The organism is Aquitalea sp. FJL05 (assembly GCF_003852595.1).
Taxonomy (GTDB): Bacteria; Pseudomonadota; Gammaproteobacteria; order Burkholderiales; family Chromobacteriaceae; genus Aquitalea; species Aquitalea aquatilis.
In genome coordinates, this window is record NZ_QAJS01000012.1 from 1 (window position 1) to 54928 (window position 54928).

The following is a 54928-nucleotide window of genomic DNA, read 5'->3' on the forward strand; positions in this document are numbered from 1 at the left end:
GTACTGTTGGCGCCGGCGTTGTTGCCAAAATCATCGCCTAATCGGAGCAGATAATATGCAAAGCCAGAAAATCCGCATCCGCCTGAAGGCCTTCGATTACAACCTGATCGATCGTTCCGCCCAGGAAATCGTTGAAACTGCCAAGCGTACTGGTGCTGTTGTTAAAGGCCCGGTTCCGCTGCCGACCAAAATCGAGCGTTTCAACGTACTGCGTTCCCCGCACGTGAACAAGACTTCCCGCGATCAGCTGGAAATCCGTACTCACCTGCGTCTGATGGACATCGTAGATCCGACCGACAAGACTGTTGATGCTCTGATGAAGCTCGACCTGCCGGCCGGTGTGGATGTGGAAATCAAGCTGCAGTAATTGCTGGAAACCTAGTAATTGTGAGCTAAGTGCTTGCGATTGCTAAATTTCTTGTGATACATTAGCGGACTCGCAATTTTGCGAGTCCGCTTTTGTTTTTGTATGCCGGTCAATCGTAATCGGCGCCTGCAAAAGGAAATAAACATGAGTTTAGGTCTTGTCGGTCGCAAAGTCGGCATGACCCGCATTTTTGCTGAAGACGGTGCATCCGTCCCGGTAACTGTGCTGGACATGTCTGCTAATCGCGTCACACAAATCAAAACCGCTGAAGTTGATGGCTATTCCGCCGTTCAAGTAACCTTCGGCACCCGTAAGGCAAACCGCGTTAATAAGGCGGCTGCCGGTCACTTTGCCAAGGCTGGCGTTGAGGCAGGTCTGGGTCTGAACGAATTCGTTCTGTCCGCAGAAGCCCTCTCCACCCTGAAGCCGGGTGATGCACTGTCCGTTGAAATCTTCGCCGTAGGCCAGCTGGTTGATGTAACCGGTACCTCCAAGGGTAAGGGTTTCTCCGGTGTGATCAAGCGTCACAACTTCTCTTCCAACCGTGCTTCCCATGGTAACTCGCGTTCGCATAACACGCCGGGTTCCATCGGTCAGGCTCAGGATCCGGGTCGTATTTTCCCGGGTAAGCGCATGGCTGGTCAGTACGGCAACGTCAAGAGCACTGTTCAGTGCCTGGAAGTTGTTCGTGTTGATGCCGAGCGTCAGCTGCTTCTGGTTAAGGGTGCCGTTCCTGGCGCCAAGAACGGCGACGTAGTCGTTCGTCCTAGCGTGAAGGCAGGTGCGTGATGGAATTGAAAGTAATCAATAGCCAAGGTCAGGCTGCTGGCAGCCTGCAGGCATCCGAGACTCTGTTCGGTCGCGAATACAACGAAGCGCTGGTTCACCAGGTTGTGACTGCATTCCTGGCGAATGCTCGCAGTGGTAACCGTGCCCAGCTGACTCGTGCCGAAGTACATCATTCCACCAAGAAGCCTTTCAAACAGAAGGGCACTGGTAATGCGCGTGCTGGTATGACCTCCACGCCGAACCGTCGTGGTGGTGGTCGTGCTTTCCCGAATAGCCCGGACGAGAATTTCTCGCAGAAGGTTAACCGCAAGATGTTCCGCGCTGGTATGGCAGCTATTCTGTCCCAGCTGGTTCGCGACGAACGTCTGGTTGTGGTTGATTCGCTGTCGGTTGAATCGCCGAAAACCAAGGAATTCGTAGGTGTGGTTAAGTCCATGGGTCTGGAACAGGCTCTGTTCATTACCCGTGAACTGGACGAAAACCTCTATCTGTCTTCGCGCAATCTGCCGAACGTGCTGGTGATCGAAGCACAACAAGCTGACCCGTACAGCCTGCTGCGTTTCAAGAAGATCGTCATCACTCGTGAGGCGGTGCAGCATCTGGAGGAGCAGTGGGCATGAATCAAGAACGTCTGTTGCAAGTAATTCTGGCCCCGGTTGTTTCCGAAAAGAGCACCATGGTTGCTGAGAAGCATCAGCAAGTTGTATTCCGTGTTGCTACCGATGCTACCAAGCCGGAGATCAAGGCTGCGGTTGAAATGCTGTTCAACGTGAAAGTTGAAGGCGTATCCACCGTTAACGTCAAGGGCAAAGTAAAACGCTTTGGCCGTACCTTTGGCCGTCGTAAAGACTGGAAAAAGGCTTACGTTAGCCTGGTTCAGGGTCAGGAAATCGATCTGACCGCCACCCCGGCCGCTGCGGAGTAAGGAGATAGAGCATGCCTATCGTTAAAGTAAAACCGACTTCCGCGGGTCGTCGTGCAGTTGTCAAGGTGGTTCACCCTGATCTGCATAAAGGCGCTCCGCACGCCGCTCTGGTAGAGAAAAAATCTTCCACTGCTGGCCGTAACAACAATGGCCGTATCACTACCCGTCACATGGGTGGTGGTCACAAGAAACATTACCGTCTGGTCGACTTCCGTCGCAACAAGGATGGCATCCCGGCAAAAGTGGAACGCATCGAATACGATCCGAACCGCACTGCCCACATTGCTCTCCTGTGCTACGCCGATGGCGAACGCCGCTACATCATCGCTCCGCGCGGTGTGAAGCCGGGTGCTGTTCTGCTGTCCGGTGCCGAGGCTCCGATCAAGGCTGGTAATACTCTGCCGATCCGCAACATCCCGGTGGGTACCACTATCCACTGCGTTGAGCTGCAACCTGGCAAGGGCGCCCAGATGGTTCGTTCCGCTGGTGGTTCCGCCATGCTGCTGGCCCGCGAAGGCGTTTACGCTCAGCTGCGTCTGCGTTCCGGCGAAATCCGCTTGGTGCATGTCGATTGCCGTGCGACTGTTGGCGAAGTGAGCAACGAAGAGCATTCCCTGCGCAAGCTGGGTAAGGCTGGTGCTAGTCGCTGGCGTGGTATTCGTCCGACCGTTCGCGGTACGGCGATGAACCCGGTCGATCACCCGCATGGTGGTGGTGAAGGCCGTACTGGTGAAGGCCGTGTGCCGGTTAGCCCATGGGGCACTCCGACTAAGGGCTTCCGTACCCGTCGCAACAAGCGTACCGACAATATGATCGTACGCCGTCGCTATTCTACTAAAGGGTAATTGACAATGGCACGTTCGCAGAAAAAAGGCCCGTTCGTTGATCTGCACCTTCTGAAGAAGGTCGACGCGGCGCGTGCAACCAGTGACAAACGTCCGATCAAAACCTGGTCGCGTCGTTCGACCGTCCTGCCGGACTTCATTGGTTTGACCATCGCGGTTCACAACGGTCGCACCCATGTGCCTGTTTATGTTTCCGAAAACATGGTCGGTCATAAACTGGGCGAATTCTCGCTGACTCGTACCTTCAAAGGCCACGCGGCCGATAAGAAGGCGAAGAAGAGATAAGGTGAAGCGATGAGAGTATCTGCAAATCTGAAAAGCGTCCGCCTGTCGGCACAAAAGTGCCGCCTGGTGGCCGATCTGATCCGCGGTCAATCCGTTGGTCAGGCTTTGAATATCCTGGCCTTCTCCCCGAAGAAGGGCGCGGTTATTGTGAAGAAAGTGCTGGAATCTGCCATCGCTAACGCCGAGCACAACGAAGGCGCTGATATTGACACCCTGCGTGTCACCAGCATCTTTGTTGACAAAGGCGCTAGTCTGAAGCGTTTCACTGCCCGTGCTAAGGGTCGTGGCAATCGCATCGAAAAGCAGACCTGCCACATCTCGTTGACCGTTGGCAATTAAGGGGTAAGAAATGGGTCAGAAGATTCATCCGACGGGATTCCGTCTTGCCGTTAACAAAAACTGGTCTTCCAAGTGGTTCGCCAATTCGAAGAATTTCCCGGAAATGCTGATGCAAGACCTGGAAGTCCGCGAATACCTGAAGAAGCGCCTGGGTCATGCGGCTGTTGGTCGTGTCACCATCGAGCGTCCGGCTAAGTCGGCACGCATTACCATTCACAGTGCCCGTCCGGGTGTGGTGATCGGTAAAAAAGGTGAGGACATCGAAGTTCTGAAGCGCGAACTGCAAGCTCGTCTGGGCGTGCCGGTTCACGTGAATATCGAAGAAGTTCGCAAGCCGGAACTGGACGCGCAAATCATCGCCGACGGTATCGCTTCGCAGCTGGAAAAGCGTGTGATGTTCCGTCGTGCCATGAAGCGTTCCATGCAGAACGCCATGCGCATGGGCGCTCAGGGCATCAAGATCATGTCCTCCGGCCGTCTGAACGGTATCGATATCGCTCGTAGCGAATGGTATCGCGAAGGCCGCGTGCCGCTGCATACCCTGCGTGCCGATGTTGACTACGCTACCTCTGAAGCCAAGACTACCTACGGTATCATCGGCATCAAGGTATGGGTTTACAAAGGTGAGCTGAAGCCGGGTCAAGTAGCGCCGGCTCCGGTTGCGACCGAGAAGAAAACGAGAAAGGGCCCACGCAATGCTGCAGCCAACTAGACTCAAGTACCGTAAACAGCATAAAGGCCGCAACACTGGTATCGCTACCCGTGGTAACAAGGTCAGCTTTGGTGATTTCGGTTTGAAGGCTGTTGGTCGTGGTCGTCTGACTGCACGTCAGATCGAAGCGGCCCGTCGTGCCATGACTCGTCACATCAAGCGTGGCGGTCGTATCTGGATCCGTATTTTCCCGGACAAACCGATTACTTCCAAGCCTGCTGAAGTACGTATGGGTGGGGGTAAGGGTTCTCCGGAATACTACGTGGCCGAAATCCAGCCTGGCAAGATGCTGTACGAAATGGACGGTGTTAACGAGGAACTCGCTCGTGAAGCTTTCCGTCTGGCCGCAGCCAAGTTGCCGATCGCCACTGTGTTTGTAACTAGACAGGTAGGTCAGTAATGAAAGCGTCCGAACTGAAAGCCAAAACTGTTGACGAGCTGAAAGTGGAACTGCTGAGCCTCCTGAAGGCCCAGTTTGCCCTGCGCATGCAGCACGCTACTCAGCAACTCGCCAAGACCTCTGAACTGAAGAAAGTGCGTCGCGATATCGCTCGTGTACGTACCGTTCTGAAAGAAAAGGCAGTTTAAGATGAGCGAAACCAAAGTTGTACGTACGCTGACCGGTACCGTCGTCAGCGACAAGATGGATAAGACTGTAACCGTTCTGGTCGAGCGCAAGGTTAAGCACCCGATCTACGGCAAAATTATCCGTCGTTCCAAGAAGTTCCACGCACACGACGAGAACAACGAGTTTAAGGCCGGTGACATCGTAGTAATCAGCGAGTCCCGTCCCCTCTCGAAGACCAAATCGTGGGTGGTAACTGCCCTGGTAGAGAAATCTCGCCAGGTATAAGACTTGCAAGGGACGAAAGTCCCTTGTATAATGGCCATCTTCTTATCCGTGTCGGATAGGAATTCCGCCCTTACGGGGTCCAAAACTGGCCGTTTGACACGCCACAGTCTTGCTGTGGCGTTTCGTCTGTTTGGTCTTGCTCTTATGCGAGAAACCGGCAGGTGAAAGTGACGGATAAAGTTGGATTAGAAAGGTAATCATCAAATGATCCAAATGCAGACCATGCTTGAGGTCGCTGACAATACCGGTGCGCGTCACGTTATGTGCATCAAGGTATTGGGCGGTTCCAAGCGTCGCTATGCAAGCGTTGGCGACATCATCAAGGTGAGCATCAAGGATGCTGCTCCGCGCGGTCGCGTCAAAAAAGGCGACGTGTACAACGCAGTAGTAGTACGCACCGCCAAGGGCGTGCGTCGTCCGGACGGCTCGTTGATCAAGTTTGATAGCAACGCTGCCGTTCTGCTCAACAACAAGCTTGAGCCGATTGGCACTCGCATCTTCGGGCCCGTGACGCGTGAACTGCGTACCGAGCGCTTCATGAAGATCGTGTCGCTTGCTCCTGAAGTGCTGTAAGGAGGTCGCATGCGCAAAATTCGTAAAGGTGATGAAGTCGTAGTAATCACCGGTAAAGACAAGGGTAAACGCGGCACCGTTCTGCGTGTTCTGGAAGAGAAACTGGTTGTTGAAGGTGTGAACATCGCCAAGAAACACCAGAAGCCGAATCCGGTACGTGGTGTTGCTGGTGGTATCGTCGAAAAGATCATGCCTGTTGACGCTTCCAACGTCGCTATTTTCAATCCGGCTAGCCAAAAGGCTGACCGCGTGGGCTTCAAGACTCTTGAAGACGGCCGCAAGGTACGCGTGTTCAAGTCCAACGGCGAAGTTATCGGCGCGTAAGGAAAAGCAAACATGGCACGTTTCTACGATTTCTACAAAGACAGCGTAGTGCCGGAACTGATGAAACAGTTCGGCTACAAGTCGATCATGGAAGTACCGCGCATCGAAAAGATCACCGTCAACATGGGTGTGGGCGAAGCTGTTGCCGATAAAAAGGTAATGGAATTTGCCGTGGGCGATATGGAAAAGATCGCCGGCCAGAAGCCGGTTGTCACCACCGCTCGCAAATCCATCGCTGGCTTCAAGATTCGCGATGACTATCCGGTCGGCTGCAAGGTAACCCTGCGCCGTGAACGCATGTACGAATTCCTGGACCGTCTGGTGACCATCGCGTTGCCGCGTGTCCGTGACTTCCGTGGTGTTTCCGCCAAGTCTTTCGACGGCCGCGGCAACTACAACATGGGCGTCAAGGAACAGATCATCTTCCCGGAAATCGAGTACGACAAGATCGATGCTCTGCGTGGTATGAACATTACTGTTACCACTACGGCGAAGACTGACGAAGAGGCCCGCGCACTGCTGGCCGCGTTCAAGTTCCCGTTCAAGGGTTAAGCACATGGCAAAACTTGCACTGATCAAGCGTGAAGAGAAGCGCGTTAAGGTGGCTGAAAAATTTGCCGCTAAGCGCGAAGCCCTCATCGCTACCATCAACAATCAAAGCCTCTCGGAAGAAGAACGCTTTGCCGCTCGCCTGCAACTGCAGCAGCTGCCGCGCAATGCTTCCCCGGTTCGCCAGCGTCGTCGCTGTGCTATCACCGGTCGTCCGCGTGGCGTGTTCCGTAAATTTGGTCTGGGTCGTAACAAACTCCGCGAAATCGCCATGAAGGGCGAAATTCCGGGTGTTGTTAAGGCCAGCTGGTAATAGGAGATACATAAATGAGCATGCACGATCCTATTTCCGATATGTTGACCCGCATCCGTAACGGCCAAATGGCTTCCAAGGTGGCTGTTGCAATGCCGTCTTCCAAGCTGAAAATTGCGCTGGCACAGGTGCTGAAAGAAGAAGGCTACATCGAAGATTTCGCCGTTGCCGGCGAAGCCAAGAAGCCTGTTCTTGATATCCAGCTCAAGTATTACGCTGGCCGTCCGGTGATCGAGCGCATTGACCGCGTTTCGCGTCCCGGCCTGCGCGTATACAAGGGCTCCACCGAAATCCCGAAGGTAATGAATGGTCTGGGTGTAGCGATTCTGTCTACTTCCAAGGGCATCATGACCGATCGTAAAGCACGCGCTGCCGGTATCGGCGGTGAGCTGCTCTGCGTCGTGGCGTAAGGGGGTCAAATGTCTCGCGTAGCTAAGAATCCGGTGGCCATTCCGGCCGGCGTCGAAGTAAAATTCGGTGCTGCAGAAGTGACTGTTAAGGGTGCCCTGGGCAGCCTGAGCACCGCTCTGTGCCAAGAGGTTGAAGTCAAGTTCGACAACAATGAACTGACTTTCGCCGCTAAAAACGACAGCAAGTTCGCACGTGCCATGTCTGGTACTCTGCGTGCTCTGCTGAACAATATGGTGATTGGTGTCTCCAAGGGCTTCGAGAAGAAGCTGCAGCTGGTAGGTGTGGGCTATCGTGCCCAGGCTCAAGGCGACATTCTGAACCTGTCTCTGGGTTTCTCTCACCCGGTAGCTCACCAGATGCCCGCTGGCATCCAAGCTGTGACACCGACTCAGACCGAGATCCTGATCAAGGGTGCTAACAAGCAACTCGTTGGCCAGATCGCTGCCGAAATCCGCGCATACCGCTCCCCGGAACCCTACAAGGGCAAGGGCGTTCGTTACGCTGATGAGGTTGTGGTTCTGAAAGAAACCAAGAAGAAGTAACTGAGGCACTGACATGGACAAGAAACAAGCTCGACTCCGCCGTGCACGTAAAACCCGTGCTCGGATTGCGGAGCTCAAGATGGTGCGTCTCACTGTTTACCGCACCAACAGCCACATTTATGCCCAGATCATTGATGAAACTGGCAGCAAGGTACTGGCAAGCGCTTCCACTCTGGAAGCCGAAGTACGCGCTGACGTTTCCAATGGTGGCAATGTGGCCGCTGCAGCCGTAGTCGGTAAGCGCATCGCTGAAAAAGCCAAGGCAGCCGGTATTTCGACCGTGGCATTTGACCGTTCCGGTTTCAAATACCATGGCCGTATGAAGGCTGTGGCAGACGCAGCCCGTGAACACGGTCTCGTATTCTAATTCGGAGTGAAGAATGGCTAAGCACGAAATGGAAGATCGTGGCGACGGTCTGGTCGAGAAGATGATCAGCGTCAACCGCGTCACCAAAGTGGTTAAGGGCGGCCGTATTATGGCTTTCTCCGCCTTGACCGTCGTTGGTGATGGCGATGGCGGCATCGGTATGGGCAAAGGTCGTTCCAAGGAAGTTCCGGTTGCCGTACAAAAGGCAATGGAACAGGCCCGCCGCAATCTGGTAAAGATCCCGCTGCGTAATGGTACCCTGCACCACACCGTATCGGGTAAGCACGGTGCTACTACCGTCTTTATCCAGCCGGCTAAAGAAGGTACTGGCGTTAAGGCCGGTGGCCCGATGCGTGCAATTTTTGACGCAATGGGTATTCACAATGTTTCGGCCAAGATTCATGGTTCCACCAACCCGTACAACGTGGTTCGTGCAACTCTGGACGGCCTGAGCAAGATTAGCACCGCCTCTCAGGTTGCCGCCAAGCGCGGTCTGACCGTTGACGAGATCCTGGGGGTTAATCATGAGTAACGCCAACACTGTAAAGGTAACTCTGGTAAAGAGCCTGATCGGTCGTCTGGAATCCCACAAGGCTTGCGCCCGTGGCCTGGGTCTGAAAAAGATCCGCCAGACTGTGGAAGTGCTCGATACCCCTGAAAACCGTGGCATGATCAACAAGATCAGCTACCTGCTCAAATTCGAGGGCTAAGAGATGCTGCTGAACACCATTCAACCCGGTGACGGCGCCAAGCATGCGAAGCGTCGTGTAGGTCGCGGTATTGGTAGCGGCCTGGGTAAGACTGCCGGTCGTGGCCATAAGGGTCAAAAGAGCCGTGCAGGTGGTTTCCACAAGGTCGGTTTTGAAGGCGGTCAAATGCCGCTGCAACGTCGCCTGCCGAAACGTGGCTTCAAGTCGCTGACGGCTCGCTTCAATGCAGAGGTTCGCCTGTCCGAACTGAACTTGCTGCCGGTCGATGAAATCGATCTGTTGTCGCTCAAGCAAGCTGGTCTGGTTGCTGCTCAGGCTCTGGTAGCCAAGGTGGTACTGTCCGGCAAGATCGAGCGTGCTGTTAAGCTGCGTGGTATTGCAGCGACTGCTGGCGCTCGCGCTGCTATCGAAGCTGCCGGCGGCAGTATTGAATAAGGCGCACTTACGTGTCGAATACTTCTCTAGTTGGAAATACCAATAAATTTGGTGATTTGAAGCGCCGTATCATGTTTTTGATCGGAGCTTTGATTGTTTACCGCATCGGCGCTCATATTCCGGTGCCTGGTATCAATCCTGCCGAACTAGCGAAGTTGTTCCACACGTCGCAGACGGGCCTGCTCGACATGTTCAACATGTTCTCGGGCGGTGCCCTCTCGAGATTTACGGTATTTGCCCTGGGCATCATGCCGTACATCTCTGCTTCCATCATTCTTCAGCTGGCTTCCGAGGTTCTGCCTAGTTTGAAGCAGCTGAAGAAGGAAGGCGACGCGGGACGTCGTAAGGTAACCCAGTACACACGTTATGCAACCGTATTGCTGGCCTCGTTTCAGAGTTTCAGTATCGCGGTAATGCTGTTTAAGCAGCCTAACCTGGTGGTGACTGCCCAGTGGGAGTTCTACCTGACAACCGTGGTAACCCTGGTTACCGGCACCATGTTCCTCATGTGGCTGGGTGAACAGATTACCGAACGCGGTATCGGCAACGGTATCTCGCTGATCATCTGTGCAGGTATTGCATCAGGTGTTCCGGCTGCCATTGGCAAGACGCTCACGCTGACCAGTCAAGGCTCGCTGCCCATCCTGTTTACCATCGTGCTGTTTGTTGGTGTTGCACTGATGACTTACGTTGTTGTGTTCGCAGAACGCGGTCAACGTAAAGTATTGGTCAACTACGCCAAGCGTCAGGTTGGTAATCGTGTCATGCAGGGCCAGAGCACGCACATGCCGCTCAAGCTCAACATGGCAGGGGTGATTCCGCCGATTTTTGCATCCAGCATCATTCTGTTTCCTGCCACCATTCTTGGCTGGCTGGGCAACAATGAAAGCCTGGGTTGGCTCAAGGGCGTAGCTGACAAGCTGCATCCCGGACAGCCCATCTATGTGCTGCTGTATGCAACGGCCATCATTTTCTTCTGTTATTTCTACACCGCTCTCGTTTTCAATCCGAAAGAGACGGCAGACAACTTGAAGAAAAGTGGTGCTTTCATCCCAGGTATCCGTCCAGGTGAGCAGACTTCGCGTTACATCGAGAAGATCATTCTGCGGCTGACACTTATCGGTGCGATCTACATTACGCTGGTTTGTCTGTTGCCGGAATTCCTCATCTTGAAGTGGAATGTACCGTTCTACTTCGGTGGTACATCACTGCTGATCATCGTGGTGGTCACCATGGATTTCATGGCTCAGGTTCAGTCCTACGTACTGTCGCATCAGTATGAGAGCTTGCTGAAGAAGGCTAACTTCAAAGGCAATGCCCTTACCCGCTGACACACGTGTTCTCGCTGGGTTATATGGCTAGGTAAGACACCATCCAGATGCAGGGTGAGATCAGGCAGGAGCACCTGGGTGCTGCTGCAGGATCAAACTTGAGAATGGACACGTAGTAATTGGGCGTAAGCAGTAATGACACAGATGTTCGCATCTGTGCCCTGGCTGTTTACAAGGTTACGGTGGAACTAATTCCATCCGATTTGACCTCTGCCCGTATCGTGTTCCGTGCGAAATAACGCACTCGCTCTTTTAGAGTAACGAAAGGAACTGACATGCGAGTACAGCCTTCGGTAAAGAAGATTTGCCGTAACTGCAAAATCATCCGTCGCAATCGCGTAGTTCGCGTGATCTGCACGGACCCGCGTCACAAGCAAAAGCAAGGCTAACATTTGTTAGACCTGACTTTGCGTGTTACAATCGCAAACTTTTCAAGGTCTTAAGGCTTAAGGAAAGAGTATGGCCCGTATTGCAGGGGTAAATATCCCCAATCATGCGCATGCCGTTATCGGCCTGCAGGCAATTTTCGGCATCGGTCAGACTCGCGCCCAGCAGATTTGTGTTGCTGCCAGCGTGAATCCCTCCACCAAGGTGAAGGATCTGACAGAAGCTGAGATGGAAACTCTGCGTGAAGCAGTGGCGAAGTTCACCGTTGAAGGTGATCTGCGTCGCGAAATCACCATGAGCATCAAGCGTCTGATGGACATGGGCTGCTATCGCGGTCTGCGTCATCGTCGTGGCCTGCCGTGTCGCGGTCAGCGCACTCGCACTAACGCTCGTACCCGCAAGGGACCGCGTAAGGCGATCGCCGGCAAGAAGTAACTAAAGGAACACAGAAATGGCTAAAGCAAACACAGCTGTCCGTGTACGTAAAAAAGTGCGCAAGTCTGTTAGCGAAGGTATCGTGCACGTGCACGCTTCGTTCAACAACACCATCATCACTATCACCGACCGTCAAGGCAATGCACTGTCTTGGGCTACCTCTGGCGGCGCTGGTTTTAAGGGCTCGCGCAAAAGTACACCCTTTGCTGCTCAGGTAGCAGCAGAGCACGCTGGTAAAGTTGCCCAAGAATACGGTGTGAAGAACCTCGAAGTTCGTATCAAGGGCCCGGGTCCGGGTCGTGAATCCGCTGTTCGCGCACTCAACGCGCTGGGTTTCAAGATCACCAGCATCTCCGACGTGACGCCGGTACCGCACAACGGTTGCCGTCCGCCCAAAAAACGTCGTATTTAATTCGGAGAGTGTGAGAACATGGCACGTTATATCGGCCCGAAATGTAAGCTCGCTCGTCGTGAAGGCACCGACCTTTTCCTGAAGAGCGCGCGTCGTGCACTGGATTCCAAGTGCAAACTGGACACCCCTCCTGGCCAGCATGGCGCTCGTAAGAGCCGCCTGTCTGACTACGGTGTCCAGCTGCGTGAAAAGCAGAAAATCCGCCGTATCTATGGCGTACTCGAGCGTCAGTTCCGCAACTACTTTGCGGAAGCTGTGCGTCGTAAAGGCTCCACTGGTGAAAACCTGCTGAAGCTGCTCGAGGCCCGTCTGGACAACGTTGTATATCGCATGGGCTTTGGCTCCACTCGTGCAGAAGCACGTCAGTTGGTAAGCCACAAGGCTATCGTTGTGAACGGCCAGGTAGTTAACATTCCGTCTTTCCAGGTTAAAGCTGGTGACGTTGTGTCTGTCCGCGAAAAGGCCAAGAAACAGGCCCGTATCGTAGAAGGTCTGGCTCTGGCTGAGCAAGGTGGTTTCCCTACTTGGGTGTCGGTTGACTCCAAGAAGATGGAAGGCGTCTTCAAATCTGCTCCGGAACGTTCCGAACTGTCTAGCGATATCAACGAACAACTCGTTGTGGAATTCTACTCCAAGTAATCGCTAGCTCTTAGGGAATGACTATGCAAAACAGCGCTTCGGAATTTTTGAAACCTCGTCTGATTGACGTGCAGCCGGTCTCCGCGACCCATGCACGCGTATCGATGGAGCCGTTCGAGCGTGGGTACGCCCATACTCTGGGAAACTCGCTGCGCCGCATTCTGCTGTCGTCGATGCCGGGCTTTGCTCCTACCGAAGTGACTATCGCTGGCGTTTTGCATGAGTATTCCGCACTTGATGGCGTGCGTGAGGATGTCGTAGACATCCTCCTCAACCTCAAGGGCGTAGTGCTTAAGCTGCATGGTCGTGACAGTGTTGTGCTGACCCTGAAAAAGGAAGGCGAAGGCGCTGTCTTGGCTGGCGATATCGAGTTGCCGCATGACGTGGAAGTGATCAATCCGGAACACGTGATTGCTCATCTCTCCGTTGGTGGCAAAATCGACATGGAGATCAAGGTCGAAAAAGGCCGTGGCTATCAGCCTGTGTCTGTTCGGTCCATGCATGAAGAAAACCGTTCCATCGGTACCATTCAACTGGATGCTTCCTTCTCGCCGGTTCGCCGTGTGAGCTTTGCAGTGGAAAGCGCCCGTGTTGAGCAACGTACCGACCTCGACCGCCTGGTTCTCGATATTGAGACCAATGGCGTCATCGAACCGGAACAGGCCGTGCGTAATGCTGCACGTATTCTGATGGATCAGCTGTCGATCTTTGCTGACCTCCAAGGCACAGCGGTTGAAGAAGTCGTTGAAAAGGCGCCGCCGATCGATCCGATCTTGCTGCGTCCGGTAGACGATCTTGAACTGACGGTTCGTTCGGCCAACTGCCTGAAGGCAGAGAACATTTACTACATCGGCGATCTGATCCAGCGTACTGAAACCGAGCTTCTGAAGACTCCGAACCTCGGTCGCAAGTCGCTGAACGAGATCAAAGAAGTTCTCGCTTCGAAGGGCCTGACTCTCGGCATGAAGCTCGAGAATTGGCCTCCGGCTGGTCTGGAAAAGCCGTAAGTTTGAGACTAAAGGACATTAACAATGCGTCATCGTTACAGTAATCGTAAACTGAACCGCACGACCAGCCATCGTCTGGCGATGCTGCGCAACATGGCGAATTCGCTGCTGAAGCACGAAGTTATCGTGACCACGCTGCCGAAAGCCAAGGAACTGCGTCGTGTGGCCGAGCCGCTGATTACGCTCGGCAAAAAGCCGTCTCTCGCCAACCGTCGTCTGGCGTTTGACCGCACTCGTGACCGCGATATCGTGGTTAAACTCTTCGACGAACTCGGCCCGCGCTTCTCCGCCCGCAATGGTGGTTATGTGCGTATCCTGAAGTACGGTTTCCGCAAGGGCGACAACGCCCCGATGGCTCTGGTAGAGCTGGTGGATCGTGCTGAAGATGCCGTCGCAGTCGTAGATGACTCCGCTGAGTAATTTTCAGTGAAGTTGTGAAAAAAGCCAGCGTAAGCTGGCTTTTTTCATTTCTGAGTCTGTTTCGCAGGCCAGAATCCCTTGTCGGGCAGCTCAAACCGGGCTGGTGGCCGGCCGATTTTCACACGAGACTAATCAAGTCTGATGTTTCGACCGCCGGGCATGACCGCTATGCTCTGTTATCTATTCAGAAGGTGTAGCGTGATTCTACAACTTCCACCGCAGCACCCAGTTCCAGTATCCCTTCACTGCGGGCGACAAGGTTGACTCCAAAGCAGATGCCTTCGGGCAGCTGGCGGGTGCGAATCAGCGTGTGCATTGGCTCGTTGTCGCTGGAGAATTCACCGGTTTGTGGATCGACTGTGGTCAACTGGCAGCGGGTACATGGCTTTGCCACATCAAACAGGATGTCGCCAATGCGAATGACGCTCCAGTCATCTTCTTCATAAGGCATGGCGCCATCGATAACCAGATTCGGGCGGAAGTGGCGCAGGCTGACCGCCTGAGGCAAGTCCTGATTCAAGGCATCCAGCGAAGCCTGATTGACTAGCAGATAGGGGTAGCCGTCAGCAAACGACATTGGCGTATTGCCAGATTGCAGGGTGCGGCGGGAGTGCATGCCGAGCCACAGCAATTTGCAAGGAATGCCCATGTACTGGCTAAACCAGCCATCCACATGACTGTCACCGTGCAGCGCGCTGAATTCATCCTTCCAAACTGCAGTGACAACCGGCCGGGTATAAACCTGGGTCATGGCCATCACAGCTGGCATGCCGGGTGCTTTAAGCAGCATGCCGCCCGGAATCAGATCCATTTCAATCAGCACCATGCGCGGAAATTCGCGCGCGGTAAGAAAGCGGCCTTCCGGTGTGACCAGCAGCCATTCGCGGTCGTGCAGCAAGCCTTGCTGGCTGGCATAGGCACGGCTATAGCTAATACCACGGGCCGATTTCATCGGATGCACGAACATCTGGCTCAGTTGCATGAAAACTCCGCTAAAAATGGTGGTTTGCCGCTCATGCTAGCATTGCTGGCCAGCTCTGGCACTGGTGTGATCCTGCAGAAAGCGCCATAAGCGCTCATCCTGGCTGTAGGCAACATTGAAGCGTAGCCAGTGGCTGGCTTCACCGTAGGGGCGGAACAGGTGCCCCGGTGCCAGCAGGATATCCTGTTTCAAGGCTTGCTCGGCCAACTGCATGGTATCAATGGGCTGTGGCGGCCTGGCGCACAGGAACAGGCCGTTGCTGGGGCGGGTAAACAATTGCCAGTCCAGTGCCAATAAGCGTTCGGCTGCAAGAAACTGTGCTTCGGCCAAGCGTGACTTCAGTTTTTCCACCTGTCGCCGGTAGCGGCCTTCGTTGAGCATTTCCAGCACCACTCGCTCATTCAGCTCCGGTGTGGTCAGGCCGGACATCATTTTGTAGCGCAGCAGCTTTTCCACACTATCCGCCGGGCAGGCAATAAAACCCACGCGCAAGCCTGGCGACAGCGTCTTGGAAAAACTGTCAATGTAGATGACACGACGCAGGCCATCCAGTGCGGCCAGCGTGGGTTGGCGGCCATGGGTGAAGTCCCCCGAAACATTGTCTTCCACCAGCAACAAATCGTATTGCTCGGCCAGCTTGAGCACCTGATGCGCCGTTTGTACCGAATAACTGGCACCGGTAGGATTTTGCAGCCAGGGATTGGTGAAGAAGGCGCGCGGTCGGTGAGTTTCGAGTAAGGCCTGCAAGGTGGGGATGTCAGGTCCTTGCTCGGTCCAGGGGACGCCCACCAGGTTGAAGCCGCGAAATGCCAGGCAGGACATGAGATTGCAATAGCCGGGATCGTCTACCAGTATGGTATCGCCGGGGCGTAGCAGCGCGCAGGCCACCATATCCAGCGCTTTGCTGGCTCCCTGTGTCAACAGGATGTCGTCCCCCTGTACTGGTACACCTTTTTCTGCCAGTTGCTGTGCCAGCTGCCGGCGTAGCACCGGATAGCCTTTGGGGTCGCCATAGCGCAGATTCATATCACCATGCCGCGCCAGTGCACGCAGGGCTTTCTGTTGCGCTTCGATGTCATACCAGGCGGAGGGCAGCCAGCCACAACCGGCCTGCAATGCCTGTTCTGAATGCTCGTATACATTGCGCAGCAGCCAGTGCTCATCGATGGGCAAGTCTTCCAGACGCGCTGCCTGGCGCAGCGTACCGCTGCGTTGGCGCACTTCCACGTAAAAGCCCGAACCCGGACGCGAACGCAGATAGCCCTGTGACAACAGGCGGTCGTAGGCTTCAACCACGGTAAACGGGCTGACACCATTATCCGTGGCGAAGCGGCGTATCGAGGGAATGCGCGTGCCGGGCCGCCAGTGACCGGCATCGATGGCATGGCTAATGGCGCTGACAATGGCGTCGACCAGGGTCTGGCCGGCTTGTGGACTGATGCTCAGGCTGGTCATGGTTGCTTTCCACGGGAGGCAAGCAGGCAGCTAACCGCTGTGCTTGCTGAACTGTACTGGTGAATTTACCGATACGGTCATGACAAATATCTGCATAACTGTACCTGTAATTGTATTGGTGTGATGACTAAATTGTCAGACATCAGGCAGAGACGACTGCCGTCAGGAGGAAGAACACATGACCGAACTCAATATGGATGCATTCTGGATGCCGTTTACGGCTAACCGCCATTTCAAGAGCGCACCGCGCATGCTGGTGAGCGCTGATGGCATGTACTACAAGGACGACGCTGGCCGCGAGATCATGGACGGCTGTGCCGGCCTGTGGTGTGTGAATGCTGGTCACAATCGCAAGCCCATCGTCGAAGCCATCCAGAAGCAGATTGCCACCCTGGACTATGCGCCGCCCTTCCAGATTGGCCATCCCAAGGCCTTCGAGGCAGCGGAAAAGCTGGCGGCCATGGCGCCCCAGGGTCTGTCCAAGGTGTTCTATGTCAACTCCGGTTCCGAAGCTGCCGACACCGCGTTGAAGATGGCGGTGGCCTATCACCGCGTGCGGGGCGATGCCGCAAGGGTCAAGCTGATCGGTCGCGAACGTGGTTATCACGGTGTCAACTTCGGCGGTATTTCGGTGGGCGGCATTGCCGGCAACCGCAAGCTGTTCCCGGTGGCCTTGCCGACGGTAGATCACCTGCGCAGCACCCATGACCTGGCCCGCAATGCCTTTACCCGTGGTGAGCCGGAATTCGGTGCCGAATTCGCCGATGAGCTGGACGCCCGCATTACCACCCTGCACGACCCGTCCACCATCGCGGCAGTGATTGTCGAGCCGATGGCCGGCTCCACCGGCGTGCTGATTCCGCCGAAGGGCTATCTCAAGCGCCTGCGCCAGATCTGCGACAAATACGGCATTTTGCTGATTTTTGATGAAGTGATTACCGGTTTTGGCCGATTGGGTGCGGATTGGGCTGCCAACAAATTCGATGTGCTGCCCGACATCATCACCTGCGCCAAGGGCCTGTCCAATGGCGTGGTGCCGATGGGCGCGCTGCTGGTCAAGCCGGAAATTCACGATGCCTTCATGGCGGCTGCCGCCGACCGTGCCATCGAGTTCCCGCATGGTTATACCTATTCGGCACACCCGCTGGCCTGCGCTGCCTCGATTGCCACGCTGGACTTGTACCAGGAAGAGGGCTTGTTCCAGCGCGCCGCCGCCTTGTCCGGCCTGTTCGAAACCAAGGCGCACCAGCTTAAGAGCGTGAAAAACGTCAAGGACATCCGTAACCTGGGCCTGGTCGCCGGCATCGAACTGGACAGCCGTCCGGGTGCGCCGGGTGCGCGTGGCTTCGATGTCTTCCTCAAGTGCTGGGAAGCCGGCGTACTGGTGCGCTTTACCGGCGACATCATCGCCGTCTCGCCGCCGCTGATCATCAGCGAAGCCGAAATCGACCGCTTGTTTGCCGTGATTGGCGACGCTATCCAGGCCACGGCCTGAACGTATACCTCCAGAAAGACCGGACAGGATTCAAGATGAAAACCATTGCACATTTTATTGGCGGCGAACTGTATCAGGGCCAAAGCGGCCGTGTGGCCGATGTTTACAATCCGGCACTGGGCGAAGTGGTGGCGCAGGTCGGTCTGGCCAGTGTGGATGAAGTGAATGCGGCGGTCGCCAACGCCCGTCGCGCTTTCCCTGCCTGGGCTGAAACCTCGCCACTGAAGCGTTCGCGAGTGATGTTCAAGTTCAAGGAGTTGCTGGAAGCCAATCAGCGCAAGCTGGCCGAAATCATCTCCGCCGAACACGGCAAGGTGGTGTCGGACGCACTGGGTGAAGTCACCCGTGGTCTGGAAGTGGTGGAGTTTGCTTGTGGTATTCCGCAGCTGCTCAAGGGTGAGTTCACCGAGCAGGTGGGCAGCGGTATCGACAGCCACTCCATGCGCCAGCCGCTGGGGGTGGTGGCCGGTATCACGCCGTTCAACTTCCCGGCCATGGTGCCGCTGTGGATGCTGCCGGTAGCCATTGCCTGCGGTAACTGCTTCATCCTGAAACCGTCGGAGCGCGATCCGTCTGCCGCCCTGTTCCTGGCGGATCTGCTGCAGCAAGCCGGCTTGCCGGATGGTGTGTTCAATGTGGTGCATGGTGACAAGCTGGCCGTGGATACACTGTTGACCCACCCGGATGTGTCCGCCATCAGCTTTGTTGGCTCCACGCCGATTGCCCAGTACATCTATGAAACCGGTGCTCGCCACGGCAAGCGTGTGCAGGCGCTGGGTGGTGCCAAGAATCATATGGTGGTGATGCCGGATGCCGATCTGGATGGCACGGTGGAAGCACTGATGGGCGCTGGCTACGGCTCTGCCGGCGAACGCTGCATGGCCATTTCCGTTGCGGTGGCGGTGGGCGATGTAGCCGATCAACTGGTCGAGCGCCTGAAGGCGCGTGCCGCCACGCTGAAAATTGGCGTGGGGGCCGATGCCGCCGCCGAGATGGGCCCGCTGGTTACCCGTCAACATCGCGACAAGGTCAAAGGCTATGTCGACCAAGGTGTGGCCGAAGGCGCAACATTGTTGCTGGATGGGCGTGATTACCAGCACCCGGGGCATGAGAACGGTTTCTTCCTCGGCCCCTGCCTGTTTGATCACGTCACCCCTGACATGACCATCTACAAGGAAGAAATTTTCGGGCCGGTATTGTCGGTGGTACGGGTGCCGGATTTTGACAGTGCGGTCAATCTGATCAACGCCCACCCCTATGCTAATGGCACGGCCATCTTTACCCGCTCCGGCGGTGCGGCGCGCGAATTTTCCCACCGCATCCAGGTGGGCATGGTCGGCGTGAATGTGCCGATTCCGGTACCGATGGCCTTCCACAGCTTTGGTGGCTGGAAAGCCTCGCTGTTTGGCGACCACCACATGCACGGTCCGGAAGGGGTGCGTTTCTACACCCGCATGAAGACCATCACCAGCCGCTGGCCGGAAAAGCTGACTGCCGAATTCGTGATGCCCACCATGAAATAAGGACGACCCAGAGGCGGAGCCTGCGGGCTACCCATCTCTTTTGACCCGGCCCGAGGCCGGGTTTTTTTATGTCTGGTGTGGTCGCCCTGGTGGTAGAAAAAACCGGATTTGATGAAATTGAGGATGTATTCTGAAAGATGCTCTTCTAATTTGAAATATATCCATGGGTAAACCCCTGTGGCGAGTGGCCTGCATCGCGGTAGAATGACGTCGTACTGATATTTAGAGCAGTTGCTTGCTAGAAACACTGCCAACGGGACCAGAGAGAAAACCATGAAAACAAATACCGGAATGAGCTTGCGCGCTCGCCTGATCGCCTGGCTATTGCTGGTGGCCTTGCTGATCTGTGCCTTGAGCGGGTTGGCGCTATACAACCAGCGCAATGCCATGTTGCAGGACAGACAGGACAAGACGCGCAATCTGACGGAAAGCGCGCTGGGCGTCATCAGCAGTTATGAAGCGCTGGAAGCCAGTGGCAAGCTGAGTGAGGCGCAGGCCAAGCAGATGGCGGCCACCACCTTGATGGCCAGTCATTACGACAAGAAAGAATATTTCTTCGGCTACGACCAGAACTGGAACTACGTCATCCACGGTGCCAAGGCCGCCATGCTGGGCAAGAATGTCCAGGGGCTGAAGACGCCGACCGGTGTCGATCTGGGGCAGTTGTTCATCGATACGGTCAGCAAGGGCAATGGCCAGGGTTTTGCTGAATATGTGTGGGACAAGCCCGGCTTTGATCAACCCCAGCCGAAGATTTCCTACCTGATGACCAGCGCGCGCTGGCATTGGGTGATTGGTACCGGCATTTACCTGGATGATGTCCGTGCCGCCTTCATGCAGCAGCTGTGGCTGACGCTGCTGGAGGTTGGCGTCATTCTGCTGTTGTTGCTGATTGCCGGGGTGTTCCTGATGCGCAGCATCCTGGGACAGCTGGGGGCCGATCCTGGCGATACCATGCGCGTGGTGCGCCGTATTGCCGATGGCCATCTGGATACCGTGGTGCCCTTGCAAGCCGGTGACAAGAGCAGCGTGATGGCCGCCGTGGCCGACATGCAGCAGCACCTGAAGCAACTGGTGCGTGAGATTGCTGACGAGGCTGGTCGCCTGTCGCAGATGAGCTCCGATGTGGCGCGCCGCTCCGATGCCGTGGTCAGTGGCTCTGACCAGCAAAGTGAGGCTGCTGCGGCCATGGCGGCTTCGATCGAACAGCTCACGGTCAGCATCAATCATATTTCCAGCCATGCCCAGGATGCGCGCAATCTGTCGCAAGAGTCAGGCCGCTTGTCGCGGGAGGGTGGCGAAGTGATTTCCAGCGCGGTGAGTGAAATGCACCGCATCAATGAATCGGTGGATCAGGCGGCGGTCACGATTGCCGATCTGGCCAGCAAGACCCAGACCATTTCCAGCATCATGCAGGTGATCAAGGATATTGCCGACCAGACCAATCTGCTGGCGCTCAATGCGGCCATCGAAGCAGCACGCGCCGGAGAGATGGGCCGTGGCTTTGCCGTGGTGGCCGACGAGGTGCGCAAGCTGTCCGAGCGTACTGGCCAGGCGACTCAGGAAATCGCCGGCATGATCCAGGAAATCCAGACCAGCTCGGACCAGTCGCGTGCTTGTATGGAAGAGGCGGTAGGACGAGTGAAAACCGGTTTGCAACTGGCGGTGCAGGGGGGCGAGGCCATCTCGCATATTCGCGACAGCGCCACCGGGGTGGTGGATGTGGTGAACGAAATTTCCCATGCGCTGAAAGAGCAGGGCAGTGCCAGTACCGAAATTGCCCAGCAGGTGGAACTGATTGCCCGCAGCGCCAGCAGCAATGCTGCCGAATCCGCTGGCACTTCGCAGGAAGTGCAGGCCATGCACACCCTGGCGGATGATCTGCGGCAGCTGGTCTCCCGCTTCCATGTCTGAGTCTGGTGATCCAAACAGAAAAGCCCTCGCAGGAGGGCTTTTTCTATGATGCCGCCTGCTCGGGCGGGCGGCTGCTTTGCCGCCGCTGCCAGGCCCCCAGGCCGATGGCCAGCAGTAGCAGGGCGATGCAGCTGCCGATCACCGGCTGGTTGCCGCGCTGCATATAGGGAGTGAGGCCCTGATAATCCTGCACCATGCCTTCCAGTACCTGCTGGGTAAAGGGTGCGGCCACGCTGGCGATCTCGCCATCCGGGCGGATGATAGCGGTCATGCCGGTATTGGTGGCACGCAGCATGAAGCGGCCGGTTTCCAGCGCCCGCGCCTGGGACAGCTGCAGATGCTGGCTCATCGCCACGCTTTTGCCGAACCAGGCCAGATTGCTGACATTGGCCAGTATGCCGGCCTGTGCCGCCGGGCCGATCAGCTCTTCACCAAAGCTGTCTTCATAGCAGATATTGAAGGCGATCTTGTGGCCGGCCAGCAGTAGCGGAGCCTGGTTGGCACCGCCGCGGCTGAAGCCGGACAGTGGCATGTTCATGTACTGGTAAATCCAGCCGATCAGCGCCGGCAGCGGAATGAATTCGCCAAAAGGCACCAGATGGTCCTTGGCGTAATAGGGCTGGGCGGTGTCAGTGAGGGTGACCACCGCGTTCAGGTAGCCCCGGCCGTCGTTGGTGCGGCGTGGGATACCGGTGGCGAGTGCCATGTTCTTGCGGCGGGCATCGCCGGCGATCATGGTGAGATAGCCGGAAGGCAGGTCGTCCAGGAATACCGGCAGTGCGGTTTCGGGCAGGATCATCACCTCGGCCTGCGTGCTGGCCACCTGCTGGTAATAAATCTTCAGGGTTTCCTCGAAGGTAGCCGGGTCCCATTTGATGGCCTGGGCAATATCACCCTGGGCCAGTGCCACCCGGTAGGGCTTGCCCGTCGGGGTGGTCCAGTTGATGGATTGCAGCCAGAAACCACCACTCCACAGCAGGGTGATGCCGACCACGGCGGCCATGCGTTGCAGGCGGTTGCCACTGGCGACCAAGACCAGTGCGCCGGCGGTAAGCGCCACCAGATAGCTGGCCAGGTGGACGCCACCAATGGGAATGAAGCCGGACAGCGGGCTTTCCGTTACCTGCGAATAGCCGATGGCCCCCCAGGGAAAGCCGGTCATCACCCAGCTGCGCAGCCATTCGCCCAGCTCCCACAGCGCGGGGAAGGCGAGCAGCCAGCGCACCCAGGGCCGCTGATCGATGCGCGTGGTCAACCAGCAGGCAAGGCCTGGCCAGATGGCCAGATAGGCGGGCAGCAGCAGCACCAGCGGCGCGGCCAGCAGCGCGGGCAGGCCGGCGACATCGTGCAGGCTGTGGTAGATCCAGTTGAAGTTGCTGGTGTAGGCCGCCACGCCCCAGACATAGCCTGTGCGGAAGGCGAGCTGCGGGTTGCGTTGCACCAGTTGTGCCAGCGCCGCCAGCGACAGCGGCAGCAGACCGTACAGGCGGTACGGCGCAAAGCCGTACAGGGTCAGGGTGCCGGCGAGGGCGGCGGCAATCAGCACAAACAGGGTGCGCATGTCAGTCGTGGCTGCTATCGGTGGTATTGGGGTGCAGACGTTCCACCAGCAGGGTCTGCAGGCGGCGGCTGTCGGCACGCAATACGGTGAAGCGCAGCGAGCCGGATTCCACGGTTTCACCACGCTTGGGCAGGTGGCCGATCAGCGAAATCACCAGGCCGCCTACGGTATCGACGTCGTCGTCGGCATAGTCGGTGGCGAAGTATTCGTTGAAGTCGGCCACTTCGGTGAGGGCGTTCACGCGGTAACGCTGGTCGCGCACCGGTACGATATTGTTGTCGTCTTCTTCGAAGTCGTATTCGTCTTCGATATCGCCGACGATCTGTTCGATCACATCCTCAATGGTCACCAGACCGGACACGCCGCCGTATTCGTCCACCACGATGGCCATGTGGTTGCGGTTGGAGCGGAATTCGCGCAGCAGCACGTCCAGCGGCTTGGATTCCGGCACGAACACGCCGGCGCGCAGCGTGGCGCGCAGATCGAAGGTTTTGGGCGCATGGAAGTAATGCAGCAGATCCTTGGCCAGCAGAATGCCCAGCACGTCGTCCTTGTTGTCGCCGATGACCGGAAAGCGCGAGTGACCGGTGCGCAGCACATCCGGCAGCAGGCGCTCGATGGGGTCGTCGATACGGATGACGTCCATCTGGCTGCGCGGAATCATCACGTCGCGAGCGGTCAGGTCACTGACTTCCAGCACGCCTTCGATCATGGCCAGCGCTTCAGCGTCCAGCAGATTGCGTTCAAAGGCGGAGTGCAACAGGGTAATCAGCTCCTCGCGGTCTTCCGGTTCGCGCAGGAGCATGGCGGACAAGCGTTCCAACAGGCTGGGCTTGTGTTTACTGGGGTCTTCCATGGGGTTAGCGTTTTTCCTCTAGATAGGGATCGGGATATCCTAACTTCGCAAGAATGACAGTTTCAAGCGTCTCCATGATTTCCGCTTCTTCGTCATCCTCGTGATCATAAGCTTGCAAGTGCAGCATGCCGTGTACCAGCAGGTGGGCATAGTGGGCCATCAGGTCCAGTCCTTGCTCGGCGGCTTCTTTTTCCACCACCTCGGTGCACAGCACCAGATCGCCGAACAAGGGCAGGCCGGCGACATTTTCGCCTTCATTCAGCGCAAAAGACAGCACATTGGTGGCGTAGTCCTTGCCACGGTAGGTGTTGTTGAGGCTACGGCCTTCCTCGCTGCCTACCAGCAGGATGCTGACCTGGGCCTGTTTTACATCAGCTTGCAGGGCGGCCTGGCAGCAACGGCGGATCAGTTTGTCGTCCGGCAGCAGCTGTGCCTGGCTGCGGTCTTCCAGTGTCAGCTGCAGGCGGGCGGCTAGGCGCGGCAGCGGATTATTTCGCTTGGCTTGTTTCATCGTTCTTCAATTGATAGTGATCGTAGGCATCGACGATTTTCTGCACCAGCGGATGGCGCACCACGTCTTCGCTCTGGAAATGGTGGAAATGAATGCCACGTACCTGGCCCAGGATCTTTTCCACTTCCACCAGCCCGCTTTTCTGATGACGCTGCAGGTCGATCTGCGTCACGTCGCCGGTAATCACCGCACGCGAGCCGAAGCCGATGCGGGTGAGGAACATCTTCATTTGCTCCGGCGTGGTGTTCTGCGCCTCGTCCAGAATGATGAAGGCGTTGTTGAGCGTGCGGCCGCGCATATAGGCCAGCGGCGCGATTTCGATCAGGTTCTTCTCGAACAGCCGGGTGACGCGGTCGAAGCCCATCAGATCGTACAGGGCGTCGTAGAGCGGGCGCAGATAAGGATCGACCTTCTGGGCCAGATCGCCGGGCAGGAAGCCCAGTTTTTCGCCAGCTTCCACCGCCGGGCGCACCAGCACGATGCGCTTGATAGCATCGCGCTCCATGGCATCCACCGCGCAGGCCACGGCCAGATAGGTCTTGCCGGTACCGGCCGGGCCGATGCCAAAGGTGATGTCATGCTGGCTGATGGCCTTGATATAGCCGCTCTGGCGCGGGGTACGGCCACGCAGATCGCCACGGCGGGTCAGCAGCACGGGTACATCGGCATCCTGCTGCTCGTGCTGGCGTACTTCCACCAGTTCCAGCTGCACGTCGTCGATGGAGATGTCGCGCTTTTCCGCCAGCAGATACAGCCGGGTCAGGCTGTAGACCGCCAGATCGGCGTGTTCGCCGCTGCACTTGAAGTGCTCGCCACGGCGCTGGATCTGCACATCCAGACCGGTTTCGATCTGCTTGAGGTTTTCGTCCAGCGGACCGCACAGACGGGCCAGCCGTTCATTGTCGACCGGATTGAAACTGAGAGGAGTGGTATTCATCGTGTAGGCGAAAGAGGGTTCAGTGGCTGAACAGCAAGGCAAACCAGAAACTGGCTTCCAGAACAAGCAGCACGCAGGCCAGCAGGGTCAGCAGCATGAACAGGCCATTGCGCAGGCCAGCCAGGGTGAGCTTGTCCAGCAAATACAGCAGCACGGCATACAGCCCCAGCGTGCCGCCAATGGCCGCCGGGCCGGTCAGCAGCAATAGCGAGCGGCTACCCCAGCCGCCATTCACGCCGGGCTGGCCCAGCAAGAGGCTGGGCAGCAGCAATAGCGGCAGGGCGATGAGGCAGGCCAGGGCAGCCCGGCGGGCATGCCGGCTGAGCGGACGGGGTGCCAGCAACAGCTGGCTAGCGGGGTTCTGGTTCAAGGAGCAGGCTCCACTGCAGTATCGGCCAGCCCTTCCAGCCCGGGGGCAGTTATGCTGGGGTGGAATTCGGTGATGTCATAACGCGCCAGCCCGGCCAGGGCGAACGGGTCTTGCGCCAGTCTTTGTTGTAGGGCCTGCCGTTCACCACGCGCCAGAATGATGCCGCCGGTGCGTGGTTCCTTGCGGCCGGAGGCGAGAAACAGCCCGTCGGCGTAGCACTGTTTCAACCACAGCACGTGCTGTGCCAGCTGGGCGTCGATCTCTTCCAGCGGGGCGATATAACTGAGTGCAACAATAAACATGACGGGCCTTTGCGCGAGGGCTTTACGCGGTTTCTTGAGTCAGGATTTCACCCATCAGCGAGTGCGGACGGGCATCGGTAATCACCACATCCACCATCTGCTTGAGTAGGCGCGGCTGGCCGACAAAATTCACCACCCGGTTGTTGGCGGTGCGGGCTGCCAGCATGTTCGGGTCTTTCTTGGAGATATTCTCCACCAATACGCGCTGCACGCTGCCGACCATGCTCTGGTTGATGGCATAGCCGCGTGCCTCGATCACTTCGTTCAGTGCTTCCAGCCGCCGCACCTTTTCCGTGTGCGGGGTGTCGTCGACCAGATTGGCCGCCGGCGTGCCGGGACGGGCGCTGTAGATGAAAACATAGCTGAAGTCGAATTCCAGGTCTTTGACCAGCTTCAGTGTCTGTTCGAAATCAGCCTCGGTTTCACCGGGGAAGCCGACAATGAAGTCGGATGACAGGCACAGGTCCGGGCGCAGCGCGCGCAGCTTGCGGATGATGGACTTGTATTCCAGCCCGGTATAGCCGCGCTTCATGGCGCTGAGGATGCGGTCGGCGCCGCTCTGCACCGGTAGATGCAGATGCGAGACCAGCTTGGGCAGCTTGCCATAGCAGTCGATGATGCGCTGGGTGAACTCGCGCGGATGGCTGGTGGTAAAGCGCAAGCGCTCCACGCCCGGCATTTCGTGCACGTATTCCAGCAGCAGGGCGAAATCGGCGATCTCGCCATCCGCCATCAGGCCGCGATAGGCATTGACGTTCTGGCCCAATAGGGTGATTTCCTTCACCCCCTGCTGGGTGAGGCCGGCGATTTCGGTCAGCACGTCTTCAAACGGGCGCGATACTTCCTCGCCACGGGTGTAAGGCACCACGCAGAAGGAGCAGTATTTGGAGCAGCCTTCCATGATGGAGACAAAGGCCGCCGCACCGTCGACCTTGGCCGGCGGGATGTGGTCGAATTTTTCGATCTCGGGGAAGGAAATATCCACCTGGGCCGCGCCGCTGTACTGGCGGGCGCGGATCATCTCCGGCAAGCGGTGCAGGGTTTGCGGGCCGAACACCACGTCGACATAAGGCGCACGCTTGACGATGGTGTCGCCTTCCTGGCTGGCCACGCAGCCACCGACGCCGATGATCAGGTCGGGGCGGGCTTCTTTCAGCGGACGGATGCGGCCGAGGTCGGAAAACACCTTTTCCTGGGCTTTTTCCCGCACGCTGCAGGTGTTGAACAGGATGACGTCGGCTTCTTCGGGATTGTCTGTCTTGATCATGCCTTCGGCATCGCCCAGAACGTCGACCATTTTGTCAGAGTCGTATTCGTTCATCTGGCAGCCGAAGGTCTTGATGTATACCTTCTTCATTGCTACGCGGATTCCAGCTGGTTCATGGGGTGGGCCTTACTGCTGACGCTGCTGCAGCAGCGCGATTTCAGCCTCGCTCAGCACCCAGATACGGTTGATATTGCCTTGCAGATCCAGCGTGATGCCGACTGTCTGTCCCACCAGGGTGGGCAACTGGCCGGTGAGCACGAAGCGGTTGTCACCGTCGAAAATGCGCAGGCCGGGCGCGGTGGCATAGCTCTGACCGGAGGGGATCAGCGTCGCCAGCAGCGCGCGCAGCAAGGAGCTTTCGCTCTTCACGAAAGTGACGGTGTTGTTGTCCACGCTGGAGATGGTGCCGGCCAGGATATTGGCGGGCAGCAGTCTGTTCACGGCCATGGCTGGCAGTGACAGCAGGCAGAGCAAGAGGGCGATGATGAGTGTTTTCATAATCAAATGAATGTGTTGGCCGATTTTAGCACAGCCGGCTTGCTGGCGCAGGGGACTTGTCGGCAGCGCGCGCGCGGAGTTTTCCTGCTGCGGTGCGACAAGGACAAGCAGGAATCCTTGCCGGACAAGGGGCTGATGATTTGTGCGCTGCAACTACATGGCGAGCGTCCTTGGCACCGCCGTGGTGCGTGCTACTGGCTAAAGCGCGCCGTTGGCTGGCAGTCTTGCACCACGGTGTGGTTTTTTTTCGCTGCCATGTAGTTGAAAACTTACATTTATTGCGTGTTGTGCTTCCACCGACATGCCGGCTCTGCTATAAGTTCACCCAATTGCTGAGTACGTTTTAGCCTCTAATGAACAGCAGCCTGCCACTGCCTGCGCCCGCCGTGTCAAATGACACCGCCGCGCCTGGCCAAGTTGGTGGCGCTGCGCCTGGAAAGACAAGACATGAGCCGAGTTTTGCTGATCGGTAGCGTCAACATGGACCTGGTGGTGGAAGCGGACAGCTTTCCGCGCCAGGGTGAAACCCTGTTTGGCCACCGCTTTGCCACTTATCCCGGCGGCAAGGGCGCCAATCAGGCGGTGGCCGCCGCCCGTCTGGGGGCCGAAGTCAGCCTGATCGCCTGCCTGGGCAAGGACGCTTTTGGCGACCAATTACTAGCCGGCCTCAAGAGCGAGGGTATCGATACCCGCTGGATCAGCCGTGTGGATGAAGCCACCGGCATGGCCAGCATTACCCTGGCCGGTGGTGACAATGCCATTCTGGTTGTACCCGGCGCCAACCACGCGCTGCTGCCGGCGCAGCTGGACGCCGCCGAGCAGGCCTTCATCGACGCCGACGTGGTACTGGCCCAGCTGGAAGTGCCGCTGGTCACGGTAGAGCATGCCGCCATGCTGGCCGTGCGCCACGGCAAGCCCTTCATTCTGAATCCGGCACCAGCGCAGCCCTTGCCGGAAAGCTTGCTGCAGCAGGTCAGCCTGCTGACCCCCAACGAATACGAACTGGCCGTCGCCCTGTCCAGTCAACAGCCCTGGCAGCAATTGCTGGCCGGCCGTCCTGGCGGCATCGTGATGACCCAGGGCAGCCAGGGTGCCAGCTATGCCGACGCCCAAGGCAGCCTGCAGCAGATTGCCGGTTTCCCGGTGGTGGCAGTGGACAGTACCGGTGCCGGCGATACCTTTAATGGTGCGCTGGCGGCATTCTGGAGTATGGGGCTGGCCGCAGCGGTAGGGCGTGCCAATGCCGCTGCCGCACTGTCGGTGACCCGGCGCGGTGCGCAGGGCGGCATGCCCACCCTGGAATCGCTGCAACAATTTCTGGAACAACAGTCATGAAGAAACTGGGACATCTGAACCGCGACATCGCGCGGGTACTGGCCGGCATGGGGCATACCGATAGCCTGGTGATTGCCGACTGTGGCCTGCCGATTCCGCCCGGGGTGGAGTGCATCGACCTGGCGCTGGCGCTGGGCGAGCCGGGTTTTGCCCGGGTGCTGGACAGTGTTCTGGCTGATTTTCAGTGCGAACGCGCGGTGTTTGCCGACGAGTGTCGCGCACACAACCCGGCGGTGGTGGACACCGCCGCTGCCCTGTCACGGCAGGGTGTGGCGCTGGAGTGGATCAGTCATGAAGAATTCAAGCAACGCTGTCAGGCTGCGCGGGTGGTGATCCGCACCGGCGAGTGCACACCCTACGCCAATGTGATTTTGCATTCCGGCGTGATTTTCTGAGGGGCGGCGCATGAATGTCGTAATGCAGGGCATCAGCAAGGCTTTTGGCCCGGTCCGCGTGCTGGAAGAGGTCGACTTTGCCATTGCCGGCGGTGAGATTCACGCCCTGATGGGCGAAAACGGTGCCGGCAAATCCACGCTGATGAAAATCCTCAGCGGGGTATACCGCAGCGATGGCGGCTCCATCCGCATTGATGGCCAGCCGGTGGAGATTCGCTCCACCCGTCAGGCGGAAGCCTGCGGCATTGCCATCATCCATCAGGAATTGAACCTGATTCCGCAGCTGTCGGTGATGGAAAACCTGTTCCTCGGCCGCGAGCCTTCCCGTTTCGGCGTGATCGACAGCGCGCGTATGCGACGCGAGGCATCGGCGCAGCTGGCGGCGCTGGGGGCTGGCAATATCGACCCGGAATGCGAAGCCGGCCTGCTGTCCATCGGCCAGCAGCAGATGGTGGAAATCGCCAAGGCGCTGGCCATGGATGCACAGCTGCTGATCATGGACGAACCGACGGCAGCACTGACCGAGCGCGAGATCGACACCCTGTTCGGCCTGATGCGGGCGCTGAAGGCGCGCGGCGTGGCGATCGTGTACGTGTCGCACCGCATGGAGGAAATCTTCCGCATCTGCGACAAGATCAGCGTGTTGCGCGATGGTCGTTTTGTCGGCGAGCGGGTGATTGCCCACACCGACTTTGATGAAGTGGTGCGCATGATGGTGGGGCGCGAGATTGGCGACCGCTTTCCCAAGCGCACCGTGCAGCCGGGTGCCGTACGCCTGCAGGTGGACGGGCTGGCTGACGAGCGTCATGTGCGCGACATCAGCTTTGCCGTGCGCGCCGGCGAAGTGCTGGGCGTAGCCGGGCTGATGGGTGCCGGGCGCAGTGAAATCCTCAAGACCCTGTTTGGCCTGAACCGCCGCAGCGCAGGGACGGTGCTGCTGGACGGACAGCAAGTGGAGCTGGGCAGCCCCGGTGCGGCCATTGCGGCCGGGTTGGCTTTTGTGACGGAAGACCGCAAGAGCCAGGGCCTGGTGCTGGGCATGTCGGTACGCGAAAACGCCACCCTGGTGCATCTGCCGCAATACGCCCGGCTGGGCGTGGTATCGGACGCGGCCGAGCAGCAGGCGGTGGCCGGGCTGATCGAGCAATTGCGCATCCGCACCCGCGACGCCGAACTGGAAGTGAAATCGCTGTCTGGTGGCAATCAGCAAAAAGTGGTGTTTGCCAAATGGCTGGCACAGCCGCCCAAGGTGCTGTTGCTGGACGAACCCACCCGCGGGGTGGATGTGGGCGGCAAGGCCGAGATTTATCACATCATCAACCAGCTGGCTGCCGCCGGTGTTGCCATCGTGATGGTGTCGTCGGAGCTGCCGGAAGTGATGGCCATGAGCAACAGCATCCTGGTGATCCATGAAGGTCGTCAGACCGGTCTGTTCGAGGCGGCCAGCGCTACCCAGGAAAGCATCATGGCGGCCGCCACCGGCACCGCGCATGCCGCCTGATTTCAGAGCAAGGAATACACAATGACTCCAAAACAAAAAGCCACCCTGCAGCGTCTGGGCCCCTTTATCGCCCTGGTGCTGGTGTCGGTGGGACTGGCCGTGCTCAGCCCGGATTTCCTCACCGTGGCCAATCTATTGAACGTGATGCGTCAGGTATCGATCAATGCGCTGATTGCCTTCGGCATGACGCTGGTGATCCTGCTGGGCGGCATCGACCTGTCGGTCGGTTCCATTCTCGCCCTGTCCTCAGTCGCCATCGCCACGCTGATCCAGGCGGGCGTCAACCCGATGCTGGCTACCCTGTTGGGTGTAATCGGTGGCGGGCTGATGGGCCTGTTCAACGGGCTGGTGATCAGCAAGGGCAAGGTGGCCCCGTTCATCGCCACCCTGGCATCGATGACCATTCTGCGTGGCCTCGCGCTGGTGGTGTCCGGTGGTAGCCCGATTACCGGTTTCAACAGCGATCTGTTCTCCATGCTGGGCGGCGGCTATGTCGCCGGCCTGCTGCCGATTCCGGTGCTGTGGATGCTGATCATGTTCGGCCTGTTTGCCTTCCTGCTGAAGAAAACCGTGTTTGGCCGGCATGTGTACGCCACCGGTGGCAATGAAGAAGCCGCCCGCCTGTCTGGCGTGAAGGTGGACCAGATCAAGCTGTGGGTCTACACCCTGTCCGGTGCCATGTCGGCCATGGCCGGCGTGGTGCTGACCTCGCGGCTGAATTCGGCCCAGCCTACTGCCGGCAGCGGCTACGAGCTGGATGCCATCGCTGCCGTGGTATTGGGCGGCACCAGCCTCACCGGTGGCCGCGGCTGGATCTTCGGCACGCTGATGGGCGCGTTGCTGATCGGCGTGCTGAACAATGGTCTTAATCTGCTGGGGGTATCGTCCTTCTATCAGCAGGTGATCAAGGGCGTGGTCATTCTGCTGGCGGTGCTGATCGACCGCAGCGGCAAGAAGTAAGTACTGGTTTTCGCATCAACAATGGCCCTGTGCCAGGGCCAGTCAACGCAAGCTAAATCATTAATCAGGGAGACTCACCATGAATCGCATTCTTCACCCGCTGCTGGCCAGTCTGCTGGTATTCGGCATTGCCGCCTGTTCCAAGCAAGGCCCGGACAGTGCCGCACCGGCTGCCGCCAGCGCCCCCGCTGCTGCTGCCGCTGATGGCCAGGTGACCGTAGGCCTGGCGGTATCCACCCTCAACAATCCTTTCTTTGTTTCGCTGCGCAAGGGTGCAGAAGACGAAGCACAGAAGGATGGCATCAAGCTGATTACCGTGGATGCGCAGGACGACCCGGCCAAGCAGCAGGCCAGTGTGGAAGACCTGATCCAGAAGAAGGTCAGCGTCATCCTGATCAACCCGACCGACTCCGCCGCCGTGGCCAATGTGGTGAAGGAAGCTACTGGCAAGGGTATCAAGGTGGTATCGCTGGACCGTAGCGTGAACGGTGCCGAAGTCAGCGCCCACATTGCCTCGGACAACGTGGCTGGCGGCAAGATGGCTGGCGAGTTCCTGCTGCAAAAGCTGGGTGGCAAGGGCCGTATCGTCGAGCTGGAAGGCATTGCCGGTTCGTCTGCCGCCCGTGAGCGCGGCGAAGGCTTCCACAAGGTGGTGGATGGCAAGGCCGACGTGAAACTGCTGGCCAAGCAGCCGGCTGATTTTGACCGTGCCAAGGGCCTGTCGGTGATGGAAAACATCATCCAGGGCAACAAGGACATCCAGGGTGTGTTTGCCCACAACGACGAAATGGCACTGGGCGCGCTCAAGGCCATTCAGGCGGCTGGTCTGAAAAACGTGGTGGTGGTGGGCTTTGATGCCACGGCCGATGCCGTTGCCGCAGTGAAAGCCGGTACGCTGGCCGCCACCGTGCAGCAGCAGCCCGAACTGATCGGCCAGTATGGCATCCAGACCGCCAAGAAGCTGGCTGCCGGTCAGAGCGTGGACAAGTTCATCCCGGTGCCGCTGAATCTGATCAAGCAGTAAACCAGCCCTCTGCCGGAGCGGGGCTGCCTCACTCCGGCTGGCTTGTAATACAATTGCTACATCGCGCATAACCCCCGCTGCTGTCATGGTTGCCGGGGGTTGTTGCCATCTGTGATCAATTCCTGACAGGAAAGCCCGCCGTGACTGCCTACAAGCGTCTCACCATCGATGATATTGCCAGTCTCGCCGGCGTCTCGCGCACCACGGCCAGCATGGTGCTGAACGGCCATGCCGAACGCTACCGTATTGCACCGGCCACGGTGGAGCGAGTGGAAAAAGTGGCGCGCGAGCATCACTTCAACCCGTCGCAGTCGGCACGCTCCCTGCGCAGCAAGCGCAGCAACAGCATCGGCCTGGTGATTCCCGATCTGACCAACTCGGCCCATGCCGCGCTGGCCCAGGCCATGGAAAACCTGTGCCGCGCCCGCGATTACCAACTGGTGCTGGTCACCAGCGACGAGGACCCGGCACGCGAGGCCGAAGGCATGGTGCATCTGGTGGCGCGCCAGGTGGATGGCATGGCCGTGGTGCCCTGTAGCAGCGATGCTGCCCGCTATCAGCCGTGGACCACCCGGCTGCCGCTGGTGTTTGTCGACCGGCGCATTGACGGCAGTGGCATTCCCTCGGTGGTCACCGACGCCACTGATACCGTGGCGCGGCTGATCGGCAGCAAGCTCGCGCAGGACGTGCGCGAGGTGGTGTATTTCGGCGGCCAGCCCACGCTGTCGCCCAGCCGCGACCGTCTGGCCGGCTATCGTCAGGCCTTGCAGTCGCACGGGCTGGCCGAGCAGGCGCACTGGGTGCAGGAGCGCGATTTCCAGCGTGCCTCCGGTTTTGACATGATGCAGCAGTGGCATGCCCGCGAAGGGCGCTATCCGCAGGCGCTGTTTACCGCCTCCATCACCTTGCTGGAAGGGGTGCTGTCCTTCATGAGCCAGACCCACCGCCTGCGCGAAGCGCCATCCTGTCTGATGACCTTCGACGATCATCCGCTGCTGGACTGCCTGCCGATTCCGGTGGATGCCATCGTGCAGGATGGCCAGGCCATGGCGGATCAATGCCTGCAACAAATCTTTTCCCTGTTGCAAGGCCAGCCACCGGCCAAGGCCGATGTGGCGATTCCCGCCAGAATCACCAGCCGTTAAGTCACGCCGCCCCGGCCATTTCATGGGCTGCGGCGGGCGTATGCCATGAACATCTATTTTTCAGAGCGATGAGTGACGCTCTGCCCACGACATGCTAATGTCGGGCGGCTGTCATTTATCTGCAAGGACGTTCCGTGTCTGCTCGATTTCCCGCCATGTTGCGGCTGGCTGTGGTCTATGCCCTGATCGGCGTTCCTTCCCTGTACAGTGCCATTCCGCCGGGCTATACCGCACCGGTGTTTCCGGCTGCCGGCATCGCCATGATGTCCTTGCTGCTGTGGGGCCGCGCGTTGTGGCCGGGTGTGCTGCTGGGGTCGCTGCTGGTGCAGCTGGTGGCCAGCGGGCAAGCCGGTGTGCACGGCTGGGCCTATCTTGCGCTGCTGGTGGTGCCGCTGGCAGCCACCGTGCAGGCGCTTGGCTCCTGCTGGCTGATCCAGCGCTGGATAGGCTGGCCCAATCCGCTGGATCGCGCAGACAGTGTGATCCGGCTGATGTTGTTCATCATTCCCCTGTCCTGTTTGCTGAGTAGCGGCATCAGCGTGCCCACCCTGGCCGCGCTGGGTGTGCTGCCGGCCAGCGATCTGCTGTTCAATGTCTGGAACTGGTGGCTGGGCGATACCTTTGGCTGTCTCATCATGCTGCCACTGATGCTGGCGTGGTTTGGCCGCCCGCGCAGCGAATGGCGCGCCCGCAGCCCTGCCTTGCTGTGGCCGATGTTGCTGACCGCGCTGACCATGGTCGGTTTCAGTGCCCTGATTCATCACTGGGAAGCGCTGCGGGTGCAAAGCCAGTTCAACCGCGATGCCGGCCAGATCGAGCTGGCGCTGAAAAAGCGCCTGGACATGCAGCTGGATGGCATGCTGGCCCTGCAACAATTGCAGACCCGCTCCCCGGGTGACTCCGCCAGCCAGTGGCGCGAAGTGACAGCATCCTGGCTGGCGCGTCTGCCAGGTACGCAAAGCCTGGGCTGGTGCCCGCTGGTGAGCGATGCCGAGCGCGCAGCATTCGAAGGCCACGCGCTGGCAGGCTCTTCCATTCTGGCGCGTGATGCCGCCGGCCACGTTGCGCCGTCGCCGCAGCGTCCTTCCTATTTGCCGGTCCGCTATATCGAACCCTTGGCCAGCAACAAGCGTGCGCTGGGGCTGGACATCCTGTCCTCGCCCGAGCTGGCCACTACCATCCGGCACAGCTTGCAAAGTGGCCAGCCGATGGCCAGTCCGGCCATCCGGCTGGTGCAGGAAGCGCAGAAGCAAAAGGGCGTGGCGCTGTATCAGGCGGTATACGCCCCGACGGACGATAGCCAGCATCAGGTGTTGCGCGGGGTGATTTCCAGCCTGTTCCGCATGGATGACATTGTCAGCAGCACGCTGCAGCATGGCGTGCGCCACGATATCGAAGTGTGCTTGATTGATCGCGACGGCGCGCCCGGTTTCCACCGCCTGTCCGGCCCGGCCAATTGCGGCAAGGAGGGCTGGTTCGGTCAGCGGCCGCATTTGCTCAGCCAGTTTTCCTTTGCCGGGCGCAACTGGGCATTGCGCCTGCGTGCCAGCGAGGATTATCTGGCCGGGCTGCGCAGCTGGCTGGAGTGGATCACCTTTGTGGTGGGGCTGGCCATGACCGGCCTGTTTGGTGGTTTTCTGCTGATTGTCACCGGCTATACCCGACGCATGGAAGGCGAGGTGCAGCAGCGCACTGCCGAGCTGGCCGATATCAACCAGCAGCTGCAAACCCAGCTGGATGCCACCCGCAAGGCCGAGGCCAATGTGACTTACCTGGCCTTGCACGACAGCCTGACCAGCCTGCCCAACCGTGCCTGCTGGCTGACCATGGCACGCCATGCCATGGCCGAAGAGGACAAACGTCAGCTGGCGGTGCTGTTTCTGGACATGGATGAATTCAAGACGGTCAACGACAGCCTGGGCCATCCGGTCGGCGACCAGTTGCTGGTGGGCATTTCACGCCGTCTGCAACAGCCGCTGCCGCCGGATGCCATGCTGGCCCGGCTGGGTGGCGACGAGTTTGTCATCCTGCTGCCTTACCAGCAGCAGGCACAGCTGGATGCGCTGGGCGAGCAATTGCTGGCCCTGTTCGACCCGGCGGTGGTGGTGGAGCAGCACGAGTTGCGCTGTACGGTCAGCATTGGGGTGGCACTGTTCCCGCAGGACGGGCAAGACCCGGACACCCTGCTGCGCCATGCCGACATGGCCATGTATGCGGCCAAGGAAGCCGGCCGTGACACCCTGCGTTACTACACCCCGGACATGAATACCCAGGCCATGGAGCGCCTGACGCTGGAGCGCGACCTGCGCCGTGCCCTGCAGGACGACCCGGCACAGCTGGTGCTGTATTACCAGCCGCAGCTGGATGCCGACAGCGGTCGCTGCATTGGTTGCGAGGCGCTGGTGCGCTGGCGTCATCCCTTGCGCGGGCTGATGTTGCCCGGTGAGTTCATCAGTCTGGCCGAGCGCAGCGGGCTGATTGTCGAACTGGGGCGCTGGGCTGCGGCCGGCCTGATGCTGCCGGTATCGGTGAATCTGTCGCCGGTACAGCTGGAACGCAGCGATCTCACCCCTTATGTGCGCGGGCTGGTGAAACGCTACCAGATCGCCCCCGGCATGCTGGAGCTGGAGCTGACCGAAGGCGCGCTGATGAGCGAGGATGCACGCCATCTGGAGGTATTCAATGCGCTGATGCAGCTGGGCTGCCGCTTTGCACTGGATGATTTTGGCACCGGCTATTCCTCGCTGTCGCGGCTCAAGCGCTTTCCCATCAGCCGCTTGAAGATAGACCAGGCCTTTGTCAGCACCTTGCCGGGCAGTGGCGATGACGAGGCGGTGGTGCGTGCCACGCTGTCGATGGCGCGCGACATGGGCATGGATGTGGTGGCCGAGGGGGTGGAAACCGAGGCCCAGCATCGTTGCCTGCAGGCCATGGGTTGCGCGCAGATGCAGGGCTACCACTTTGCCCGCCCGATGCCGGCTGCCGAGCTGTTCCGTTTTGTGGCCCGGCTGCCGCAGGCGCAGGATTCGCGCTGATCTTGCTTGCGCCAGCGCAAGCCGCTGCCGGATGGCGCTGACGCCAGCGTTGCGGCTGTGGCATAACATGCCGGCTCACTATCCTGCCGTCCAAGGGAGAATCTTGCTGTGAAAATTCCATCCACGGTCGCCCTGCAACTGATGCATGGCAGCCATTACGCCACGCTGGCCAGCCATTCCATTCAGCTGCCCGGCTATCCTTATGCCACGGTATTGCCCTATGTGCTGGATCAGGCGCACCGGCCCCTGTTGCTGATCAGCGCGCTGGCCGAACACACCCGCAACCTGCTGGCCGATGGCCGTTGCAGCTTGTCCATCGTGGAGGACGGTGTGAGCGATGTGCAGGCCGGCGCCCGGCTGACCCTGGTGGCCGATGCGCAGCGTATCGAGCCGGAACCCGCGTTGCTGCAACGTTTTTGTCGTTATCAGCCGGCGGCAGAGGATCTGTTGCAGCTGGATTTCATGTTCTTCCGCCTGCAGCCTTTGCGGCTGCGCTATATCGGTGGCGTCGGGCGCATGGGCTGGCTGGAAGCGCCCGAGCTGGCTGGCCAGCCGCAACTGACCTTGGAAGAAGAGGCTGCGCTGTTGCGCCAGGCGGTGGTGGCCGATGGCATCCAGCTGTTGGGGCTGGATGCACTGGGTGCCGACTATCGGGTGGGAGAGGCTGCGGGACATCGGCGGCTGCTGTGGCCGGAGGCCATGCCCTCGGGCGAGGGTTTTGCTGCTGCGGCCTTGCAGGCAGTGGCGGCGCTGGCGGCTGACTAGCCGCCGGCAGGCTGCCAGTTCTTGGGCCTAGAAGGACTCCATCGGCAGCAGATAGCGCCATTGCCCGGCAGGCAGGTCACCAATGCCCAGCTTGCCAATGCGGATGCAGCGCAGGGCCAGCGGCTGCAAGCCCAGTCCCTGGCAGATGGCGGCCAGTTGGCCGGCCTGTACTGCCGTCAGCACCAGTCGCAGCTGGCGGTCGCTCTGGCGGCTCACTTTCAGGCCACGCGGCGCTTTGCCCGGTAGCTTCAGCTGTTGCAGAGCTTGTTTCAGGTCTTCTGCGCTGGGTGCTGCTTCCAGTTGAATCAGGTATTCCTGCTCGGCATCGGCCAGCTTGCGCGCCAGCTTCTTGTCCAGTGTCAGGGCCACCAGACCATGGCAGCCCGGCTCCAGCGCGCCGGCCTGTTGCAGCGGCTTCAGGTGGCGCGGATTGAAGACCACCTCGCTGCCATCGCGCAGAGCGTGATTGTCCGGGGTAATCAGCGCGGCTAGCGGCAAGGGCTCGGCAGCGGCACGATGCAGCAGCAGGCTGATACTGAGTTCGCCCAGCGTCATGCGCGGCTTGTCCAGCTCGATGCGCTGTTCCGGCCGTACGCGGCTGCCCAGTTGCTGCACCAGTTGGCCATCCACTCTGACCCGCCCCTGTTCGATGAAGGCATCGGCTTCGCGGCGCGAACACAGCCCCAGCTCCACCATGCGTTTGGACAAACGCAGTTCCTGTTCACTCATTGCGGTACTCCAGTGGGATCGACGCAGGGTCGGGGTCGGCGATTATCCGCCTGCGCCCCGGTGCTGGCAATCGTGCTGCCAGACTCAGGCGGCTTTTCCTGCCGGCAGTGCGGCCGCCATGGCGCCATCCATGTCCTGCGCAGCCAGGGCCAGAATGGTCGGGTCGATGCGCTGTTGCGCCGCCAGTTGCTGCAGAGTGGCCAGCACTGCGTCGGCACTGAGCCCGGCGCGGTAGGGCCTGTCCTGGGCCAGTGCCTGGAAGATGTCGGCCACGCGCAGGATGCGTGCCTCGATGCACATGCTGGCTGCGCTCAGATGGAAGGGATAGCCGTGGCCATCCGGTTCTTCGTGGTGATAGGCCGCCCAGCAGGCGATTTCTTCAAAGCCGCGGATATGCCGCAGGATCTGGTAGGTTTCAAAGCTGTGGGCATTGATCAGGCTGCGTTCGCGGCTGGTGAGGCCGGCGGGCTTTTCCAGTATTTCATCCGGCACGCGCAGCTTGCCCAGATCATGCAGCAGGGCGGCAATTTCCAGTTGATCACAACGTCCTGGCGTCAGCCCCAGTCGCTCGGCCAGCCAGCGCGACAGCCCGGCCACGCCTTGCGAGTGGCGCGCGGTAAATGGGCTTTTGGCATCGACAATGCAGGAAAACAGCGTGGCCAGTTGCTTGAGCTGCGCCGTGCTGGCCTGGCAGGGCAGGCTCAGTTCGCGCATGTCCTGCAACATGCCGGCAATGCCGCGTGGCTCCAGTTGCAACCAGAAGGCTTCGGCTTGCGACGCTTGCAGAAAAGCCTCGACCAACTGCGGGGCAAAGTGCTGGCTGCTGCGCTGGGCGATCTGCTCACGGATGGCCGGGGTGTGGGTGAGCAATTCGCCGCTGCTGTAAAAGGCCGCTGCCATGGCGTCCACCCGGTCTACCAGATAGATCAGGTTGGCCTGTTCGGCTATTTCGCGGCTGAGGCCAGGCATGGCCGCCAGTTTTTCCCATGGGGTGTGGTGATAGCGTACCGGCTCTGCCATGGCGGCCAGCGGGGTAAAGCTGGCCAGCAGGGCTGCGCCAGTCAAACAGTGCTGCTGCGAACCGGCCCAGTCGAACTCGCTGACCAGATGCTGATGGGTGCGGGTGGAGGAGACGCCGATGTCGTGCAGCAGGCCCAGATCGAACAGAAAATTGGCCTGTGGCCGGCTCAGGCCCACCGTCAGTGCGCAGTGATAAGCCATGATGCCGACCCGCTTGCCGTGGGCCACATCATCGATGCCGACCAGATCAAGCGCATCGGACAGCGCGTGTATCACTTCGCGCAGGTCGACATGGATGCTGCAGTCAGCAGCGGTGGCGGAAAGGGGGGAGGCGACAGGCATGGTGGTCTTTCGCATCAGATGATCGGGCAGTCCACGCAGGGGACTGTTCTCTCAATCTAATGCATGCCGGTAGCGCCCGAAAGGCGGAATATTGCCTGTCCTTGACATGCCGCAGGCAGCGCGGTGGCTTGCGGCGCAAGTGCAAAAGCAAAAGCAAAAGCAAAAGCAAAAGCAAAAGCAAAAGGCCAACTCCTTGGAGCTGGCCTTTGCGGTAATGCTGGTGGCGAATCAGGGACTCGAACCCCGGACCTGCGGATTATGATTCCGTCGCTCTAACCGACTGAGCTAATTCGCCGGGAGCTTTGCGTGAGCAAAGCTCGGAAAACTGTGGTGGCGAATCAGGGACTCGAACCCCGGACCTGCGGATTATGATTCCGTCGCTCTAACCGACTGAGCTAATTCGCCACATTTCTCGATGCGCTTGCACCGAGACGCGAACTATACGCAGCGTTTTTTCGGCTGTCAACCAAAAATGCGTGCGATCTGCGGCGGGCTTGCTGCGTTACAGGGTGTGGCAGCGGTCGCCCTGGGTAAAGCCCAGCCAGTCGATGCTGATGCCACGGCCAAAGCCGATCACCTTGAACAGTTCGCCCATCTCCTGCATGGACAGCAGCTTTTGCACCATGGCCACCACCGGCAGATAGTTGGCGCTGTCGTCGGCATCCAGTTCGCCCAAGAGCTGGGTGATGCCGGCATTGATCAGGAATTGCGCCTGGGTGGTGTAGCCGATCAGGTCCAGCCCGGTGTCGATGCCGGACTGGGCGATGGCGGTGAAGTCCACGTGGCAGGTGAGGTCCATCAGGCCGGGCAGGAAGAACGGATCGTCCACGGTGTGGTGGCGGTAATGGCCGATCAGCGTACCCATATGGCGTTGCGGGTGGTAGAACTCGGCTGCCGGGTAGCCATAGTCCACCAGCAGGATGGCCCCGCGCACCAGGTGGCGCGCCAGGGTGTGGATGAAGGCGGTGTTGCTCAGGCTCAGTTCGCTGATATAGCCGGCCTGGCTGATGTTCAGTGCCGCTGCCTGCCCTTGAAGGGCCGGGTCCTGGATGGGGCGGTCCTGCCAGATGAACTGCTCACCCTCCAGCGCCACGCCGCGTTGTTGCGGTTCGGGGGTCCAGTGCAACAGCTCGCAGGGCATGGCATCCAGCACTTCATTGCCGATCACCACGCCATCCAGTTCTGCCGGCAGCACGCTCAGCCATTGCAGGCGGTCGGCCAGATGGGGCAGGGCGGCGCGGATGGCGTTTTGCTGGCGCTCGATCAGGTCGGCCGACAGGTCGATGATGATGTACTGTTCCGGCAGGCAGTCCAGCGCTTCCAGTTCGGTGAGGATGTCGATGGCCAGCTTGCCGGTGCCGGCACCGAATTCATACAGCTTGCCGGCCGTTTGCGGCAGCAGTTCGGCAATCTGTCTGGCCAGGGTGCGGCCAAAAAACGCCGACATCTCCGGCGCGGTGGTAAAGTCGCCGGCGCTGCCCAGCTTGTGGCTGCCGGCCGAGTAATAGCCCATGCCGGGTGCGTACAGCGCCAGTTCCATATAGCGTGAAAAGGGAATCCAGCCGCCGGCGTCGCTGATGGCCTGGCGGATATGGGTGCACAGTGCCTGGCTGGTGGCCAGTGCCGCCGTGCTGGGAGCGGGTAAGGTGGTCATGGAATGCATCCTGCTACAATGTGCGGCGATTGTGGGCGAAAGCAGGGCGCGGGAGAAGAGGCCCCGCGCATTTTATCGCCGTCTAGCGCTGGCCGGTGCGTGTCGCCGGCAGTGGGTAACCATTCGGAGATGAACAGCAGATGGCGCGACAGCAAGAAGCCGCCGAGCAGGTGCTCGAGCAGCGCGTGGTGTTGATTACCGGTGCGGCGCGCCGGGTTGGTGCGGGCATTGCCCGGTTGTTGCATGCGCGCGGCCTGCGGCTTTTGCTGCATTATCGCGGCTCGCAGCGCGAGGCCGAGGCACTGGCGGCCGAGCTTAATGGCCGGCGGCCGGCTTCGGTGCGGCTGTTGCAGGCTGATTTGCTGGACATGCAGGGCTTGCAGCAGTTGGCAGCACAGGCGGTGGCCGCTTTTGGCCGGCTGGATGGCCTCGTCAACAATGCCTCCAGTTTTTTCCCTACCGAGCTGGGCGAGATCGACGAGCTGGCCTGGCACGACCTGATGGGCAGCAATCTCAAGGCACCGCTGTTTCTCAGCCAGGCAGTGGCCCCGGCCCTGCGTCGTAGTGGCGGGGCCATCGTTGGCATTTCCGACATTCACGTCGAGCGGCCCATGCGTCGCCACGTGGTGTACAACCTGGCCAAGGCCGGCCATGCCCAGCTGATCCGCAGCCTGGCGCTGGAGCTGGCCCCGCTGGTGCGGGTGAACGGCGTGGCACCGGGGGTGAATCTGTGGCCGGAGGACGATGCCTCGTTTGATGCGGCCGAGCGTGCCAGTATCGAGGCCACCATTCCGCTGCAACGTACCGGCGAGCCGGATGACATTGCCCGCGCCGTGGCTTTCCTGTTGCTGGATGCCAGCTATGTCACCGGCCAGATCCTGGCGGTGGATGGTGGTCGCAGCATCGTGCTGTAGGTCTTGCCGCCACAGCCGCAGGCCATGCCGGGAAAGAGCGTGGATTTTGGCGGGGAAAAACAGTAAAATCGCCTGTTTTTCAATTTCTTAGCCGTACCCCATGTCCGAACAGAACGCCGTACTCGACGACAAGGCCAAAAAGGCCGCCTTCGAGGGCAATAAACTGGCCAAGCGCCTGCGTCACCATGTGGGTGATGCCATCAATGATTTCAACATGATCGAAGAGGGCGACCGGATCATGGTGTGTCTGTCCGGCGGCAAGGACAGCTATACCATGCTGGACATCCTGCTGGGTCTGCAAAAATCCGCCCCTATCGATTTCTCCATCGTGGCGGTGAATCTGGACCAGAAACAACCCGGCTTCCCGGAAGACGTGCTGCCCGGCTATCTGGCTTCCATTGGTGTGGAATACCGCATCATCGAGGAAGACACCTACTCCATCGTCAAAAAGCTGGTGCCGGAAGGCAAGACCACCTGCAGCCTGTGTTCGCGGCTGCGCCGTGGCATCCTGTACCGCGTGGCCGACGAGCTGGGGGCCACCAAGATCGCGCTGGGCCATCACCGCGACGACATCCTGCACACGCTGTTCCTCAATATGTTCTACGGCGGCAAGCTCAAGTCCATGCCACCCAAGCTGGTGTCGGACGACGGCAAGCACATGGTGATCCGCCCGCTGGCCTATTGCCGCGAAAAGGATATCATCCGCTATGCCGACTTGCGCCAGTTCCCCATCATTCCGTGCAATCTGTGCGGCTCGCAGCCCAATCTGCAGCGCCAGGTAGTGAAGGAAATGGTCAACGACTGGGACAAGCGCTTCCCCGGCCGCGTGGAAAGCATGTTCCGCGCCCTGCAAAACGTGGTGCCTTCGCATTTGTGCGATACCGGCCTGTTCGACTTTGTCGGCCTGCAAACCGGCGACAGTCCCTTCGAGAATGGCGACACCGCCTTTGACAAGGAAGAGTTCAATGATCCACTGCCTGCGGCGGAGGATGAGGATGTTCCGTTGAGGCGCACCATCAGCATTCTGGATTCCCGCAAGCCGGGCGAGGGGAGCGCTTGTGGCGCGTAGAGCCTTGCATCCTTTCCGCCGCCGGGTGCGTGCGGCGGTAGACGACATGCCGGAAGTGGAAATCTCCGAAGCCGGCAATATCCGGTCCTTGCATCTGGGCTCGGAAACCATCCAGAGCTCGATGGACATGGACGAGCCGGCCGAGCTGGTGTTGTCCTACAGCCGCGCCATGATGGCCTTTCTGCTGTGGAACGACGACCCGCGCCATATTCTGCAGATCGGCCTGGGCGGCGGATCTTTCGCCCGCTTCATCGACGAATATCTGCCGGACGCGGTTAGCGTGGCGGTGGATATCAATCCGCAAGTCATCGCCGTGGCGCGTGCCTTTTTCAAGCTGCCGGAAGAGGGTGATTTCTTTGAAATCATCGAGGCCGACGGTGCGGATTACGTGAAGATTTTCCGTGGCTCCACCGACGCCATCCTGGTGGACGGTTTCGACGGCTTGCAGATTGTTGACGAACTCACCAGCGAAGATTTCTTCGAAGATTGCAAACGCGCGCTCAGTCCGCATGGCGTGTTCGTCACCAACTGGTGGAGCGGCGACAAGCGCTATCACAGCTTTGTCGAGCGTCTGCTCAAGGTATTCGAGGGCCGCGTGCTGGAGCTGCCTTCGGCCAGCCATGGCAATGTGGCGGTGATGGCCTTCCGCCAAAGCCCCACGCTGACCCAGTGGGAAGCGCTCAAGGAGCGTGCCGACCGCATGGAATGCCGCTTCGGGCTGGAGTTTGGCGACTTCGTCCAGCGGCTGAAACAGACCAACCAGAGCACGGCCGGGCATCTGCTGATCTGATTGCGCCGTGTTGTGTGGTGGCGGGCATTTTGTCACGTTTGGTAACCCCAGCAGCCCGTCAAGCAGGCGTATAATGCGGCGCTTGAAACTGCACACGCGCGGTTTGAGCCAGATCAGCAAGCCCGCCAGCCAGGCGAGGCACACTGCCAGACCTTACCGAATTCAGTGCATGGTCGCCGTGGGCGGCCATGGCAGGTTTTTACTTTGTTGGGACTATCATTGTGATCAAGCAGCAATTGCTTAACCGTATCGCGGACAAATCCGCCGTCATCGGCATCGTGGGTCTGGGCTATGTCGGCCTGCCGCTGATGCTGCGTTTTGCCGAAGTGGGCTACAAGGTACTGGGCTTTGACATCGACCAGAGCAAGGTTGACGCCCTGACCGCCGGCAAGAGCTATATCGAGCATATCAGCGCTGACAGCATCGCTACCGCGCTGACCCGTGGTTTTGAAGCCACCACCGATTTTTCCCGCGCGCCGGAAGCCGACACCCTCATCCTGTGCGTGCCGACCCCGCTGAACAAATACCGCGAGCCGGATCTGTCCTTCGTGCTGGATACCATGGACAGCCTGGTGCCCTACCTGCGCGAAGGCCATCTGGTGTCGCTGGAGTCCACCACCTACCCGGGTACCACCGACGAAGAGCTGCTGCCGCGCATGCAGTCCCGTGGTTTCCAGGTGGGGGAGAATGCCTTCCTGGTGTTCTCGCCGGAGCGTGAAGATCCGGGCAATCCCAATTTCACCACCCGCACCATTCCCAAGGTATGTGGCGGTTACAGCCCGGCCTGCCAGGAAATCGGTGTGGCGCTGTACAGCGCGGTGATCGACAAGGTGGTGCCGGTGTCGTCCACCCGCGCCGCCGAAATGACCAAGCTGCTGGAAAACATCCACCGTGCGGTGAATATCGGTCTGGTCAACGAAATGAAGATCGTTGCCGACAAGATGGGCATCGACATTCACGAAGTGATTCGCGCTGCTGCCACCAAGCCCTTCGGCTTCGTGCCCTACTATCCGGGCCCGGGCCTGGGTGGCCACTGCATCCCGATTGACCCGTTCTACCTCACCTGGAAAGCGCGTGAATACGGCGTGAACACCCGTTTCATCGAGCTGGCTGGTGAAGTGAACAGCAATATGCCTGACTGGGTGGTGGCGAAAGTCGCTGCTGCGCTGAACACCCGCAAGAAAGCCATCAATGGCAGCCGCGTGCTGGTGCTGGGCATTGCCTACAAGAAGAACGTGGACGACATGCGCGAAAGCCCGTCGGTATTCCTGATGGAAAAGCTGCGTGATCTGGGTGCAGAAGTGTCCTACAGCGACCCGCACGTGCCGGTGTTCCCGAAAATGCGCGAGCACCACTTCGAGCTGTCCAGCGTCGCGCTGGATGCCGCCACCATCGCCAGCTACGACTGCGTGCTGCTGGCCACCGACCATGACAAGTTCGACTATGCGCTGCTGAAGCAACACGCCCAGCTGATCGTCGACAGCCGTGGCAAGTATCTGGAACCCGCCGACCACATCGTCAAGGCTTGATCTTGTCGGCATAACGCAAGCAGGCGACCCCACGGTCGCCTTTTGCCGTTTAAGCACAGAACGGAACCCACCATGAAAACCGTACACCACGCCCCCATTACCGACCGCAAGATCCGCTTCGCGCTGGTTGGTTGTGGCCGCATTGCCAACAACCATTTCGGCTCGCTGGAACAGCATGCCGATCGCGCCGAGCTGGTAGACGTCTGTGATGTTGATCCGGCTGCGCTGCAAGCAGCAGTCGAGCGCACCGGTGCCCGTGGCCACAGCAATCTCACCGACATGCTGGCCTCCACCAATGCCGACATCATCGTGCTGACCACCCCGTCCGGCCTGCATCCGGCACAGAGCATCGAATGCTCGGAAGCGGGTTTTCACGTGATGACGGAAAAGCCGATGGCCACCCGCTGGGAAGATGGCCTGGCCATGGTGAAAGCTGCCGACAAGGCCGGCAAGCGCATGTTCGTGGTGAAACAGAACCGTCGTAACGACACCCTGCAACTGCTCAAGCGCGCCATGCAGGAAAAGCGTTTCGGCCGTATCTACATGGTCAACGTCAATGTGTTCTGGACCCGTCCGCAAAGCTATTACGATCAGGGCGGCTGGCGTGGCACCTGGGAATTCGACGGCGGTGCCTTCATGAACCAGGCCAGCCACTATGTGGACCTGCTGGACTGGCTGATCGGCCCGGTGGAAAGCGTGCAGGCTTACACCGCCACGCTGGCACGCAATATCGAAGTGGAAGACACCGGCACGGTCAGCGTCAAATGGCGCTCCGGCGCGCTGGGCAGCATGAACGTGACCATGCTCACCTACCCCAAGAACCTGGAAGGCTCCATCACCATCCTGGGCGAAAAGGGTTCGGTGCGGGTGGGTGGGGTGGCGGTCAATGAAATCCAGCACTGGGAATTCGCCGAGCCGCACGCCATGGACGATGAAATCAAGAACGCCAGCTACGCCACCACCAGCGTCTACGGCTTTGGCCACCCGCTGTACTACGACAACGTGATCAACGTGATGCAGGGCAAGGCCGAGCCGGAAACCGACGGCCGCGAAGGGCTGAAGTCGCTGGAACTGCTGATTGCCATGTATCTGTCGGCCCGCGATGGCCGTCGCGTCAGCCTGCCGCTGGATTATTGATCTGATTCAGGTTCCGGATGTCCCGGAGGAGAGTAGCGATGAAGGCATTGATGGTGTCGGTAGCCTTGCTTGGCATGGCGGGTATTGCCCAGGCTGCTGAAAGCGTGGTGGGCGTGTACAAGCAGGGTGGCTATGTGGCGACCAAGCTTGAATTAAAAGCCGATCATCGGTTTTCGTTTGAAATCCTGGGCTCCGGGATTAAAGGCGAGGCTTCCGGTCTGTGGGAGAAGGCGGATGGCGGTGTCACGCTGACGACTGATCCATTCCCTCCGGTGTTTCGTTTATTGGAAACCAAGGCGGATAGTGAGCACTGGGTTGTGGAGTTTGTGCAGCCTGATGGCCAAACAATGCCCGGCAAACCTTCTCCGCGTTCCGCTCTGGGGATGAATGGCCTGGGGGCTGCGTTGGTCCACAACAATGGCCAGGTGCTGACGATGGGCAATGGCGACATCGGGCCATGGCAAGTCAGTTGGCCGCGTGAAGGTGTGCTGAAACAAGTCGTGGTTGCCAACGCCTTGAATGTTTTCCAGGCACCTACCTTTATTCCGGCACAGCCTGGACAGAGCCGGTATCGCATTGCCGTGGATATCGCCTCGGCCTATAAGATTCCGTTCAATAAATCCTTGGTCAGCGTTTCGCCGGACCGGGCAGAGCTGATTACGCCTGAATCCGGCTATAAATTGAATTTGAGTAAAGAGACAGATTAATCCCGGCAGCATCTGGATTATCGAGCCTTGTCCCGGCCCGTAACACGCGGGCCGGTCTGTCATCCCGATTGGCATACAGCAACACTGAAACACACTCATGGCTGAAGAAAAGAAAGACCCCTGGCTGAATTATTTGGCGCTCACCACCGTCATCCTGGCCGTGTGCGCCACGCTGTCCACCTTCAAGGGCGGCGGTTTTTCCACCCGCAGCGTCATCGCCCAGGCTCAGGCCTCGGACCAGTGGGCCTACTATCAGGCCAAGGGCATCAAGGGCAATCTGTACGATGTCGAGCGTGAACGGCTGCAATTCGAAATGGAGCAGCTGCCGGCCACGGCGCCACAGCGCGAGCATTACCAGCAGCAGCTGAAAAAGCTGGGCGACAAGGTGGCGCGCTACAGTGCCGAACGCAAGGACATCGAAAAGATGGCCCGCCAGCTGGAGGTGGAACGCGATGCCGCCCAGCGTCAGGGCAAGCCCTTTGGCGTGGCGGTGATTTTCCTGCAGGTGGCCATCCTGATTTCTTCCATCGCCGGTCTGTTCAAGCGCAAGCTGATCTGGCTGGCGGCACTGCCGGTGGGGCTGCTGGGCCTGGTGTATTTTGCCGACGGTTTTTTCCTGTTTTTCTGAATCTGAGCGCGAGGCCTGGACATGACCCAATACACCGTACACCCCACTGCCATCGTCGATGATGGCGCGCACATCGGTGCCGGCACCCGTATCTGGCACTGGGTGCATATCTGCAGCGGTGCCAACATCGGTGAGCGCTGCTCATTCGGGCAGAACGTGTTTGTCGGCAACGACGTCGAGATCGGCAACAACGTCAAGATCCAGAACAACGTCTCCATCTACGATGCGGTGACGCTGGAAGACGACGTGTTCTGCGGCCCGTCCATGGTGTTCACCAATGTCAACAATCCGCGCAGCCATGTCAGCCGCAAGGATGAATACCGCCGTACCGTGGTCAAGCGTGGTGCCTCCATCGGCGCCAATGCCACCATCGTCTGTGGCCATCATGTGGGCGAGTATGCCTTCATCGGTGCCGGTGCCGTGGTGACCCGCGATGTGCCGGCCTATGCGCTGATGGTGGGTACGCCGGCCAAGCGCATCGGCTGGATGTGCGCCTGCGGCGAGCGCCTGCCCAACGATATCGGCACCCACGCCTGCTCGGCCTGCGACAGCTTTTACCAGATCGGTGGCAATCACTGCGCACCGGCCTGAGACGCGGCAGTTTGCGCCACGCCTTTCTCTTTCATCATTGACGGCTGTCCGCAGGACAGCCTGGCCCCAGCAAGGAATCGAGCCATGAGCATCCAGTTCATCGACCTCAAAGCGCAGTACCAGCATCTGAAAGCCGACATCGACGCCCGCATCCACGCGGTGCTGGATCATGGCCAGTACATCATGGGGCCGGAAGTCAAAGAGGTGGAGCAGCAACTGGCCGCCTACACCGGCGTCAAGCATGCCATCGGCGTGTGCGATGGCACCAAGGCGCTGCTGATTGCGCTGATGGCGCTGGGCGTGGGGCGTGGCGACGAAGTCATCACCACGCCCTTTACCTTCATCGCCACCGGCGAAATGATTGCCCTGCTGGGCGCCACCCCGGTGTTTGTCGACATCGACCCCATCAGTTACAACATTGATCCGGCGCTGCTGGAAGCCGCCATCACCCCGCGTACCCGCGCCATCATGCCGGTCAGCCTGTACGGCCAGTGCGCGGACTTTTCCGCCATCAACGCCATTGCCGAACAACACGGCATTGCGGTGATCGAAGACGGCGCACAAAGCTTTGGTGCCAGCCAGCACGGCAAGAAGTCGGGCAACCTGTCCACCATCGGCTGCACCAGCTTCTTCCCCAGCAAGCCGCTGGGCTGCTATGGCGACGGTGGTGCCTGCTTCACCAATGACGACGAACTGGCGAAGAAAATGCGCGAAATCCGCCTGCACGGCCAGGACCGTCGCTACCACCACCCGGTGATCGGCCTGAATGGCCGGCTGGATACCATCCAGGCCGCCGTGCTGCTGGCCAAGCTACCCAGCTTTGCCGACGAAGTGGCCGCCCGCGAGCGCATCGGTGCCCGCTACAGCGCGCTGCTGCAGGACGTGGCCCGTGTGCCGGTGATCTGCGTGGGCAATACCCATGTCTACGCCCAGTACACCATCGAGGTGGACAATCGCGAAGCGGTGCAAAAAGCCCTGCAGGAACTGGGCGTGCCCACCGCCGTGCATTACCCGATTCCGCTACACCTGCAGCCGGCCTTTGCCCATCTGGGGCAGGGCGAGGGCAGCTTCCCGCTGGCCGAAGCCGCCGGCAAGCGCGTGATGAGCCTGCCGATGCACCCCTTCCTGGATGAAGCCACCCAGGACGCCATTGTCGCGGCGGTGAAAAAGGCATTGAGCTGAGCGTGCTGGCCAAACTCAAGGCCAGGCTGGCGCAGGGCGGCTTTGCCCGCAATGTCGCCACCCTGGCTGGTGGCGCAGCGGTGGCGCAGTTTCTGCCGGTGCTGTTCACCCCCTTGCTGACCCGCCTGTACAGCCCGGCCGATTTTGGCGTGCTGACGCAGTTTGTCGCCTGGCTGTCCAATCTGGTGGTGATTGCCACCTGGCGCTACGACATGGCGGTGGTGCTGCCGGAAGAAGACAGCGACGCCATGCGGCTGATGGTGCTGGCGTTGCTGTTCAATACCCTGCTGCTGGCCGGGCTGAGCGTGCCGCTGCTGCTGGCCGGGCCGTGGATTGCCGCGCAGCTGCATGCGCCGGCCATGGCACCCTGGCTGCCGCTGCTGCCACTGGGTATCTGGGTGGCGGCCAATAATCAGATCTGGACCAACTGGAACAACCGCCAGCGCCGCTACAGCGCCAATGCCCAGGGCCGCATGGGGCAGTCTGCCGCCATGGTGACGGTGCAGCTGGCCGCCGGTTTCGGCAAGCTGGGCGCGCTCGGTCTGCTGCTGGCGCAGATCGCTGGCCAGACCGCCTCCTGGCTGGTGCAGGCGCGGCAGGACTGGCGCGCACTGCCGCAGTGGCTGCGCACCGCGCGCAGCGGTGGCATGGGGCGCATTCTGCGCCGCTATCGTGAATTTCCGCTGGTCAACACGCCGCATGCCTTTGTGGTGGCGCTGCAGGACTCCTTGATGGTGCAGCTGCTGGGCATGCTGGCCAGCGCCGAGCTGATGGGCCATTACGGCCTGGTGGTGCGGGTGCTGAAGCTGCCCGCCGCCTTGCTGGGGCAGGCGGTATCGCAAGTGCTGTACCGCGATCTGGCCGAAGCCCATGCCAAGGGCCACAGCCTGCGGCCGCTGCTGAAAAAGGCGCTGCTGGTGCTGTCGGCGCTGGCCATTGTGCCTTTTCTCATCATCATGGCCTGGGGCGGGCCGCTGTTTGCCTTTGCCTTTGGCGAACAATGGCGTGATGCCGGCCTGATTGCCGCCACGCTGACCCCGTCCTTCTTCTGCATGTTCCTGGCCGCGCCCTGTTTCATGGTGCCGATGGTGTTGTCGCGCCAGCGCCAGTCGCTGCTGTTTGCCCTGCTAGGCGTGGTGGTGAACCTGGGTTCGCTGGGCGTGGTGTACTGGGCCGGCGAGGATGCGCATCAGGTGTTCCGCCTGCTGTCGGTGGCTGTTTCCATCTATTACATCGTTTACATGGTCTGGGTATTCCGGCTATGTCGCCAACTGGAGCAAGAACATGCTCACGGCTAACTCGCTGACGCTGTGCGATTACCTGTCTGCCTTGCCCGGCATGCTGCGTGGCCGGGCATTCCAGCGCGCGGCGCTGCGGCGCGAATTGGCAGGCCGATTCGGTGTGGACGAGGCGCGCATCGGCCTGTACGACACCGGCCGTGCCGCACTGCGCGTGCTGTTGCAGCAACATGGCATAGGCGCGGGGGATGAGGTGATTGTCCCGGCCTATACCTGCGTGGTGGTGCCCAACCAGATTCCGGCGCTGGCGGCCACGCTGCGTTTTGTCGATGTCTCTGCTGACACCTTGAATTTCGATTGGGACGTGCTGGCCGCCGCCATTGGCCCAGCCACCCGCGCAGTCATCGTGCCGCACAATTTTGGCCTGCCTTGTCGTGTGCCGGAGGCCTTGCGCGCTGCCCATCCGCAAGTAAAGTTCATCGACGATGCCGCCCACGGTTTTGCCAGCCAGCTGGACGGCCAATGGCTGGGCAGCTATCACGATGGCGCTTTCTTCAGTTTTGAATACTCCAAAAATCTGAGCGGTGGCATCGGCGGGCTGGCCATCTTTCCGTCCGGCATGGCCGCACCGCAGCAAGAGTGGCCGGAGCTGTCCTGCGCCGATGAATGGCGTTTGCTGGCCACGCTCAAAGCCCATCTGCTGACTGCGCGCTGGCCACTGCTGGGGCGCATCACCATGGCGATTAACCGTCGTGTGGGGCTGATTTACCGCTCGGCTGATGCCGAAGTGACGCAGGGCGTGCCGCATCCGGTACGCGCCATGCCGCTGCTGTCCAGCGTACTGGTGCGCCGCCAACTGGCCCATCTGTCTGCCACACTGGCGCACAAGCAGGCGCTGGCCCGGCGTTATCAGCAGGCTTTGGCAGCACTGCCGTTTATCAAACAATGGCCGCTACCGGCCGGGGCGGAGTGCCACTGGGTGCGCTACCCGTTTGCGCTGTCCCGTCCGGTGGGCAACAAGGCCGCCGTGGCGCGGCGCTTGAGCCAGGCCAGCGGGCTGAATATCGGCGTGTGGTTTGATGATGTGATTCACCCGGCCGGCTCCTTCCGCCACGGCTATGTGGCCGGTAGTGCGCCGCAGGGCGAGCAACTGGCCGCCACGGTGCTGAATCTGCCGATGAATATCGCGCTGGCCGACGATGCGCGGCTGGCTGGCCGGCTGGACAAGCTGCTGGCCGAGCTGCGCTGCATCGAGAAAGAAAACATTCAATGAAGCTGTTGTTGATCGGCTCGGCCTCGGTACATACCTGGCGCTATCTGGCCGGCATCGCCCCGCATGTGGCAGAAATCTGGCTGGCCTGCAATGGCGAAGTGCCAGCGGACAAGCGCCCGGCCAATCTCAAGGGCGAGCTGCGGCTGGACTTTGGCCTCAAGGCCTTGGGTAGCGCTGGCAAACTGCGCCGCTGGATAGCGCAGATCGGGCCGGACCTGGTGCATGTGCATCAGGCCAATAGCGTGGCTTGGCATGCGCGCCGTGCTCTGGTGGGCAGCCATGTGCCCATGGTGCTGACTGCCTGGGGCTCGGATGTGCTGCTGCTGCCGGACAGTAACCGGCTGATGCGGCAGATGGTGGCGGGCAATTTGCGCGCGGCCAGCGCCATTACCTCGGATTCGTTGTACATGGCGGCGAAAATCCGCCAGCTGGCGGGCGAGGACTGCCGTATCGATGTGCTGAATTTCGGCATGGACGCCTTGCCCGCGCAGCCGGATATTGCCGCCAAGGCCAACAAGGTGCTGTCCTGCCGCCTGCACAAGCCGCTCTATCGCATCGACGCTATCCTGCATGCCTGGCAGCAGGTGGAAGCCAGTGGCCGTTATCCGGACTGGAGTCTTACCGTGGCCGCCAGCGGCGAATCCACGGATAGCCTGAAAGCCTTGGCTGCCAGCCTGGGGCTGCAGCGGGTGGAATTCACCGGCTTTGTGTCGTCTGCGGTCTTGGCTGGCCTGTATCAGGAATCGCGGCTGTTTGTCAGCGTGCCGCGCTCGGACGCCACCAGCATCAGCCTGCTGGAAGCCATGGGGCACGGTTGCCTGCCGGTACTGTCCAATCTGCCGGCCAATGGCGAGTGGGTGATCGATGGCCTCAACGGCCTGATTGCCGAAGACATCGCCCGTCTGGCCGACAGTCTGCACGCCGGCATGGCCTGGGCGGCGGACAATGCCCGTCTGCAACAGGCGGTGCAGCTGAACCGTCAGCTGGTGGCGCAAAAGGCGCTACACCAGACCAATATGCAGCACTTTGCTGATCTCTATGCCAGCCTGTTGTCCGGGCCGGCGCACAAGGATTCTGTCGTATGAAAGTAGCCCATCTCACTTCCGCCCATCCGCGTCACGACATCCGCATTTTCGTGAAGGAATGCGCCACCCTGGCCGCTGCCGGCCATGAGGTGACCCTGATCGTGGCGGATGGTCTGGGCGAGGAAATCAACAAGGGTGTGCGCTTTCACGATGTCGGCCCCAAGACCGGTGGCCGCTTTGCCCGCATGACCGGCACGGTGCGCCGGGTGTACGAAGCAGCGCTGGCGCTACGCCCGGACATCGTGCATTTTCACGACCCTGAGCTGATCCCGGCTGCGCTGCGCTTGAAGCAGGCCGGCATCAAGGTGATTTACGACGTGCACGAAGACATGCCACGGCAGATTCTGGCCAAGCACTGGATTCCCGGTGCGGTGCGGCCACTGGTGTCTGGCAGCTTCGAAACGGTGGAAGACTGGGCGGCCAAGCGTTTTGACGCGGTAGTCACCTCCACCCCGCACATCCGCAAGCGCTTTGCCAAGCTGGGCGGCCGGGTGCTGGATGTGTGCAATTTCCCGATTCTGGAAGAGCTGGTGCGCGACACGCCGTGGGACAGCCGCAAGAACGAGGTGTGCTATATCGGCGGCATCAGCCGCATTCGTGGCATCGCCCCCATTGTGGCCGCGTTGCCGGATACCGCCACCCGGCTGAATCTGGCCGGCATCTGGAGCGAAACCGACTTGCGCGCCGAGCTGGAAGCCCAGCCCGGCTGGGCAAGAGTGAATGATCTGGGCGTGCTGGACCGCAAGGGCGTGGCCCAGGTGCTGGCACAAAGCAAGATCGGTCTGGTGACGCTGTTTCCCACCCCCAATTACGTCGATGCACTGCCGATCAAGCTGTTTGAATACATGGCGGCCGGCATGCCGGTGATTGCCAGCGACTTCCCGGTATGGCGCGAAATCGTTGATGACGCTGGCTGCGGCGTGCTGGTGGACCCGCAAGACCCGTCGGCCATCGCCGAGGCCATCAACAGCCTGATGGCGGATGAAGAGTGCATGCGTGCACTGGGCGAAGCCGGCAAACAGGCGGTGCTACAGAAATACAGCTGGGCGGCAGAGGGCCGCAAGCTGGTGGAACTCTACGCCCAACTGGCCTGAGGAGACGCTATATGGACAAACCCACCCGCCATCATCACGGCCCGCTGGCTCACCTGAGCCATCTCATCCGCACCCGGCCGCGGCTGTTTGTCGCCATCGTGTTTGGCCTGGCGGTGGCGCAGGCGCTGGCCATGTTCACCCCCAT

General features: G+C 59.8%; 66 protein-coding genes and 2 tRNA genes (1 of these 68 cut by a window edge). 53 read left to right on the forward strand and 15 right to left on the reverse strand.

Going from position 1 to position 54928, the window contains the following annotated elements:
- Window positions 1-55 precede the first annotated feature (55 nt).
- The 28 genes from rpsJ (at window position 56) to rplQ (ending at window position 13970) form a co-directional block, all read left to right on the forward strand.
- Window positions 56-367, forward strand: a complete 312-nt coding sequence (gene rpsJ, locus DBR44_RS11260) for a 30S ribosomal protein S10 (protein ID WP_017507377.1) — start codon at window positions 56-58, stop codon at window positions 365-367.
- Between the two features lie 144 nt (window positions 368-511).
- Window positions 512-1156 carry a 50S ribosomal protein L3 gene (gene rplC / locus DBR44_RS11265; RefSeq protein ID WP_103522831.1) on the forward strand — a complete coding sequence of 215 codons (645 nt, stop codon included), beginning with the start codon at window positions 512-514 and terminating at the stop codon, window positions 1154-1156.
- Complete coding sequence (gene rplD, locus DBR44_RS11270; protein ID WP_059287127.1) at window positions 1156-1776, forward strand: 50S ribosomal protein L4; 621 nt, start codon at window positions 1156-1158, stop codon at window positions 1774-1776. Before rplC ends, rplD begins: the two co-directional genes overlap by 1 nt.
- Window positions 1767-2081: a 50S ribosomal protein L23 gene (gene rplW, locus DBR44_RS11275; RefSeq protein WP_197077176.1), complete on the forward strand. Its 315-nt coding sequence runs from the start codon at window positions 1767-1769 to the stop codon at window positions 2079-2081. The genes rplD and rplW overlap by 10 nt, the downstream gene beginning before the upstream one ends.
- A gap of 11 nt (window positions 2082-2092) precedes the next feature.
- Entirely contained in the window at window positions 2093-2926 is an 834-nt protein-coding gene (rplB, locus tag DBR44_RS11280; protein ID WP_124644160.1) for a 50S ribosomal protein L2, read from the forward strand.
- 6 nt (window positions 2927-2932) lie between these two features.
- Window positions 2933-3211: a 30S ribosomal protein S19 gene (gene rpsS / locus DBR44_RS11285; protein WP_008955640.1), complete on the forward strand. Its 279-nt coding sequence runs from the start codon at window positions 2933-2935 to the stop codon at window positions 3209-3211.
- 9 nt (window positions 3212-3220) lie between these two features.
- The gene (gene rplV, locus DBR44_RS11290; RefSeq protein WP_045846869.1) at window positions 3221-3550 is read left to right on the forward strand and encodes a 50S ribosomal protein L22; all 330 of its coding nucleotides are present in this window, start codon (window positions 3221-3223) and stop codon (window positions 3548-3550) included.
- A 10-nt stretch (window positions 3551-3560) separates the two neighbouring features.
- A complete protein-coding gene (gene rpsC, locus DBR44_RS11295) occupies window positions 3561-4262 on the forward strand; it encodes a 30S ribosomal protein S3 (protein WP_045846870.1) in 702 nt (233 codons plus the stop codon).
- Entirely contained in the window at window positions 4246-4662 is a 417-nt protein-coding gene (gene rplP / locus DBR44_RS11300; RefSeq protein WP_045846871.1) for a 50S ribosomal protein L16, read from the forward strand. Before rpsC ends, rplP begins: the two co-directional genes overlap by 17 nt.
- Window positions 4662-4850 carry a 50S ribosomal protein L29 gene (gene rpmC / locus DBR44_RS11305; protein ID WP_021478360.1) on the forward strand — a complete coding sequence of 63 codons (189 nt, stop codon included), beginning with the start codon at window positions 4662-4664 and terminating at the stop codon, window positions 4848-4850. Before rplP ends, rpmC begins: the two co-directional genes overlap by 1 nt.
- 1 nt (window position 4851) lies before the next feature.
- A complete protein-coding gene (rpsQ, locus tag DBR44_RS11310) occupies window positions 4852-5115 on the forward strand; it encodes a 30S ribosomal protein S17 (RefSeq protein ID WP_045846872.1) in 264 nt (87 codons plus the stop codon).
- A gap of 204 nt (window positions 5116-5319) precedes the next feature.
- Window positions 5320-5688: a 50S ribosomal protein L14 gene (rplN, locus tag DBR44_RS11315; protein WP_043579386.1), complete on the forward strand. Its 369-nt coding sequence runs from the start codon at window positions 5320-5322 to the stop codon at window positions 5686-5688.
- A gap of 9 nt (window positions 5689-5697) precedes the next feature.
- Window positions 5698-6012, forward strand: a complete 315-nt coding sequence (gene rplX / locus DBR44_RS11320) for a 50S ribosomal protein L24 (protein ID WP_059287129.1) — start codon at window positions 5698-5700, stop codon at window positions 6010-6012.
- A 12-nt stretch (window positions 6013-6024) separates the two neighbouring features.
- Window positions 6025-6564 carry a 50S ribosomal protein L5 gene (gene rplE, locus DBR44_RS11325; protein ID WP_045846874.1) on the forward strand — a complete coding sequence of 180 codons (540 nt, stop codon included), beginning with the start codon at window positions 6025-6027 and terminating at the stop codon, window positions 6562-6564.
- A gap of 4 nt (window positions 6565-6568) precedes the next feature.
- Window positions 6569-6874, forward strand: coding sequence for a 30S ribosomal protein S14 (gene rpsN / locus DBR44_RS11330; protein ID WP_045846875.1), 306 nt, complete (start codon window positions 6569-6571; stop codon window positions 6872-6874).
- Between the two features lie 14 nt (window positions 6875-6888).
- Entirely contained in the window at window positions 6889-7284 is a 396-nt protein-coding gene (rpsH, locus tag DBR44_RS11335) for a 30S ribosomal protein S8 (RefSeq protein WP_059287130.1), read from the forward strand.
- A 9-nt stretch (window positions 7285-7293) separates the two neighbouring features.
- Window positions 7294-7827: a 50S ribosomal protein L6 gene (gene rplF / locus DBR44_RS11340; protein WP_124644161.1), complete on the forward strand. Its 534-nt coding sequence runs from the start codon at window positions 7294-7296 to the stop codon at window positions 7825-7827.
- 13 nt (window positions 7828-7840) lie between these two features.
- A complete protein-coding gene (gene rplR / locus DBR44_RS11345; protein WP_045846878.1) occupies window positions 7841-8194 on the forward strand; it encodes a 50S ribosomal protein L18 in 354 nt (117 codons plus the stop codon).
- A 13-nt stretch (window positions 8195-8207) separates the two neighbouring features.
- The gene (gene rpsE / locus DBR44_RS11350) at window positions 8208-8726 is read left to right on the forward strand and encodes a 30S ribosomal protein S5 (protein ID WP_059284788.1); all 519 of its coding nucleotides are present in this window, start codon (window positions 8208-8210) and stop codon (window positions 8724-8726) included.
- A complete protein-coding gene (rpmD, locus tag DBR44_RS11355) occupies window positions 8719-8904 on the forward strand; it encodes a 50S ribosomal protein L30 (protein WP_059284787.1) in 186 nt (61 codons plus the stop codon). Before rpsE ends, rpmD begins: the two co-directional genes overlap by 8 nt.
- 3 nt (window positions 8905-8907) lie before the next feature.
- Window positions 8908-9339, forward strand: a complete 432-nt coding sequence (rplO, locus tag DBR44_RS11360; RefSeq protein WP_124644162.1) for a 50S ribosomal protein L15 — start codon at window positions 8908-8910, stop codon at window positions 9337-9339.
- 11 nt (window positions 9340-9350) lie between these two features.
- Complete coding sequence (gene secY, locus DBR44_RS11365; protein ID WP_124644163.1) at window positions 9351-10670, forward strand: preprotein translocase subunit SecY; 1320 nt, start codon at window positions 9351-9353, stop codon at window positions 10668-10670.
- 275 nt (window positions 10671-10945) lie between these two features.
- Window positions 10946-11059, forward strand: coding sequence for a 50S ribosomal protein L36 (gene rpmJ / locus DBR44_RS11375; protein WP_011137711.1), 114 nt, complete (start codon window positions 10946-10948; stop codon window positions 11057-11059).
- A gap of 70 nt (window positions 11060-11129) precedes the next feature.
- Window positions 11130-11492, forward strand: a complete 363-nt coding sequence (gene rpsM, locus DBR44_RS11380) for a 30S ribosomal protein S13 (RefSeq protein WP_103522827.1) — start codon at window positions 11130-11132, stop codon at window positions 11490-11492.
- Window positions 11493-11508: 16 nt separating this feature from the next.
- On the forward strand, window positions 11509-11904 hold the full coding sequence (rpsK, locus tag DBR44_RS11385) for a 30S ribosomal protein S11 (RefSeq protein WP_008955659.1): 396 nt from the start codon (window positions 11509-11511) through the stop codon (window positions 11902-11904).
- Between the two features lie 18 nt (window positions 11905-11922).
- Window positions 11923-12543 carry a 30S ribosomal protein S4 gene (gene rpsD, locus DBR44_RS11390; RefSeq protein ID WP_059284783.1) on the forward strand — a complete coding sequence of 207 codons (621 nt, stop codon included), beginning with the start codon at window positions 11923-11925 and terminating at the stop codon, window positions 12541-12543.
- A gap of 23 nt (window positions 12544-12566) precedes the next feature.
- Window positions 12567-13550 carry a DNA-directed RNA polymerase subunit alpha gene (gene rpoA / locus DBR44_RS11395; protein WP_059284782.1) on the forward strand — a complete coding sequence of 328 codons (984 nt, stop codon included), beginning with the start codon at window positions 12567-12569 and terminating at the stop codon, window positions 13548-13550.
- Window positions 13551-13574: 24 nt separating this feature from the next.
- Window positions 13575-13970, forward strand: a complete 396-nt coding sequence (rplQ, locus tag DBR44_RS11400; protein ID WP_103522826.1) for a 50S ribosomal protein L17 — start codon at window positions 13575-13577, stop codon at window positions 13968-13970.
- Between the two features lie 184 nt (window positions 13971-14154).
- On the opposite strand, the gene DBR44_RS11405 is transcribed toward rplQ, so the two are convergent.
- Both DBR44_RS11405 and DBR44_RS11410 read right to left on the reverse strand, forming a co-directional pair.
- On the reverse strand, window positions 14155-14952 hold the full coding sequence (locus DBR44_RS11405; RefSeq protein ID WP_124644164.1) for an MOSC domain-containing protein: 798 nt from the start codon (window positions 14950-14952) through the stop codon (window positions 14155-14157).
- A 36-nt stretch (window positions 14953-14988) separates the two neighbouring features.
- Window positions 14989-16407 carry a PLP-dependent aminotransferase family protein gene (locus DBR44_RS11410; RefSeq protein ID WP_124644165.1) on the reverse strand — a complete coding sequence of 473 codons (1419 nt, stop codon included), beginning with the start codon at window positions 16405-16407 and terminating at the stop codon, window positions 14989-14991.
- 178 nt (window positions 16408-16585) lie between these two features.
- Here DBR44_RS11410 and DBR44_RS11415 point away from each other — a divergent pair, with 178 nt between their 5' ends.
- The 3 genes from DBR44_RS11415 (at window position 16586) to DBR44_RS11425 (ending at window position 21339) form a co-directional block, all read left to right on the forward strand.
- Window positions 16586-17902, forward strand: a complete 1317-nt coding sequence (locus DBR44_RS11415) for an aspartate aminotransferase family protein (protein ID WP_124644166.1) — start codon at window positions 16586-16588, stop codon at window positions 17900-17902.
- Between the two features lie 35 nt (window positions 17903-17937).
- On the forward strand, window positions 17938-19425 hold the full coding sequence (locus tag DBR44_RS11420) for a CoA-acylating methylmalonate-semialdehyde dehydrogenase (RefSeq protein WP_124644167.1): 1488 nt from the start codon (window positions 17938-17940) through the stop codon (window positions 19423-19425).
- A 273-nt stretch (window positions 19426-19698) separates the two neighbouring features.
- Window positions 19699-21339: a methyl-accepting chemotaxis protein gene (locus DBR44_RS11425; RefSeq protein ID WP_124644168.1), complete on the forward strand. Its 1641-nt coding sequence runs from the start codon at window positions 19699-19701 to the stop codon at window positions 21337-21339.
- 43 nt (window positions 21340-21382) lie between these two features.
- On the opposite strand, the gene lnt is transcribed toward DBR44_RS11425, so the two are convergent.
- From lnt to DBR44_RS11465, 8 genes are read right to left on the reverse strand one after another with little or no spacing between them, the layout of a single operon-like run.
- Complete coding sequence (gene lnt / locus DBR44_RS11430; RefSeq protein ID WP_124644169.1) at window positions 21383-22900, reverse strand: apolipoprotein N-acyltransferase; 1518 nt, start codon at window positions 22898-22900, stop codon at window positions 21383-21385.
- Window position 22901: 1 nt separating this feature from the next.
- A complete protein-coding gene (locus tag DBR44_RS11435; RefSeq protein ID WP_124644170.1) occupies window positions 22902-23756 on the reverse strand; it encodes an HlyC/CorC family transporter in 855 nt (284 codons plus the stop codon).
- A gap of 4 nt (window positions 23757-23760) precedes the next feature.
- Window positions 23761-24267, reverse strand: coding sequence for an rRNA maturation RNase YbeY (gene ybeY / locus DBR44_RS11440; RefSeq protein WP_124644171.1), 507 nt, complete (start codon window positions 24265-24267; stop codon window positions 23761-23763).
- Window positions 24245-25204: a PhoH family protein gene (locus DBR44_RS11445; protein WP_124644172.1), complete on the reverse strand. Its 960-nt coding sequence runs from the start codon at window positions 25202-25204 to the stop codon at window positions 24245-24247. The genes ybeY and DBR44_RS11445 overlap by 23 nt, the downstream gene beginning before the upstream one ends.
- Window positions 25205-25223: 19 nt before the next feature.
- Window positions 25224-25574 (reverse strand): hypothetical protein, encoded by a 351-nt coding sequence (locus DBR44_RS11450; protein ID WP_124644173.1) that lies wholly within the window; start codon window positions 25572-25574, stop codon window positions 25224-25226.
- On the reverse strand, window positions 25571-25876 hold the full coding sequence (locus DBR44_RS11455) for a YciI family protein (RefSeq protein WP_124644174.1): 306 nt from the start codon (window positions 25874-25876) through the stop codon (window positions 25571-25573). Before DBR44_RS11455 ends, DBR44_RS11450 begins: the two co-directional genes overlap by 4 nt.
- A gap of 22 nt (window positions 25877-25898) precedes the next feature.
- Entirely contained in the window at window positions 25899-27233 is a 1335-nt protein-coding gene (gene miaB / locus DBR44_RS11460; protein ID WP_124644175.1) for a tRNA (N6-isopentenyl adenosine(37)-C2)-methylthiotransferase MiaB, read from the reverse strand.
- A gap of 36 nt (window positions 27234-27269) precedes the next feature.
- Complete coding sequence (locus DBR44_RS11465; RefSeq protein ID WP_124644176.1) at window positions 27270-27641, reverse strand: hypothetical protein; 372 nt, start codon at window positions 27639-27641, stop codon at window positions 27270-27272.
- A gap of 447 nt (window positions 27642-28088) precedes the next feature.
- On the opposite strand from DBR44_RS11465, the gene DBR44_RS11470 reads away from it, so the two are divergent.
- The 8 genes from DBR44_RS11470 (at window position 28089) to DBR44_RS11505 (ending at window position 37801) form a co-directional block, all read left to right on the forward strand.
- Window positions 28089-28976, forward strand: a complete 888-nt coding sequence (locus DBR44_RS11470; RefSeq protein WP_124644177.1) for a ribokinase — start codon at window positions 28089-28091, stop codon at window positions 28974-28976.
- A complete protein-coding gene (gene rbsD, locus DBR44_RS11475) occupies window positions 28973-29371 on the forward strand; it encodes a D-ribose pyranase (RefSeq protein ID WP_124644178.1) in 399 nt (132 codons plus the stop codon). Before DBR44_RS11470 ends, rbsD begins: the two co-directional genes overlap by 4 nt.
- 10 nt (window positions 29372-29381) lie before the next feature.
- The gene (locus tag DBR44_RS11480; protein ID WP_124644179.1) at window positions 29382-30872 is read left to right on the forward strand and encodes a sugar ABC transporter ATP-binding protein; all 1491 of its coding nucleotides are present in this window, start codon (window positions 29382-29384) and stop codon (window positions 30870-30872) included.
- A gap of 21 nt (window positions 30873-30893) precedes the next feature.
- Window positions 30894-31832 (forward strand): ABC transporter permease, encoded by a 939-nt coding sequence (locus DBR44_RS11485; protein ID WP_124644180.1) that lies wholly within the window; start codon window positions 30894-30896, stop codon window positions 31830-31832.
- Between the two features lie 79 nt (window positions 31833-31911).
- A complete protein-coding gene (gene rbsB, locus DBR44_RS11490; protein ID WP_124644181.1) occupies window positions 31912-32856 on the forward strand; it encodes a ribose ABC transporter substrate-binding protein RbsB in 945 nt (314 codons plus the stop codon).
- 140 nt (window positions 32857-32996) lie between these two features.
- Window positions 32997-34001, forward strand: coding sequence for a LacI family DNA-binding transcriptional regulator (locus DBR44_RS11495; protein WP_124644182.1), 1005 nt, complete (start codon window positions 32997-32999; stop codon window positions 33999-34001).
- 134 nt (window positions 34002-34135) lie between these two features.
- Window positions 34136-37036 carry an EAL domain-containing protein gene (locus tag DBR44_RS11500; protein ID WP_124644183.1) on the forward strand — a complete coding sequence of 967 codons (2901 nt, stop codon included), beginning with the start codon at window positions 34136-34138 and terminating at the stop codon, window positions 37034-37036.
- 108 nt (window positions 37037-37144) lie between these two features.
- Window positions 37145-37801 (forward strand): HugZ family protein, encoded by a 657-nt coding sequence (locus DBR44_RS11505; protein ID WP_199731026.1) that lies wholly within the window; start codon window positions 37145-37147, stop codon window positions 37799-37801.
- 27 nt (window positions 37802-37828) lie between these two features.
- Here DBR44_RS11505 and DBR44_RS11510 read toward each other — a convergent pair whose 3' ends face one another.
- The 5 genes from DBR44_RS11510 to DBR44_RS11530 form a co-directional block, all read right to left on the reverse strand.
- Window positions 37829-38530 (reverse strand): S4 domain-containing protein, encoded by a 702-nt coding sequence (locus DBR44_RS11510; protein ID WP_124644184.1) that lies wholly within the window; start codon window positions 38528-38530, stop codon window positions 37829-37831.
- Window positions 38531-38614: 84 nt separating this feature from the next.
- On the reverse strand, window positions 38615-39907 hold the full coding sequence (locus DBR44_RS11515; protein ID WP_233578506.1) for an HD domain-containing phosphohydrolase: 1293 nt from the start codon (window positions 39905-39907) through the stop codon (window positions 38615-38617).
- A 203-nt stretch (window positions 39908-40110) separates the two neighbouring features.
- Window positions 40111-40187: transfer RNA gene (locus tag DBR44_RS11520), tRNA-Met, on the reverse strand.
- A 33-nt stretch (window positions 40188-40220) separates the two neighbouring features.
- Window positions 40221-40297: transfer RNA gene (locus DBR44_RS11525), tRNA-Met, on the reverse strand.
- A 97-nt stretch (window positions 40298-40394) separates the two neighbouring features.
- Complete coding sequence (locus tag DBR44_RS11530; protein WP_124644185.1) at window positions 40395-41546, reverse strand: class I SAM-dependent methyltransferase; 1152 nt, start codon at window positions 41544-41546, stop codon at window positions 40395-40397.
- A gap of 140 nt (window positions 41547-41686) precedes the next feature.
- Here DBR44_RS11530 and DBR44_RS11535 point away from each other — a divergent pair, with 140 nt between their 5' ends.
- The 14 genes from DBR44_RS11535 to DBR44_RS11600 form a co-directional block, all read left to right on the forward strand.
- On the forward strand, window positions 41687-42460 hold the full coding sequence (locus DBR44_RS11535) for a pteridine reductase (RefSeq protein ID WP_124644186.1): 774 nt from the start codon (window positions 41687-41689) through the stop codon (window positions 42458-42460).
- A gap of 100 nt (window positions 42461-42560) precedes the next feature.
- Window positions 42561-43529, forward strand: coding sequence for a tRNA 2-thiocytidine(32) synthetase TtcA (gene ttcA / locus DBR44_RS11540; protein WP_124644187.1), 969 nt, complete (start codon window positions 42561-42563; stop codon window positions 43527-43529).
- On the forward strand, window positions 43519-44319 hold the full coding sequence (locus DBR44_RS11545; RefSeq protein ID WP_124644188.1) for a polyamine aminopropyltransferase: 801 nt from the start codon (window positions 43519-43521) through the stop codon (window positions 44317-44319). The genes ttcA and DBR44_RS11545 overlap by 11 nt, the downstream gene beginning before the upstream one ends.
- 224 nt (window positions 44320-44543) lie before the next feature.
- Window positions 44544-45848, forward strand: coding sequence for a nucleotide sugar dehydrogenase (locus DBR44_RS11550; protein ID WP_124644218.1), 1305 nt, complete (start codon window positions 44544-44546; stop codon window positions 45846-45848).
- Window positions 45849-45920: 72 nt separating this feature from the next.
- Window positions 45921-46985 (forward strand): Gfo/Idh/MocA family protein, encoded by a 1065-nt coding sequence (locus tag DBR44_RS11555; protein ID WP_124644189.1) that lies wholly within the window; start codon window positions 45921-45923, stop codon window positions 46983-46985.
- A 38-nt stretch (window positions 46986-47023) separates the two neighbouring features.
- Window positions 47024-47692, forward strand: a complete 669-nt coding sequence (locus DBR44_RS11560; RefSeq protein ID WP_124644190.1) for a hypothetical protein — start codon at window positions 47024-47026, stop codon at window positions 47690-47692.
- Window positions 47693-47789: 97 nt separating this feature from the next.
- Window positions 47790-48320: a DUF4337 domain-containing protein gene (locus DBR44_RS11565; protein WP_124644191.1), complete on the forward strand. Its 531-nt coding sequence runs from the start codon at window positions 47790-47792 to the stop codon at window positions 48318-48320.
- 21 nt (window positions 48321-48341) lie between these two features.
- On the forward strand, window positions 48342-48911 hold the full coding sequence (locus tag DBR44_RS11570) for an acyltransferase (protein ID WP_124644192.1): 570 nt from the start codon (window positions 48342-48344) through the stop codon (window positions 48909-48911).
- Window positions 48912-48995: 84 nt separating this feature from the next.
- Window positions 48996-50093 carry a DegT/DnrJ/EryC1/StrS aminotransferase family protein gene (locus DBR44_RS11575; RefSeq protein ID WP_124644193.1) on the forward strand — a complete coding sequence of 366 codons (1098 nt, stop codon included), beginning with the start codon at window positions 48996-48998 and terminating at the stop codon, window positions 50091-50093.
- Window positions 50094-50095: 2 nt separating this feature from the next.
- The gene (locus DBR44_RS11580) at window positions 50096-51391 is read left to right on the forward strand and encodes a lipopolysaccharide biosynthesis protein (protein ID WP_199731027.1); all 1296 of its coding nucleotides are present in this window, start codon (window positions 50096-50098) and stop codon (window positions 51389-51391) included.
- Window positions 51378-52604 carry a DegT/DnrJ/EryC1/StrS family aminotransferase gene (locus DBR44_RS11585; RefSeq protein WP_124644194.1) on the forward strand — a complete coding sequence of 409 codons (1227 nt, stop codon included), beginning with the start codon at window positions 51378-51380 and terminating at the stop codon, window positions 52602-52604. Before DBR44_RS11580 ends, DBR44_RS11585 begins: the two co-directional genes overlap by 14 nt.
- Window positions 52601-53689 carry a glycosyltransferase family 4 protein gene (locus tag DBR44_RS11590; RefSeq protein ID WP_124644195.1) on the forward strand — a complete coding sequence of 363 codons (1089 nt, stop codon included), beginning with the start codon at window positions 52601-52603 and terminating at the stop codon, window positions 53687-53689. Before DBR44_RS11585 ends, DBR44_RS11590 begins: the two co-directional genes overlap by 4 nt.
- On the forward strand, window positions 53686-54783 hold the full coding sequence (locus tag DBR44_RS11595) for a glycosyltransferase family 4 protein (RefSeq protein ID WP_124644196.1): 1098 nt from the start codon (window positions 53686-53688) through the stop codon (window positions 54781-54783). Before DBR44_RS11590 ends, DBR44_RS11595 begins: the two co-directional genes overlap by 4 nt.
- A gap of 11 nt (window positions 54784-54794) precedes the next feature.
- On the forward strand, window positions 54795-54928 hold the start of the coding sequence (locus tag DBR44_RS11600) for a DUF1345 domain-containing protein (protein WP_124644197.1). Its footprint extends 559 nt past the window's final position; only the first 134 of its 693 coding nucleotides appear in the window; the start codon lies at window positions 54795-54797; its stop codon lies beyond the right edge, outside the window.

Coding starts and splice junctions, on each gene's coding strand:
- rpsJ (WP_017507377.1), top strand. CDS start 56: ATGCAAAGCCAGAAAATCCGCATCCGCCTGAAGGCCTTCGATTACAAC.
- rplC (WP_103522831.1), top strand. CDS start 512: ATGAGTTTAGGTCTTGTCGGTCGCAAAGTCGGCATGACCCGCATTTTT.
- rplD (WP_059287127.1), top strand. CDS start 1,156: ATGGAATTGAAAGTAATCAATAGCCAAGGTCAGGCTGCTGGCAGCCTG.
- rplB (WP_124644160.1), top strand. CDS start 2,093: ATGCCTATCGTTAAAGTAAAACCGACTTCCGCGGGTCGTCGTGCAGTT.
- rpsS (WP_008955640.1), top strand. CDS start 2,933: ATGGCACGTTCGCAGAAAAAAGGCCCGTTCGTTGATCTGCACCTTCTG.
- rplV (WP_045846869.1), top strand. CDS start 3,221: ATGAGAGTATCTGCAAATCTGAAAAGCGTCCGCCTGTCGGCACAAAAG.
- rpsC (WP_045846870.1), top strand. CDS start 3,561: ATGGGTCAGAAGATTCATCCGACGGGATTCCGTCTTGCCGTTAACAAA.
- rplP (WP_045846871.1), top strand. CDS start 4,246: ATGCTGCAGCCAACTAGACTCAAGTACCGTAAACAGCATAAAGGCCGC.
- rpmC (WP_021478360.1), top strand. CDS start 4,662: ATGAAAGCGTCCGAACTGAAAGCCAAAACTGTTGACGAGCTGAAAGTG.
- rpsQ (WP_045846872.1), top strand. CDS start 4,852: ATGAGCGAAACCAAAGTTGTACGTACGCTGACCGGTACCGTCGTCAGC.
- rplN (WP_043579386.1), top strand. CDS start 5,320: ATGATCCAAATGCAGACCATGCTTGAGGTCGCTGACAATACCGGTGCG.
- rplX (WP_059287129.1), top strand. CDS start 5,698: ATGCGCAAAATTCGTAAAGGTGATGAAGTCGTAGTAATCACCGGTAAA.
- rplE (WP_045846874.1), top strand. CDS start 6,025: ATGGCACGTTTCTACGATTTCTACAAAGACAGCGTAGTGCCGGAACTG.
- rpsN (WP_045846875.1), top strand. CDS start 6,569: ATGGCAAAACTTGCACTGATCAAGCGTGAAGAGAAGCGCGTTAAGGTG.
- rpsH (WP_059287130.1), top strand. CDS start 6,889: ATGAGCATGCACGATCCTATTTCCGATATGTTGACCCGCATCCGTAAC.
- rplF (WP_124644161.1), top strand. CDS start 7,294: ATGTCTCGCGTAGCTAAGAATCCGGTGGCCATTCCGGCCGGCGTCGAA.
- rplR (WP_045846878.1), top strand. CDS start 7,841: ATGGACAAGAAACAAGCTCGACTCCGCCGTGCACGTAAAACCCGTGCT.
- rpsE (WP_059284788.1), top strand. CDS start 8,208: ATGGCTAAGCACGAAATGGAAGATCGTGGCGACGGTCTGGTCGAGAAG.
- rpmD (WP_059284787.1), top strand. CDS start 8,719: ATGAGTAACGCCAACACTGTAAAGGTAACTCTGGTAAAGAGCCTGATC.
- rplO (WP_124644162.1), top strand. CDS start 8,908: ATGCTGCTGAACACCATTCAACCCGGTGACGGCGCCAAGCATGCGAAG.
- rpmJ (WP_011137711.1), top strand. CDS start 10,946: ATGCGAGTACAGCCTTCGGTAAAGAAGATTTGCCGTAACTGCAAAATC.
- rpsM (WP_103522827.1), top strand. CDS start 11,130: ATGGCCCGTATTGCAGGGGTAAATATCCCCAATCATGCGCATGCCGTT.
- rpsK (WP_008955659.1), top strand. CDS start 11,509: ATGGCTAAAGCAAACACAGCTGTCCGTGTACGTAAAAAAGTGCGCAAG.
- rpsD (WP_059284783.1), top strand. CDS start 11,923: ATGGCACGTTATATCGGCCCGAAATGTAAGCTCGCTCGTCGTGAAGGC.
- rpoA (WP_059284782.1), top strand. CDS start 12,567: ATGCAAAACAGCGCTTCGGAATTTTTGAAACCTCGTCTGATTGACGTG.
- rplQ (WP_103522826.1), top strand. CDS start 13,575: ATGCGTCATCGTTACAGTAATCGTAAACTGAACCGCACGACCAGCCAT.
- DBR44_RS11405 (WP_124644164.1), bottom strand. CDS start 14,952: ATGCAACTGAGCCAGATGTTCGTGCATCCGATGAAATCGGCCCGTGGT.
- DBR44_RS11410 (WP_124644165.1), bottom strand. CDS start 16,407: ATGACCAGCCTGAGCATCAGTCCACAAGCCGGCCAGACCCTGGTCGAC.
- DBR44_RS11415 (WP_124644166.1), top strand. CDS start 16,586: ATGACCGAACTCAATATGGATGCATTCTGGATGCCGTTTACGGCTAAC.
- DBR44_RS11420 (WP_124644167.1), top strand. CDS start 17,938: ATGAAAACCATTGCACATTTTATTGGCGGCGAACTGTATCAGGGCCAA.
- DBR44_RS11425 (WP_124644168.1), top strand. CDS start 19,699: ATGAAAACAAATACCGGAATGAGCTTGCGCGCTCGCCTGATCGCCTGG.
- lnt (WP_124644169.1), bottom strand. CDS start 22,900: ATGCGCACCCTGTTTGTGCTGATTGCCGCCGCCCTCGCCGGCACCCTG.
- DBR44_RS11435 (WP_124644170.1), bottom strand. CDS start 23,756: ATGGAAGACCCCAGTAAACACAAGCCCAGCCTGTTGGAACGCTTGTCC.
- ybeY (WP_124644171.1), bottom strand. CDS start 24,267: ATGAAACAAGCCAAGCGAAATAATCCGCTGCCGCGCCTAGCCGCCCGC.
- DBR44_RS11445 (WP_124644172.1), bottom strand. CDS start 25,204: ATGAATACCACTCCTCTCAGTTTCAATCCGGTCGACAATGAACGGCTG.
- DBR44_RS11455 (WP_124644174.1), bottom strand. CDS start 25,876: ATGTTTATTGTTGCACTCAGTTATATCGCCCCGCTGGAAGAGATCGAC.
- miaB (WP_124644175.1), bottom strand. CDS start 27,233: ATGAAGAAGGTATACATCAAGACCTTCGGCTGCCAGATGAACGAATAC.
- DBR44_RS11465 (WP_124644176.1), bottom strand. CDS start 27,641: ATGAAAACACTCATCATCGCCCTCTTGCTCTGCCTGCTGTCACTGCCA.
- DBR44_RS11470 (WP_124644177.1), top strand. CDS start 28,089: ATGAGCCGAGTTTTGCTGATCGGTAGCGTCAACATGGACCTGGTGGTG.
- rbsD (WP_124644178.1), top strand. CDS start 28,973: ATGAAGAAACTGGGACATCTGAACCGCGACATCGCGCGGGTACTGGCC.
- DBR44_RS11480 (WP_124644179.1), top strand. CDS start 29,382: ATGAATGTCGTAATGCAGGGCATCAGCAAGGCTTTTGGCCCGGTCCGC.
- DBR44_RS11485 (WP_124644180.1), top strand. CDS start 30,894: ATGACTCCAAAACAAAAAGCCACCCTGCAGCGTCTGGGCCCCTTTATC.
- rbsB (WP_124644181.1), top strand. CDS start 31,912: ATGAATCGCATTCTTCACCCGCTGCTGGCCAGTCTGCTGGTATTCGGC.
- DBR44_RS11510 (WP_124644184.1), bottom strand. CDS start 38,530: ATGAGTGAACAGGAACTGCGTTTGTCCAAACGCATGGTGGAGCTGGGG.
- DBR44_RS11515 (WP_233578506.1), bottom strand. CDS start 39,907: ATGCGAAAGACCACCATGCCTGTCGCCTCCCCCCTTTCCGCCACCGCT.
- DBR44_RS11530 (WP_124644185.1), bottom strand. CDS start 41,546: ATGACCACCTTACCCGCTCCCAGCACGGCGGCACTGGCCACCAGCCAG.
- DBR44_RS11535 (WP_124644186.1), top strand. CDS start 41,687: ATGGCGCGACAGCAAGAAGCCGCCGAGCAGGTGCTCGAGCAGCGCGTG.
- ttcA (WP_124644187.1), top strand. CDS start 42,561: ATGTCCGAACAGAACGCCGTACTCGACGACAAGGCCAAAAAGGCCGCC.
- DBR44_RS11555 (WP_124644189.1), top strand. CDS start 45,921: ATGAAAACCGTACACCACGCCCCCATTACCGACCGCAAGATCCGCTTC.
- DBR44_RS11560 (WP_124644190.1), top strand. CDS start 47,024: ATGAAGGCATTGATGGTGTCGGTAGCCTTGCTTGGCATGGCGGGTATT.
- DBR44_RS11565 (WP_124644191.1), top strand. CDS start 47,790: ATGGCTGAAGAAAAGAAAGACCCCTGGCTGAATTATTTGGCGCTCACC.
- DBR44_RS11570 (WP_124644192.1), top strand. CDS start 48,342: ATGACCCAATACACCGTACACCCCACTGCCATCGTCGATGATGGCGCG.
- DBR44_RS11575 (WP_124644193.1), top strand. CDS start 48,996: ATGAGCATCCAGTTCATCGACCTCAAAGCGCAGTACCAGCATCTGAAA.
- DBR44_RS11585 (WP_124644194.1), top strand. CDS start 51,378: ATGCTCACGGCTAACTCGCTGACGCTGTGCGATTACCTGTCTGCCTTG.
- DBR44_RS11590 (WP_124644195.1), top strand. CDS start 52,601: ATGAAGCTGTTGTTGATCGGCTCGGCCTCGGTACATACCTGGCGCTAT.
- DBR44_RS11595 (WP_124644196.1), top strand. CDS start 53,686: ATGAAAGTAGCCCATCTCACTTCCGCCCATCCGCGTCACGACATCCGC.